The following is a 41,177-nucleotide window of genomic DNA, read 5'->3' on the forward strand; positions in this document are numbered from 1 at the left end:
CTTTCAGTAAAATTCTGTCCGCATAATATAAGCTATTCCATTGGATCTATTTCCTTTCGGTAAAAATAATCTCTAAGTGCAAATTACCTTTCCATTGGATTTATTTCCTTTCAAAATATTAAGTTATGCCTCAGTGGATAAAACTTAACGTGCCATCGGACTTAACACCTTTCGTGAAATTTTATTGTCAATGAAATTTATTACATTTCCATTGGAATTATCGCCTTTCGCATAATTTCAAGATCCTACGCTTACCATATCAGATAAGCCTTGCTGAAGTAACTGGCGGATTCACCTCCAAATATCAGATGTTCAAAAGCCTTGAGTGCATTTTCATAACGCACCACTCCTTCAGTATATTATATGATCTTTAGAAAAATCTTAGTTAGTAAATCAAATCAGTAAGAGCATTAAGCTCGTAAATTTCTTGGCGGACTCACTCCATTCTATTTCATGTTCAAGTTCCTTTTGTGCATTTTCATATGCACCACTCCTCGAAATTTATTTGATTTTTATAGCTCTGTGAGCTTTTTATGTTCAGAAGCTAAATTTTACATTGGAATCACTCTTTCAGTTTATTTCTTTACCTCTGAAAAGCTGAAATTGTGCATTGGAAACACTCCTGTCTAAATTTTATTTGCAAACCTTCTGTAACCGATCATGTCGATCACTCCTTATATAAAAGTTGCAAAATATTCAATTGTAAATTTGAGAGTATCCTTAAATTGCAGTAACTCTGTGCTGTGATTAATCCATGAGGCTCTGCAATTTCTTCTTGTGTAAATCATATATGTCTGGATTCCTGTCAGCTCATTCGTCTGCGTCTTGATCCTTTTTTACTTTAAGAAATTGCCGAGCCTATGGATACTCTCCTGGATCTCTGATGCGTCCATTGGACTCGCTCCTTTCATATCTTATTAGGTATCCGATGAGCCTGCCCGCCTGCTGAACTGTAGTGTACCTAGTGTCGGGTATATGCTGTGTCCACCGATCTGCCTGTGATATATAAGGAAAACCTCTCGCCTCACTTCGCTTTGCCGTGCCCTCTGAAATCGTTACTGTATCGTCAGACCGTTGACCGTTCCAGCGAACCCTGTTGTCTGCTTTTGTTTGGCTCTTTGTTTTTCCTTGACTATACTATACCACATCTTTTAGCACTTGTCAATAGTTTTTCTCAACTTTTTTGTATATTTTATATTTAATATTACTTTTACAAAATGCGCTTGACTTTGATTTTGCAGTGTAGTATAATTAAAGTGTTGCGGTGGTCAGAAACAGTCTTTCTGTTCTGATTTTTTCGATATATCCCACTCAGAAAGTGCCGATATACCGCACAAGATCATGTTAGGAGGATAATTATGGATAACGAGTTTCTGCCGGACCTCTACGAGCTGGAGGACGAAAATGGTAGTAAGCAGACTTTTGAGCTGTTGGACGCAATGGAATATGGTGACGAGAAGTATTATGCTCTCACTCCTTATTATGAGAACGGTGATGAAGCCCTTGAAGATTCAGGCGACGTTGTGATACTCAAGGCTGAGTATGACGAGAACAATGACGAGATACTTGCTTCTATCGAAGATGATGACGAGTATGAGAAGATCGGTCAGATGTTCATGGAGCGTATCGATGAAATGTTCGAGTTTGACGATGAGGACGAAGACGATGATTGCGGCTGTGGCTGCGGTTGTCACGATCACGACCACCTGTCATAAGAAAAATATCTCAGCATATAGGCTTGTCAATATGTAAAATGTACAATTTTATGTACTTTGATTTGCTGAAATTACCTATTGATATTATGGATATGTTGTGATATACTAAATAACAGAAAAAGTTTCCTGCCTTGTGCGAACAAGCACAGTTATTATAAATCCAACACTTCTAAAAAGGGATTCAGACTCTGGAAAGGGATTGCAGACCTCCCGAACGAAACCGCATTTGCCGTTTCGTAAACGGACGAAGGGAGCGTGAAGCTTTCAGGCTGTTTTACCCACCCTGCTTTTATAGCGGGTTTATCGGCTGTGCGACGGCAAGGCGGCTTTTACTTAAACACTGAGCGTACCGATTTTTCGGTACGCTTTTTTGTGTCATAAAAACCATGTCGGCATAAAATGAGATAACGGAGCGTCTGCAGTGATCGTATGACAGTGGGTGACGCAGCCGAAGATCTGCGTCCGCAGGGCAGCCCGTTGTCATTTACTGCAGGACGTTTCGTTTATATAGAAAAAAGCCGCTGTGCCTGTGGGCATAACGGCTTTCTTCTTGTCAGATAAATAAATTACTTTCGCTAGTATGTTCAGCGGTGGCTGATAATGCCTTTTCCGCTGGATATTTGCTGTTTATGTATTCGGCGGCAACGAAAATAAATTCGCTGTTTGTGGGGTAGTGGTCAGGTCTTATGGCAAAATTACCGAATATCTCGGCTTTGTCTTTGTCATGAGCCTTTTCCCAACCGACCCTTATGGCGGTGCGCATATTTCTTTCAACGCTTACTGTGGTTACTCCATGTGCCGCCGCTATCTCTGGATAAATGACCTTTGTGACACGTCTGTTGGCTTTGTCTGTCGTAAGAGCCATTTTTATTGCCTCTTTGATGTAGCCATAGCCGTTATAATTCGGAGTTATGCACAACCGCTTCATCACGGTGGATATAGCAGATTGTATGTCGCCATTGGTGTACCCCTCGTCAGAGCTTCGTGTTATTGTGATGTTCAGATCTGCAGAATCGTCAGGACACTGAAGCGCTCTGAGTGCGTTTTTGATATCCGCACAGCTTAGAGGACTTTTTATTATCATGTCTGCGTATTTTGCAAGTCCATTGTTTCCATTGTTGGTTTTTCTGTCGGAAAGCATGATTATTTTCAGCTTAGGACAAGCCCCTTTGAGATTTTTGCACAGCTCGTAGGGAAATTCAGTTATTTCTGAAATTATCAGAAAATCAGGTTTGCTTTTAAGCACCTCAAGCTGTATCTCCAGTGGATTGTAGTCTGACTGCGCAACATTGTACCCCTGTTTTTTCAGATAGTCTGCCACCTTCATGCCGGCCTGATTGAGGCTTCCGACAAGGATTTTGATCACGTCTTTTTTACACATTTTAAATCTTCCTCCGGTTTTTTTATTTTTTTAACTTTATACTACACTTGCAGTATAACATTTTTACGATATAATTTCAAGTTTTTTACTTAATTTTCTTGCTTTTTGTACTATGTTTTAAGAAACGCGCAACAATCTATACATAGTAAATAAACAAATGTCGGCTATGACCAAATTTTAAATGAGATAATTGTGCAAATATTGTAATTTACACTGATAAAATATGCTTTTATGTCGTTTAAATCAATATATTATATGAATAAATTGACGATTTGCTATATTTTACATCAACTTTACATTGTTATGAAAGCTTATTTTATGTAGAAAAAAGTCGAAAATGCCAGCAAAGATTGCTATATGATTAAAAAAATATTAAGATAAATGTGTGATTTTACATTTATTAATATTTGCGAAATGATATAGAAATATATAAATGAACGGTATTTTTACATAGCTTTTACAAAGGATAATTTCTTGACAAAAGCTTTATTGCGTGGTAAAATATACGGGAGGATCGTTGCAAAAACATGGTCAGCAGCTTTTTGTGCCACCAGTTTGCAATGATGTCTTTGTAAAAAATTATAGATAATGTTGAGGGAGGCGACGTCGTTTTATGAAAAAAGACGTTATCAATTACATTTGGACAGATAAGAAAAGAACGATTTTTGGTCTGCCTATATCATTTACAAGATATTTTCTCACAGAAGATAAGTTTATAACACGCAAGGGTTTTCTCAGCATAGAGGAAGACGAGCTTGACCTTTATAGGGTCATCGACAAAAAGCTTGTCCTGCCGTTCGGACAAAGAATGTTCGGCTGTGGCACAATAGTAATGAATGTCAAAGACGTTGATACGCCTATTAAGGAAGTCAAGTCCATAAAAGCGCCAAGAGATGTGCTTGCACAGCTTGATAAGTATATCAATATAAATCGTGATAGATACCGTGTAAGGGGCAGAGATATGGTCGGTGGTGACGGCGGTCATTGCCACGATCATGATGATTTTGATATCAATGACGATATCATATAAAGTTCTATAAGAATAAGGGGCTTTCGCAGATCTTTCTGTGAGAGCCTTTTTTGGAGAGGAAAGTGTGAATGTTTTCAAAAGAATATTTTCAGTCCCTTGAAAGCTCGTGGGACAGGCTCAAGACCTGCGAAAAGCCGATATTCATATACGGCATGGGCGATGGAGCGGAAAAGCTTCTTGATGAATTTGATAGACTTGGCATAAAATGCACAGGTGTTTTTGCAAGCGACGATTTTGTCCGTGGACAAAGCTTCAGAGGGTTTAAGGTGCAGACTTTCTCTCAGGTGCAAGCGCAGTTTGGGAATATCACAGTTGTGCTTGGCTTTGGCACGAGCCTGCCTGAGATAATGGAGCGTATCGACAATATTGAAAAAAGCTGCGAGGTCATAGTGCCGGAAATGTGCGTTGCAGGCGATGAAAATTTCAGCAAGGAAAAGCTTCTCTCAATGTATTCTCAGGCTGAAAAAGCTTACCGCCTTTTTGATGACGATATTTCAAAGCTTACCTTTGAAAAGCTGACAGCGTACAAGATAACAGGCAAGCTTTCTTATCTCCGTGAGATATTTACGGATAAGGACAAGATAACCGAGATACTTCCCCTTGGAGAAAACGAGATATACTGCGACTTGGGAGCATACACAGGCGACACTGCCGCAGAGCTTATCTCACGCACAGGGGGAAAGTATGAGAGAATATATGCCCTCGAACCTGAGAGAAAAAACTTTCAGAAATGCCTGAAAAATCTAAAAGCCAATGACAATATAAGCCTTTACAATGCCGCCGCATGGAGTATTGATACCGAGCTTTATTTCGCAGGTGGCGCAGGCAGACAGGGCAGAGTAGATGCCGCAGGAAAAAAGGTTCGTGCAAGAAGTCTGGACAGCGTTCTTGCAGGCAAAAAATGCACCTATATAAAATATGACGTTGAGGGAGCAGACCTAGAAGCTATCAAAGGCAGTGAATATACCATTTCACGCTATGCCCCAAAAATATGCAGTGCGTTGTATCACAGACCATATGATTACATCACCCTGCCTCTGTATATAAACAGCCTTTGCAAAGGATACAAATTCTATATCCGTCAGGAAAGATATTACCCCGCATGGGAAACAAACCTTTTCTGCGTTCATGATAAATAAGGAGAAAAATAATGAGTATAACAGTAAGCCTTAACGATAACTGGAAAATGAAAAAAGCAGGCACGCAGGAGAGCTTTGATTGCAAAGTTCCATGCTCTGTATATAAGACCCTGCTTGACTATAAAAAGATACCCGACCCATATTATCGTGAGAACGAGTATATCTCCACACAGATATGTGATGATGATTACGATTTTGAAACTACATTCATCGCAGACAAGTCCGCAGTGGAGTGCAAACATACTGTCCTGCACTTTGACGGCATTGATACCATAGCAAACGTCTGTCTCAACGGCATTCACCTTGGCAGAGTGAACAATATGCACAGAGTGTGGGAGTTTCCTGTCCATGGTATTATCAAAGAGGGGGACAACACTCTCACAGTGAAAATAACCTCGCCAAACAGATACATAAAAGAAATGGACGAAAAACGTCACCTTTGGGGCGTTGACTCCACCATGACAGGCTATACACATATAAGAAAAGCCCATTGTATGTTCGGCTGGGATTGGGGTCCAATGCTCCCTGATATGGGAATATGGCGCAGTGTATCCCTTATCGTTCCAGATGCAGGACGTATACTTGACGTTTACTACAGCCAAAAGCACACCGATAACCAAGTGACTTTGAAAGCCCTTTTGCATATAGAAAACCACGGCTGTAAAAAAGCTATGGTGGAAATATCCGACCCGCAGGGCAATATCACCGCAAAAGCCGACATAAGCCTAGAGGAAAGTGCAGAATATTATGAAACAGAGCTTGTGATAAGCGACCCTCAGCTTTGGTGGGTGAACGGCTATGGCGAACAGCCACTTTATAGCTGTGCAGTGACTTTGTATGATGAAAATGACGCTTGCACAGATAAAAATATACAGCGCATAGGTCTTAGAACTTTAACTGTCAGCCGTGAAAAAGATCAGTGGGGCGAGGAGTTCTGCTTTATAAACAACGGCGTGAAGATATTTGCCATGGGTGCAAACTATATCCCCGAAGACCAGATAGTCACACGCTGTAACGAGGAGAAAACAAGAAAGCTCCTTGCAGATTGCAAGGCCGCAAACTATAACTTTATAAGAGTGTGGGGCGGCGGTTATTACCCTGACGAGTATTTCTATGACTACTGCGACGAGAACGGTATCATAGTATGGCAGGACTTTATGTTCGCCTGCTCTGCATATCTGCTCACAGAGGAGTTTGAAGAAACTGTCCGTGGGGAAGTTCGTGACAACGTTATCCGCCTGAGAAACCACCCCTCTCTTGGTCTGTGGTGCGGCAACAACGAGATAGAATCCGCATGGGAATATTGGGGTCTTCCCGAGGACGAGGAAGCAAAGCGTGACTATCTTATTATTTTTGAGGATATTATCCCACAGGTGCTTAAAGCCTATGACCCCTGCGAAAACACCTTCTATTGGCCTTCCTCACCATCCTCAGGAGGCGGCTTTAAGGACGCTTCCTCAAACCATGCAGGCGATATGCACTATTGGGACGTTTGGCACAACTTCAAGCCTATCGAAGCGTTCAGAGAATTTTATTACCGTTTCTGTTCGGAGTACGGCTTTGAAAGCCTGCCTGATATAAAGACCTGCCGTGCCTTTGCTGATGAAACAAAGGGCGACTTTGACCTTTGCTCACCGGTTATGGAGGCACATCAGAAGTGCGTTCAAGGCAACGAGAAGATAATGTACTATCTCGCTCAAATGGTAAGATATCCATATGATTTCAAAAAGCTCATCTATTCCTCACAGCTCGTTCAGGCAGACTGCATACGCTCTAATGTTGAGCATATGCGGCGTGCAAGGGGCAGATGTATGGGCTCTGCCTATTGGCAGGTGAACGATTCAAACCCTGTTATCTCGTGGTCAAGTATCGACTATTTCGGCAGGTGGAAAGGTCTGCATTATTATGCAAAGCGTTTTTACGCTCTATGCCTTATCTCCTGCGACGATACCCATAGAAAAAAGCCTGTTCTTAACATATCCAACGAGCGAATGACAGCTTTTGAGGGCGTGGTAAAATGGACGCTTAGAAACAATAAAGCTGAAATTCTGCAAAGCGGAGAAAAATCCGTGAGCGTTCCGGCTCTTACAGCACAAAACGTCCTTGCTATCGACCTTTCAGACGAGCTTAAAAACCGTACCGACCCTCGTGAAAAATATCTGGAATATTCCATTATGGAAAACGGCAAGGTGTTGAGCTTTGGCACAACGCTCTTTGTGCGCCCGAAAGAATTTACCTTCCTAGAGCCTGCCATAACCTACGGCATATCAGAAAGCGAGGATGAATTCGCCCTGACATTCTGTGCCGAGAATTACGCCAAAAGCGTCTGCCTCAGCCTAAAAACTGCCGACTGCGTGTTCTCTGACAACTGGTTCGATATCCACGGAAAAGAGCCTGTTACCATAATGATAGACAAAGCCTCCCTCAGCAGAAAAATGACAGCGCAGGAGCTGTCCGGGGAGCTTGAGATAATGCACAATTAGGGCTGTGATTTCAAAGGCTCTGCCTTGTCACCAGCAGTGAAAAGTCGATGCGATCATTAGCAAAACAAAAGCAATGCGGGCGAACGCTGTTCGCCACTACATAAAAAGTTATATCACACATTTTGTAGTGGCTGGCGTCCTTGACAGCCCACTGCTCTGCATTTGCTATCTTCCGTCAATGTTCCCCTGCGTATAAGTAGCCTGAAATATATTTTTAGGAGGAACTGCTTTGAAAGTAAAACTAAGCAAATACTTGAAGCCCTATGCACTGTTTGCGGTGCTGACACCTCTATCCATGGTGGGAGAAGTGCTGGGCGACCTGCTTCAGCCAAAGCTTATGTCAAAAATAGTTGACGATGGCGTGCTGGGTCAGGATATGGATCTTATCATAAGAACGGGACTTCTTATGCTCCTTGTTCTTATAGGCGGCGGAGCTTGCGGAATTGCGGCTTCTGCATTCGGTGGGATAGCTTCCCAAAGCTTTTCACGAGATCTGCGTGTGGACGTTTTCAAGCGTGTCATGGGTCTTTCTTTTGAACAGACCGACAAGTTCACAACAGGCTCATTGGTAACACGTCTTACAGCGGATATAACCGCCATTCAGCAAATGGTAGACTTCATGCTGAGAATGTTGGTGCGTGACAGCCTGCTGTTCTTTGGCGGAATAATCATGATGCTCACTCTGAACGTTCGCTTTGGAATAATAATCCTATGCGCCTTGCCTGTAGAGATAATCATGATGATAGTAATTCTCAAAAAGGCTAACCCATACTATTCTATCGTCGCAAAACGTCTTGACAGCGTAAACTCAGTGGTTCAGGAGAACGTCACAGGCGCAAGAGTAGTAAAAGCCTATGTCAGAGAGGATACAGAAGAAAAGCGTTTTGACGATGCAAATATAAGCCTTATGGAATCAAACCTCCGTGTTCAGACCCTTATGGCTATCCTTCAGCCGCTTCTTATGATAATACTCAATCTGTCTGTTATTGCCGTTATAGTTATAGGCGGCTGGCAGGTGCAGGCACAAGCTATGAAGGTCGGCGAGGTCATGGCGGCTATCACATATCTTACTCAGGTCTTGCATGGCGTAATGATGATGTCTATGATGTTCCAGACCCTCGCAAAGGCTTCCGCATCTGCAAACAGATTGAGAGAAGTCCTTGAAACTGACCCAGTTATAAAAAGCGGCAGCGTTTCCCTTGCAGATAAAACAGGGGGCACAGTGAGCTTTAAAAACGTTTCATTCTCTTATCCTGAAACAAAGGGCAGACCTGTTATCTCAGACCTTACTCTTGATATAAAGTCAGGCGAGAGCGTCGCCATACTAGGTGCAACTGGTTCGGGAAAATCCTCTCTTGTGAACCTTATCCCAAGATTTTACGATTGCACAGCAGGGGAAGTCCTTGTTGACGGCGTAAACGTCAAGGACTGCAAGCTTGACGAGCTTAGAAAGAAAGTTGGCATAGTCCTGCAAAAGAGCGAGCTTTTCTCAGGCACAGTTGAGGACAACATAAAGTGGGGCGACAAAAACGCTACCCATGAGGAGGTCATCTCCGCCGCACAGGCAGCTCAGGCTGACGAGTTCATTCAGAAGATACCTGCAGGCTATGAGGGTATTATAGCCGAAAAGGGTGCTTCACTGTCAGGCGGTCAGAAGCAAAGACTTTCTATCTCAAGAGCGGTACTTAAAAAACCTGAGATCCTCATTCTTGATGATTCCACCTCCGCCCTCGACCTTGGCACAGAAGCAAAGCTCCGTGCGGAGATAGACCGCAAAATGAACGGCACTACCCTTATCATAATCGCACAGCGTATCCAGAGCGTAAAATCATGCGACAGGATAGCAGTTCTTGACCACGGCAAGCTTTGTGCCTGCGATACTCATGAAAATCTGCTAAAGACCTGCGAGGTATATCAGGATATCTACGCCTCACAGGTGAAAACGTCAGGAGGTGAAGTGTAATGCCTCCAATGCCTCCAATGGGACCCGGCGGAAGAAAGCCGGGCGGACCTCACGGTGCAAGGCTCACAATGGAAAAGCCTAAGGACGCAAAGAACACCCTTAAAAAGCTCATAGGCTATATAGGCAGGAACAGATATCTGTTTTTCGCCCTTATCGGTGTAATGCTCATCATAACTCTGCTCAACCTTGCCGCACCGTCTATCCAGCAGATAGCTATCGACTGCATTACCCTCACCAAAAAGAAAACAAGCGTTGACTTCGGTGCGCTTGGCAGAACGCTCATAGGTCTTGGGGCAGTTTATCTTCTGTCCTCTGTTTTCACCTATATGCAGGGAATCTTCTCTGCAAAGCTTTCACAGTACACAGTAAAGACTATGCGTAAAGACTTGTTCTCAAGCCTTGTAAGACTTCCTATAAAGTATCTCGATACCCATAGCCATGGCGATATAATGAGCCGTATGACAAACGACGTCGAGAATATCTCCACAACTATCTCTCAGTCTATAGGCTCGCTCATCTCAGGCGTGCTGACCATAGTGGGAACAGTTGTCATAATGCTTCTGTATTCACCTCTTCTTACCCTTATCTCACTGTCTACAGTGTTCCTTACCATATTCGTTTCAGGCGTACTCACAAAGTATATGAAGAAATACTTCATCAAACAGCAGGTGCTTCTTGGCGAGATAAACGGTGAAGTGGAAGAAATGGTAGTTGGATATAGAACGGTCGTTTCCTATGGCAAAGAGCAGGACGCTGTTGACAAGTTTGAGAAAATGAGCAACAATCTGAAAAAATGCGGCATAAAAGCTCAGATATTCGGTGGTGTAATGGGTCCTTGCATGAACTTAATATCCAATTTCGGCTTTATCCTTATCGCTGCATTTGGCGGCTGGTTCGCAATAAAAGGCTTTATAACAGTGGGAACTATTCAGGCTTTTATACTCTATTCAAAACAGTTCTCACGACCTATCAACGAGATAGCAAACCAGTTTGCAAATATCCAGACCGCAATAGCAGGCGCAGAGCGTATATTTGAGGTCATGGACGCTGATAAGGAAACTGACGAGGGCAAGGCCGACTTTGAGGTGGAAAACGTCAAAGGCGATATCGACTTCAAGCATATCGACTTCTCGTATGTTCCTGAAAAACAGGTGCTAAAAGACCTCGATCTTGAAGTAAAAGCAGGTCAGAAAATAGCCATAGTTGGTGCAACAGGCTCAGGCAAGACCACCATAGTAAATCTTCTCACAAGATTTTATCCCGTTGACAGCGGTGAGATAACCATAGACGGTCAGAGCATTTACGATATCCCGAAAGACAAGCTCAGACGTTCCATAGCCATAGTTTTGCAGGATACAGTGCTTTTTAAGGACACCATAGAGGAGAATATCCGCTACGGCAGAGAAAACGCCACCCTTGATGAAATAAAGGCGGCGGCAAAGTTTGCGAACGCAGACGAGTTCATAGAAAGACTTTCCGAGGGTTACGACACAGTGCTTGCCGAGGGCGGCTCAAACCTTTCACAAGGTCAGCGTCAGCTTCTCTCCATAGCAAGAGCAGTGCTTGCCGACCCGAAGATACTTATTCTTGACGAAGCCACTTCCTCGGTTGATACCAGAACTGAGATGCACATTCAGTCCGCAATGGTGGCTCTTATGAAAAACAGAACGTCCCTTATCATCGCTCACCGACTTTCCACTATCCGTGACGCCGATAAGATAGTCGTTATCGACGGTGGACGTGTTGCAGAGCAGGGTAGCCATGAGGAGCTTATCGCCGCCAAGGGCTGTTACTACAGACTTTATCAGACGCAGTTCTCAGGCGTTAAGACCTGATACAATGGTGTTTGGAAAACGTATATAGCCAATATCGTACATTCAAACAAATACGATGTCCCACTTCTCGATATTTCGTCAACCCACAAAATTTCGTGATAATTCAAACTTTTACACCCTCAAAATCGGGCTGTCGAGGGCGCTAGCCCCTACATGAAAATTGGCGGTCTTATCAAACAAACCAAGGCACAGGAAAACCTCTCCTGTGCCTTTTTTATGCGCAAAAAAAGGACGGCTCTCATAAGAAAGCCGCCCTTAATGTTATCTGAAATATTACTTTGTAACAAGTGCCAGAGTATCTCTTGCAATGAGAAGCTCTTCGTTTGTTGGGATAACGTAAACCTTTGTCTTAGAATCGTCTGTGGATATCTCCTTGAGGATTCCACGGCAGAGGTTTTTCTCAGCGTCAATGTGGATACCGAGGATATCGAGATTTGAGCAAGCAGCCGCTCTTACCTCAGGTGCGTTCTCACCGATACCGCCTGTGAAGATAACAGCGTCAAGGCCGTTCATTGCAGCAGCGTATGAACCGATGAACTTCTTGATCTGATAAGCGAATATCTCGCTTACGATAAGCGCTCTCTCATTGCCCTCACTTGCAGCAGCCTGAATATCTCTGTTGTCAGAGCCGATACCAGAAAGACCAAGGAAGCCTGACTTCTTGTTCATGTATTCTGTCATCTGGTCAGGTGTGAAACCCATTTTCTTCTCAACATAGTCAACAGCAGAAGGGTCAACAGAACCGCAGCGTGTGCCCATTACAAGACCGTCAAGAGGAGTAAAGCCCATTGATGTGTCAACAGACTTGCCGCCGTTGATAGCTGTGATAGAAGAACCGTTTCCAAGGTGGCATGAAACTATCTTAAGCTCCTCGATAGGCTTGCCCATTACTCTTGCAAGCTCGCCTGAAACAAATCTGTGTGATGTTCCGTGGAAGCCGTATTTTCTTACATGAAGATCAGTGTAGCACTCGTATGGCAGACCGTAGAGATAAGCCTTTCTTGGCATTGTTGAGTGGAAAGCAGTGTCGAATACGACTACCTGTGGTGTGCCTGCTGGGATAACTGCCTTGCAGGCTCTCAGTGCAAGAGCGTGTGGGTGGTTATGTACAGGTGCAAGCTCAGCCAGTGAGTCGATCTGGTCGATAACTTCGTCTGTTACAAGGCAGGTCTCCTTGAATATCTCAGCACCCTGAACTATTCTGTGACCAACGGCTGATATCTCAGACATAGAGTCGATGACCTTTGTTTCGCCTGATGTGAGTACCTCAACGAGCTTTTCAAAAGCCTCTGTGTGAGTAGGGAAATTGCAATCCTCCTCGATGTGTCTGCCGTCGCCTGTCTTTGCACTTACATGGCCGTCGATACCGATACGGTCGCAGTTGCCCTTTGCGATAACAGACTCGTCCTTCATATCCAGAAGCTGATATTTAAGTGATGATGAACCTGCGTTTACAACTAAGATTTTCATTGGAAAAAATCTCCTCCCGATTATAATATGTCAGATAACGGGCTTGACTTTAAGCCCATAATATCATATACTTATAGTATATCAATATTAATGATAAATTTCAAGAGCTTTTTTCATAAATATACATATTGCACAATTTTTTTACTAGGGCTTAACATATTAGTATCATAATTCGCAGTAAGCTTTTGAAAGACGGAATAAAATATGCATAGGGTAGAAAGAGGAGTAAAAAATGAAAATTGCGGGAATAGTTGCGGAATATAATCCGTTCCATAACGGACACAAATATCAGATACAAGCCACAAGACAGGCTGGCGCAGAGGGTATCGTCGCAGTAATGAGCGGTGATTGCGTGCAGCGTGGTTCAGCGGCTGTTTTTTCAAAATATGACAGAGCACAGGCTGCTATAAGAAACGGTGCAGACCTTGTTATAGAATTGCCATGCCCGTTCTCATGCTCAAACAGTGAGGTCTTTGCAAGAAGTGCAGTAAGGCTTCTTGCAGGTCTTGGGGAGAATGTGGTAACGACATTGTCTTTTGGCTGTGAAAGCGGTGATAAAAACGCTCTTGAACAGGCAGCGGAGATATCCGCAATGCTTGAAAACTCACAGCAGGTCAGAGAGCTTTTATCTCAGGGAAAGACCTACCCGCAGGCTATGTATGAAGCCTCCATAGGTCTTTATGGCAGAACCGCCGAAGAGATATTCTCCACACCCAATAACGTTCTTGCAGTTGAGTATATAAAGGCGGCAAAGCGTATAGCCCCATGGCTAGTGCCTTATGCCGTAAAGCGTGAGGCTGTCGCACATGATTCTCAGGCAGAGTCTGGTAATTTCGCTTCGGCTTCTCATATAAGAGAGCTTATAAAAGAGGGCGGCGAGTGGCAGAGATTTGTTCCATATGATTTTGAGGGCTGTAAGCCGTCCTTTACCCGGCAGGCAGGCAGAGAAATGCTTTTCAAGCTCTGCACAGCTTCAAGAGAAGATTTTCTTGCCCTCCCTGACTGCGACGAACACCTTGCCAACAGATTTATGTCTGTCGTAAGCTCCTGCCCTGAAACTATGGATATCTTTGAACAGCGTATAAAGTCAAAGAATATCACCATGGCAAGAGTAAGAAGAATGGTCCTGCACCTTGTTCTCGGCATCAGAAAGGACGATATCAGACAAGTGCCATACGGCAGGATACTTGCCTTTAACCGCACAGGCACACGCATACTTGCGCAGGCTGAGAACAGAACTCTTGAGTATGATACCTCGCTGAAAAAGCTTGAGGATATCTCCGACTATGCAAAGCGTGTCGCTTTCCTTGAAAAGAACGCAGTAAGACTTAGAGAAACAGCGGCATACGGCAGATGTATTTCAAACGAGTATACAAGAAAGATAACCATAACCTGAGATAAACAGGAGGGCGGAAAATGAGAAGAATGAAAGGTGCGGCAGGGCTTTTGACAGCTTTGCTCTTGGCTTTTCAGCTTTCGGCGCAGACTTTTGCACTTGCCAACGAGGATAATGGCATAAAAGTCGTTCCCGTAAACTTTACCCATAACGGCTATAGCTATGAGATAGAGGGCGTGGCCAAAAGCACAGAGGGTGACTATCAGATAAAGTCCCATTCAAGACTAGCCGCCCGAAAGCTTCCCTCCGCCTATGACCCAAGAAGCTCAGGAGAGATCACAACAGTAAAAGATCAGGCTTCAACAGGTGCTTGCTGGGCATTCTCAGCCCTTGCCTGTGCAGAGCAGGATCTTATCAAAAAGGGGCTTGAAAACCCCTCCGCAGAATTTTCTGTGCCTGCCTTGGTGCTGTCCTCAAATTCAGGCACAGCCACAGGTAAAGACGATTTTTCATCAGGGGGAAACTGGCTCTTCGCAGCTTCCGCCCTCGCAAATGGTCAGGGACTATGCTATGAGGATTACGAGCCGTTTTTAGAATCCGGCACAGAGAATATGGCAGTTTCCGAAAATAAGAAAAGCGTCAGTGAATACAGGCTAAATTATGTCATGGAGCTTTCAAGCACCACGCAGGTGAAGCGTAAAATAATGGAGCTTGGAGCAGTTTCCGCAAGCTATTTTGCAGGAAATGGCTATATGAATCATAACAATACTGCCTACTATGATCCCGACGCCTCAAAAAACACTATCATAAATCATTCCGTCACAGTGGTGGGCTGGGACGATAATTACAGTAAGGATAATTTCAGATATAAGCCTGCCAATAACGGCGCATGGCTTGTGAAAGGCTCGTGGGGCGCAGATCAGGACAATGACGGCTTCTATTGGGTGTCCTATGACGAAGCAGAGTTCGGACAGTTTTGCTGCTATGACTTTGAAGAAAGCTGTGATAATACATATCACTACAGCAAAATGACAGGCTATGTTGTGAACGCAAGCAATGACGGTTCTGTTTACGGTGCAAATGTTTTCACAGCTAAAGCCGATGAAAAGCTTGATAAAGCAGGCTTTATGTATGTGGGCAAAACGGGCAGTGCGGATTACACCCTAAGCGTCTATACCGACGTTTCCGACAGCGACCCTATAGGCGTCCTTGAAACGCAGATAAGCGGCTCAGTGTCCGCAAACGGCTTTTATACAGTTGACTTTCCCGAGGATATCCTCCTTGAAGAGGGCGAGAAATATTCCATTTCAGTAAAATTCAGCGGCGACAGCGGCAGGGGATATCTCCTTGCAGAAAGCGACCGAACATCAAAGGCGCAGTCAGGGCAAAGCTATATTTCCCTTAACGGCAAATATTGGTCTGACGTTGGAGCAGATAAGACCGACTCCATAGGAAGTCTTTTTATCTATGCTTACACTGACGATACTGCAAAGCCCGATAAAAGTTCACTTGAAACCACCCTTGCAAAGTACGGCACTCTTGCAGGATGTGAAAGGGAAGCAAACAACGCCCGAACGGTGCTTGCAGACGAGAACGCTTCCAAGAACGATATCTCAAACGCACAAAAGCTCCTTATCTCCGCCGCAGAAGAACAGGACGAAGCACTTGTTATAACCACAGAAGTCCAGTGGGAAAGCTTTGCAAAACTTGTCAGCAGTGGCGAAAGCTTCGAGGGCAAGCTAGTCACCCTTGAAACTGACCTTGACTTTGACGGAAAAACTATCTCACCTGTAGGCGATTCTGAAAACCCATTCATGGGCTATTTTGACGGCAACGGACATCTTATAAAAAACGCAGTTATCTCCTCAGGGGAGTATTCAGGGCTTTTCGCATACATAAAAAATGGTGCAGAAATAAATAACATTTCCCTGAAAAACTGTATAGTGAAAGGCGATTACGCAGGTGGAATAGTGGGTTTTTATCAAGGAACAGCCATAAAAGCCTGCACCTTTGACGGCACAGTGTCAGGAGAAGTCTATTCAGGCGGCGTCATAGGAAGACAATCCTGCGGTATCATAACAGAGTGTTCTTCTAACCTCAGGGAAAACAGCTCCGCCCATACGAACGCTTTTATAGGCGGCAGGGATATTGCCGTTTCCGTTGTGAACGCATACGGCTGTTACAGCAATGACAGCGATAGTCTGGTTTCAAGCCTTTCTGCAAAAAATGCACTTTCTCAAGGGGCATATGCAATGAACACCTACGGTGAAAAGTTCAAAGACAGCGCAAAGTGGACAATGGACGGCACTCTTGTGCGCCAGACCTCATATAGCGAGCAGGCTTCCCATAAGATAACATTCTCTGCCGTGGCACAGACCATAGAAGTCTGCACCGACTATGCAGGCAAAGCCGTGTTCCCGAATGTGAACGTTCAGCAGGGCTACACTCTCGGCTGGTATCGTAAAGGCGAACCTGTGAACAGCAATACAGTTTTCACAGAAAACACCACAGTTTCCGCAAAAGTCACCCCAAGTGACAAAGCGAAGATAGATTATATTCTGAACGGTGGCGAAAACAGCCCCCTCAACCCTGATGATCTTAGCGAGGGCGAAAGCATACAGCTTTCCGCCCCCACAAAAGAGGGCGCACAGTTTACAGGCTGGTATGCCGATCCACAGCTTGAGGGCGAGCCTATAACGTCCGTGAGCTTTTCAGACGGCTCAAAGGCCCTTTATGCAGGCTGGAAAGCCAATACCTGCAAGGTCGATTTCACCGATATAAACGGCACAGTTTTATCATCTCAAACCGTAGAATACGGCAAAAGTGCCGATCCGCCCAAAGCACCGCCCATAAAGGGCAAACGCTTTACATGCTGGGATAAAGACTTTTCAAAAGTTACAGCCAATATGACAGTGCAGGCGGTCTATACCGACAGAAAGCTTATAAAAGACTGCGAGATATCAGGCTTTAAAACACATATGACATTCACAGGCTATGAGCTTGCTCAAAGCAGTATAACGCTTTCCTATGGCGATACCGCTTTGACAAATAATAAAGACTATACCATTGACTATGCCGATAATATAGCCGCAGGCAAGGGCAAAATGATAATAACAGGCATTGGCGGATACAGTGGCACTATAGCCAAAGCATTCGACATTCTTCCAAAATCAGCTCACTTGACAAGCGTCTATTATGTTGATACGCTCTCCTACACAGGCAAGCCTATAAGACCTGACGTTATGGTAACAGACGGAGGAAAATTTCTTCTTCCTGAACATGATTATACTGTTTCCTATAGCTCAAATACAAAAATAGGCGTTGGAAAAATAATCATAAGCTTCATGGGCAACTATCAGGGTACGATAACAAAAACTTTTACCATTTATCCTGCAAAACAGGAGATACAATCTCTGCAAACAAGATATAAAGGCTTTTTTATCGACTTTGCTCAGAAAGGCTCAGCCACAGGATATGAATTGCAGTACAGCACACGCTCTGACTTCGCAGGTGCAAAAACCTTGATCATATCCTCAAACAAAACGGATAAAAAGACAGTTTCAAAGCTGACGGCAGGGAAGAAATATTATGTAAGAGTGCGTTCGTATACAATAGTCAGCGGCAAGCGTTATAACGGCGCATGGTCTGATACAAAGAGCGTGACCACCGCAAAATATGATATTGCCAAAGCTAAGGTCGCAGGCATAAAAAACAAGTCTTTCACAGGCAAGAACATCACCCAAAGCATAACAGTCACATATTCGGGCAAGACCCTTAAAAACGGCACAGACTATACAGTGAAATATTCTTCCAATAAGAATATAGGCACAGCTAAGGTAACAGTAACAGGAAAAGGCTCGTATGGCGGAGTGATAACGAAGTCTTTTGTCATCACCCCTGCAAGGCAGACTATCCAAAAGCTCATGCCGGTGAAAAAAGGCTTTTATATAGACTATGCACAGAAAGGCTCTGCTACAGGCTATGTGATATCCTATGCTGAAAATATATCTTTCAGCGGTGCAAAGACAGTTAAGGTGACCTCAAATAAGACCGACAAAAAGACCGTAACAGATCTTAAAAGCCAAAAGATATATTTTGTCCGTGTGAGAAGCTATACAGCCACAGGGGACAAGACCTATTTCGGACAGTGGTCTGATATAGCCAAAGTTTATACCAAATAATTATCCATGTTATCAGGAGGGATAGCAATGACCACAAAAACAAAGCTTGTAAAAAGAATATTCTCATCGCTCTTGACAGCCGCACTTGCAGTTCCAATGACGGCTCTCACTGCCCATGCAACAGGGGAGGCTTTCTTCTATCCGCCTAAAAACCCCGTCATGACCGATCAGCAGTTTGAAGTTTCCGTGACATTTTCTGCAGATTCAGATATAGGAAGCGTTCAGGCAAATATCGCCTATGACGATTCCGTTATAGAATTTGTGTCAAGCGACAACGCCTCAGGCGGCGGAGGAGTTCTTACAGTAAACGGATTTCCTGATACCCCATCTTCAGAAGTGGATTTCAGCTTTACGTTCAAAGGTCTGTCAGCAGGAAATGCAAATATAAGCCTGCAAAGCTGTCAGATATATTCTCCTGATTCAGAGCTTATCGGCTCGCCTACCGCCTATTGTGTCATAACAGTTGGAAGCGATAAGGTGGAAACCAAGACCGAAACAGAAACCACGACCACCACCGAAAAGACCACCACCACTACCACTAAGACCGCACCTTCAAACGGCATACCCGATAAAGGCGTTCTTACAGCCCTGACAGTGGATAACGGCGAGCTTTCTCCTGCCTTTGCCTATAATGTCTATAACTATACAGTGAACGTTGACAATTCCGTTACCAATGTTGAGATAGAGGGAACAACAGCAAGCCCCTCTGATTATATATGGTATACAGGCACAAGCGAGTGTCAGGTAGGCGAAAATGTTCGTACTATCACCGTCACAGACGTTGACGGCAACGCCACAACCTATACTGTCACCATAATCAGAGCCTCAGGCGGAGATGAACAGCAGACCCGGACCGCCCAAAAGAAAGACAGCTCCGATACTTCATCTGCCGTGTCCAAAAACGCAAATGTTATGGACCAGTATAAAAAGATGCTCAATACCGCCCTTGCTATCGTCCTTATTGTCCTTGTTATCGCACTTGTCGTAATAATTATCTGGATAAGAGGAAAGATCAAAGGCGGCAAAAAGGATAAATAAGTTCTGTGTAAAGAGATGATAAACAGCCAAAAGCGGCGTATCAACGTGCTTTTGGCTGCTTGTGACAGCATTTTTCACTCTGCTTACACGAATACACATTTTTTTTACAAAAATCACACAAAAACAAGTATAATTTCGACACCTGCCAGAGTATAATGTGAATATGCTGATGGTGATTCAGTTTAGAGAGTGGCTCCAATAGGGGCTGCTTTTTTTATGCTCCAAAAACTTTTTTCATGAATTCTTCTGTGGAGATGACCCCGCTGCGATTGAATCTGTAAAGACCAAAAAGGCAGCGTTCATCTTCTTTTTTTATTATATTGATTTTTTCCTCTACTCCAAGACTAGCCTCAAACCCCATGTTCTTTACGAGCCGACTTGCACTTTCGCAGGTTATGCCGAAAGGATAGGTGTAAACGTTTGGCTGAAAACCACAGTGTTCATCGCAAAGCGTTTGAAGCTTCGTGGTGTCGTTAAGAAATACCTTTCGGTAATCCTCGTAGCTTTCCCCCTCCAGCTGACCGACTCCACGCCTGCCTTCAAGATTGTGCATATCGTAAGAGTGATTGCATATCTCCACATGACCGCTGTCACGAAGCACCGAAACGTCCTGCCAGTCAAGATAAGAGTAAGCAGGATCAGGCTCAGCCTCCTCGCAGGCAGCGTCAGTGTAAGCCCCCACAATAGATACAGTGGCTTTCATATCGTATTTTTCAAGAAGCGGCAGAAGATATTCTCTGTAGTTGTAAGTGCCGTCATCAAAGGACAGTATGATAGGCTTCTCAGGCAGTTCGCCCCCACGCTTCACATATCTTATAACGTCATTTACAAAAACAGTAGTGTAGCCGTTCTGCTTCAGATAAAGCAGATCCTTTTCAAGCTCGATAGGCGTTATGACATACTCACCGCTGCGATCTTCGTTTTTTACGATGCTGTGATACATTATGATCGGAAGCTTTATCCCATCTGTTTTTTCTTCTTTTGCAAAGGTCGGCATAACAGCCACCGCCGCCAGCATAGAAAGTATAGCTATAACACAAAGCATCACCCTTTTTCTTATCCTTAGACTTATGTACATATTTTATTTACCCCCTTTTTACCTATTTTTATTCACCTCCATATCATTAATTGCATCATAAATTCACAAAAAATATGCTTGTGGTACTTGAAATAATTGTGCAATTATGATATAATAAACACGTAATATCGCAGTGTTGTGTGCTGCGTTAAAAACAAGTTCATAAGGGGGAACTTTATATGAAAACGTTGCGTTCAAAGCTGCTTTTGGCAATGCTTTCAATCGCACTTATCATCACGGTGCTGCTTAGCTTGGTTTCCGTGTATTTTATAAACGTTTCTGCAAAGGATACGCTCAAAAGCACCGCTGAACCACTGGCTGTTCAGGCGGCTAAGAATTTTGACTCGACGATCAGCTCTTATACGAATAATATAGTTTCGACCGTAAAGTCTGATTCTTTTTTAGGGGCAAAAACTGACGCTGACAGACTGAAGGCGGTAAAAAGTGGCTTTGCAGACAACACAGGCTTCTATCTGAATTTTACAGTTTATGACGGCAATGGCATTGTGCTTGCAACAGATAATGAAATGGTATCGTCATCAGTTGAAAAGGAGCACATCATAAGCGCTTGCGAAAGAAGCTCGGCTTATATAACCGATATATATACCTTTGGCGGTAAGAATTATTTTTCTATACTTGCTTCAACAAAGTCTGGCAACACAGAACAAAAAGTCGCTTGTATTACCATTCAGAGCGATATGCTTATCAATGCTCTTAATGAATATACCTTCGGCAAATCCGGCTATGTTTATCTTGTTGGTAAAGACGGAGAGATCCTTCTTCATAAGGATACAGATCAGATAGGTAAAAATGCCCTTAAGATCGGTAAGAAAGATGAAGAATATACGGAAGTGACAAATGCCGTTGAGAAAATACTTGCAAATAACAGCGGTACAACAGAGTATAAATTTAAGGATAACAATTATATCGTGGGCTATTATGGTTCGTCATATTTTGACGGTACTGTCGTCATGGTTACAAATGTTGCCGACTTCACCACTGCAAGCTCCAGCGCACTTACTAATATCATTGTAATGGGCGTTGTGCTTATGTGCCTGACGGTGCTGTTCTCTCTGCTTTTTGCAAAGAGGATAACAAAGCCTATCATTTCTACCACAAACAGACTTCGTTCTCTCGCACAGGGCAACCTTACCGACCCTGTTGACGTGTGGTATTCAAAGGACGAGCTTGGCGTCCTTTCAAACTCTCTGGAAGAAACTATCGTCTGCCTCAGACAGTATATCAACCTTATCACAGTGGCTCTTACCCAGATATCTGAGGGTAACCTTTGCCACAGAATGGAAGGCACTTTCAAGGGCGACTTCTATAAGATAAAGAGTACGTTTAACGAGATACTCGACTCACTGTCTGATACCTTTGCTTCTATCAATATGTCAGCCGAGCAGGTGAACTCAGGAGCGGTTCAGGTGTCAAATATCGCACAGTCTGTATCACAGGGTTCTACACAGCAGGCTTCCGCGATCGAGGAGCTTTCCGCTACCCTCAGTGATGTTTCAAAGCAGATAACTCAGAACTCTGAGGACTCTAAGAACGCTTATAATATCGTACTTAAGAATACCGAAGCCGTTGACAACTGCAACAGCGATATGGGCAACATGGTAAATGCCATGAATGCTATCCATACAGCTTCCGATGAGATCTCAAAGATAATCAAGGTCATTGACGAGATCGCATTCCAAACAAATATCCTTGCCCTTAACGCCGCCGTAGAGGCCGCAAGAGAGGGTTCAAAGGGCTTTGGCGTGGTAGCAGACGAGGTAAGACGTCTTGCATCAAGATCAGCCGAAGCCGCAAAGCAGACCGCTTCACTTATCGAAAACCAGTCTGCCGCCGTTTCAAAGGGCTCTAAGATAGCCGAAGAAACCGCTGATTCACTGAACAATATCGTAAGTAATTCAAATACTATGAGGGATCTCGTAAAGAACATTTCAGACGCTTCTGAGGCACAGGCAGAAGCGATCGTTCAGGTAAATACGGGAGTAGACCAGATATCAGCCGTTGTATCAGCCAATACCTCGACTGCAGTCGGTTCAGCTTCCGCAAGTGAAGAGCTTTCAAGCCAGTCGCTTATACTAAAGAATATGATAGCACGTTTCAAACTTAGCGAGAACAGTGAAAAGGATAAGAAAGAACATCAGACTTCAAGGTTCACATATATTGACGATGAGCCGGAAAGCGAGGCCACCCCTGAGGAAACTCAGCAGGATATCACTCCTTCCGACGAAGCCGATATAGAAGATTTCAGCACAAGCGATAAGTATTGATATCGTTGATAATGATAGAATTTCATTGAAAGGACTTGGTAAAATGAAGAAAAGAATAGGCATACTCACAAGCGGAGGAGATTGTCCGGGACTTAACGCAACTATCAGAGGCGTTGCAAAGGCTTGCTATGAAAAGTTCGGTGAAGACGTCCAGATAATCGGCATAGAGGACGGCTATTACGGGCTTATCAATAATATGTGCAAGGAAATGAAGCAGTCTGATTTTTCTGGTATCCTTACCACAGGCGGAACTATTTTCGGCACAAAGAGAACGCCTTTCAAGAAAATGCAGGTCATCGAAGAAGATAACGTGGATAAAGTAAAGGCTATGAAAGAAACCTATAAAAAGCAGAAGCTCGATTGCCTGCTCACCTTGGGCGGCAACGGCACTCATAAGACCGCTAACCTCCTTTCAACTGAGGGACTTAACGTTATCGGCCTGCCAAAAACTATCGACAACGATATCTGGGGCACAAGCGTAACATTCGGCTTCCATACCGCTGTTGACACAGCCACAGACGTTATCGACAGACTTCATTCCACAGCCAATTCACACGGAAGAATACTTGTTGCAGAAATAATGGGCAATAAAGCCGGCTGGCTCACCCTCTATTCAGGTATCGCAGGCGGTGCAGATATAATAGTGATCCCTGAGATACCATACGATATAGAAAAGCTTGCCGAGGCTTGCGAAAAGAGAGAGTCAAAGGGATTCTCTATAATGGCAGTGGCTGAGGGTGCTTTTGATAAAGAAGAGGCAAAGCTTAAAAAGAAGGAAAGAGCAAGACTCCGTGCAGAGCAGGGTCTTACAACTGCTACACCTAGAATTGCAAAGCAGATAGAAGAGCTTACAGGCAGAGAAACAAGAGTTTGCGTTCCTGGTCATATGCTCAGAGGCGGCAGTCCGTCAGCCTATGACAGAGTGCTTGCTACAAAGTTCGGCGTTCATGCCGCAGAGCTTATCGCAGCCGATAAATATGGCTATGCAGTGGCAATGATAAATGAAGTTGTGTCAGAAAACCCACTTTCAGAAGTCGCAGGCAAAACAAAATTCGTCCCTGCCGACCACCAGCTCGTCAAGACCGCAAAGGCTCTAGGCGTTGCTTTCGGTGACTGATAAATGCAAAACAAAAGCGGTGCAGCCTAAACTGTGCCGCTTTTTATGTTTGTTTCCGTAGAGGCGATCTGAGGTCGCCCACCTGTTCTCCGACAAATCATATGCTTGTCACAAAACCTATAACATAAAAAAAGCTCCGCATTTTTCCTGCGGAGCTTTTCTTGTATCTATCTTAGCCGATAAGCCAGTCATACATTTCCTGATATTTGTTAGCAGAAGCCTGCCATGAGAAATCCTGTGCCATTGCAGATTTGATAAGTCCGTTCCATTCGTCACGTCTGTCATCAAATATGTACTTTGCGAACATAACAGTGTTGTACATCTCGTGTGCATTGTAGTTTGCAAAGCTGAAACCAGTGCCGGTCCTCTCAAACTGATTGAATGGCTGAACAGTATCTCTCAAACCGCCGGTTTCACGAACGATAGGCAGCGTGCCGTAACGCAGTGACATAAGCTGTGAAAGTCCGCATGGCTCGAAAAGTGACGGCATAAGGAATGCGTCAGCGGAAGCGTAAATGCGGTGGCTCATTTCCTCACTGTAGTAAATGTTAGCAGAAACTCTGTCAGGATACTTGCCTGCAAACCAGCGGAACATATCCTCATATTTCTGCTCGCCCGTGCCAAGCACAACGAACTGTATGCCCTGTTCGCACATTCTTTCCATCATGTATGCAATAAGGTCAAAGCCCTTCTGATCTGTCAAACGGCTCACAATGCCTATCATGAAACGATTGTCGTCCTGCGCAAGACCAAGCTCAGCCTGAATTGCTCTCTTGTTGTGTATCTTCTTCTCGAGCACGTTGTCATAATTGTATCTTACAACAATGTTCTTGTCCGTGTCAGGGTTGTAATCAACGTAGTCGATACCATTTACGATGCCTCGAAGATCGTTAGCCCTTGCCCTCATAAGTCCGTCAAGACCCTCGCCGTAGAACTGAGTCTTTATCTCCTCTGCGTATGTGTTGCTGACAGTTGTGATAGCGTCAGCATAAACAAGACCGCCCTTGAGCATATTTCCGTCAACGCCCGTTCTCAGCTTGTCGATAGTGAAGTAGTAGTCAGACAGACCGGATATCCTCTTGAACTGCTCAACTCCGTCATTTCCCTGGAATTTCAGATTGTGTATAGTCATAACGGTCTTTATGCCGCGGAAAAAATCTCCCCCTGCAAAGCTGTCATGAAGATATACAGGTATAAGACCCGTCTGCCAGTCGTGACAGTGTATAACATCAGGACGGAAATCAAGAAGCGGCAGAGCAGAAAGCACAGCTCTGTCAAAGTACATGAACTTTTCTATATCCCAGTGATGCTCAGTGTAAGGCTTGTCACCGGTGAAATAATGTTCGTTGTCGATAAAATAGAACGTAACGCCGTCATAAACACATTCAAGCACGCCTACATATTGGCTCTGACCTGCAAAGTCCATGTAGAAATGCGTTTTGTACTGCATCATGTCTTTCCACTGCTGTTTCATGCAGGAATATTTAGGAAGAATTACTCTGACATCATAATACCTCTTGTCAAAGCACTTAGGCAGAGAGCCAACAACGTCAGCAAGACCGCCTGTCTTGATAAACGGAACACACTCCGAAGAAGCAAACAAAACTTTTTTCATATTCAAGTTATCCTTTCCAACTTAATTCTTGAATTTTCAGGGCAATAATTATCGCTATTGCCAATGTGTACATAACAATTATAACACTTTTTGTTGAAAACGTCAAGAGCAAAACCTCGTTTGCACCATAAAAGCGCAGTGATGAAAAATTAATAATTAAAAGTAGACATAAGCCTCTTTGTGTGGTATAATAAAGTGTCAAAGTATAATTATCAGATATAGGAGAGTTAAAATGATAACAGTATCAAACGTAAGCCTTTCATTCGGTGGTCAGCTTCTTTTCAAGGACGTTGACCTTAAATTTACAAACGGCAACTGCTATGGCATAATCGGTGCAAACGGTGCAGGAAAGTCAACATTTCTGAAGATCCTCTGCGGTGAGATAGAGCCTACCACAGGCGAGGTAGTGATCTCAAAAGAGGACAGACTTTCAGTGCTTCGTCAGGATCACTTTGCATTTGACGAGTATACAGTTCTCGAAACTGTAATAATGGGCAATAAGCGACTTTATGAGATAATGAAAGAAAAGGACGAGCTTTACGCCAAGGAGGACTTCACCGAGGAGGACGGTGACAGAGCAGGTCAGCTTGAAAGCGAGTTCGCAGAATTAAACGGCTGGGAAGCTGAGTCTGACGCATCAAAGCTCATTCAGGGTCTTGGTCTTTCCGAGGATATCCTCTATTCACAGATGTCCACCCTCTCAGGTAACGAAAAAGTCAAGGTGCTTCTTGCACAGGCGCTTTTCGGCAATCCTGATATTATCATGCTGGACGAGCCTACAAACCACCTTGATATCGACGCTATAAGCTGGCTTGAGGACTTCCTTGCCGACTATTTCGGAACTGTCCTCGTCGTATCCCATGACAGACACTTTCTTAATAATGTTTGTACCCATATCGTGGATATCGACTATACAAAGATAAAAATGTATGTTGGTAACTACGAGTTCTGGTATGAGTCCTCACAGCTCATGCAGAGAATGATAAAGAACCAGAACAAGAAAGCCGAGGAGAAGATCAAGGAACTTCAGGAGTTCATCAACCGCTTCTCAGCAAACAAATCAAAGTCCAAGCAGGCTACCGCAAGAAGAAAGCTCCTTGATAAGCTCACAGTCGAAGAAATGCCTGCCTCATCAAGAAAATATCCTTTCATAGGCTTTAATATGGATAGAGAGCTTGGAAAAGACGTCCTCAAAGTCAACGGCATATCCAAAACAGTTGACGGCGTAAAGCTCCTCAATAATGTTTCCTTTACCCTCAGCCGTACCGATAAGGTCGCTTTCATAGGCGAGTCCGAGCAGGCTATCACAATGCTTTTCAAGATACTTGCAGAGGAAGAAGAGCCAGACGAGGGCAGTATTAAGTGGGGCGTTTCCACATCACGCTCATATTTCCCAATAGATAACTCAGCCTACTTCAACGATAATGACGAAAGCATCGTTGACTGGATAAGAAAATATTCCACTTCCGAGGTAACAGATACCTACCTCAGAGGTTTCCTTGGCAAAATGCTCTTCTCAGGGGACGAGATATATAAGCCTGTAAAAGTTCTCTCAGGCGGTGAAAAGGTAAGATGTATGTTCAGCCGTATGATGCTCTTCGGCTCAAACGTTATAATGCTTGACAGACCTACAAACCACCTCGATCTTGAGTCTATCACAGCCGTAAATAACGGACTTAGAGATTTCAAAGGCGTTGTGATCTTCGCATCTCATGACCACGAAATAGTTCAGACAGTTGCAAACAGAATAATCGAGATAACCCCTGACGGCTGTATCGACAGACAGGGAACATATGAGGAGTTCCTTGATTGGCGACGTGAGCGTGGCATGAAGTCATTTATAGAGTAATTTTATTATGGAGAAGTATCCAAAATGGCAAAAATGAAAAACGTGACCGTAAGAGGTTACAATATTGATGACGTTCCTGCAATGGCAGAGATATGGAACGAAGTTGTAAAAGAGGGCAATGCCTTTCCACAGAAAGAGACCCTCGACTATGATGGGGCAAAAAAATTCTTTGCTTCACAAACATTCTGCGGTGTTGCAGAGTATGAGGGCGAGACCGTAGGAATGTATATTCTCCACCCAAATAACGTTGGCAGATGCGGACATATCGCAAACGCAAGCTATGCCGTAAAAAGCACCTGCCGTGGAAAAGGAGCAGGAAAGGTCATAGTCGAACATTGTCTTTTCATAGCAAAGCAGAAAGGCTTTAAGGTGCTCCAGTTCAATGCCGTTGTTGCATCAAACGTCAAAGCGGTAAAGCTTTACGAAAACCTCGGCTTTGTTAAGCTCGGCACTGTACCGCAGGGCTTTGAAAACAAAGATGGCGTCTTTGAGGATATCATTCTGTTCTACCACACTCTTTGATTAGTGAGGAGTTAGGAGTGAGGAATTAAGGTATCGCCTGAGGCGATGATATTTTTTTGAAATTTTATAGATATTGAAAGGAGAAAAAAGTATGTTAAAAGTAGCAAATATTTTTTCAAATGATATGGTGCTCCAGCGTGACAAGAACATAACAGTCTGGGGACTTGGGGACGAGGAAAGAACTGTCACAGTTACTCTTAACGGCGTGTCAGTCCAGACGCAGGTCTGCGACGGCAGGTGGACAGCCGTCCTCCCTCCAATGAGTGCTGGCGGAGAGTATGAAATGACAGTTTCAGACGGCTGTACAGAGAAAAAATTCTGCCGTATCATGATAGGCGAAGTGTGGTTCTGCGGCGGTCAGTCAAATATGGAGCTTGAACTTCAAAACGCAAAGGGCGGCAAAGAAGTTCTCGAAAACCTCACCCCTGATTGCAACGTAAGATTTTATTACACTCAAAAGCGTGGCACTCTTGACGAAATGTTCTATGAGGACGAAAACAATACCGCATGGTCGCAGGCTTCAAAGGATAATTCAAGAGCGTGGAGTGCAGTCGGCTTCTTCTTTGCAAGAAAGCTTGCCAAAGACCTCGGCGTGACCGTAGGACTTATCGGCTGTAACTGGGGCGGCACATCAGCCTCCGCATGGGTAGACAGACCGACCCTTGAAAACAACGCTGAAATAAGAAGCTACATAGACGAGTATGAAAAACGTATTGAGGGCAAAACTGTCGAGGAGCAGATAAAAGAATACAGGGATTATCAGAAATTTGAGCGTGTGTGGGATAAAAAATACGGTGAGCTTCTGCAAAAAGACCCAACAATGAGCTGGGAGAAAGCCAACGAGATCCTTGGCGATAAGAATTGGCCGGGTCCGATAAACTGCGTAAACCCATTCCGCCCAACAGGACTTTTTGAAACTATGGTATCAAGAGTTTGTCCTTATACAATAAAAGGCTTCCTCTATTATCAGGGCGAGTCTGATGACCATAAGCCGGACAGCTATTACACCCTCCTCACATCTCTTATCAGGCTTTGGAGAGAGAAGTGGGGCGACGATGAGCTTCCGTTCATAATCGTCCAGCTCCCAATGTTCAAATATGCCGCCGACCCTGATTATAAGCATTGGTGTAAAATAAGAGAAGCACAGATGAGAGCATATAAAACAGTGAAAAATACAGGAATAGCTGTTATCTCAGATTGCGGCGAGTTCAACGAGATTCACCCAAAGAATAAAGTACCCGTTGGCGAAAGACTTTGTTTGCAGGCAGAAAAGCTTTTCTACGGCATGGACGTAAAAGCATTCGGACCTATCTATAAGTCGCTGGAGTATAAAAACGGCGGTATAGAGCTTAGCTTTGACCATGCCGAAAACGGCTTTGTAGTAAAGGGCGAAGCACAGGGCTTTGAGATAGCAGGCAAGGACGAAGAGTTCGTAAAAGCCGATATCACCATAAACGGCAGTAAAATTTTCATCAAGTCAGACGCCGTTGAAAAACCTCTCTATGCAAGATATAACTGGTTCAACTATTGCGAGGTAACTATCTTTAACGAAACAGGCATACCACTTGCTCCATTCAGAACAGAAAAATAATACAAGAACGTCCCCTGAATGGGGGCGTTTTTTGTAGGGGAGCGGCGAAATTTCTGCTCGCAAGCTCACAGAAATTGACGTCCCGCTCAACAAACTTTTTTTGTTTTGCAGAAATCTGACACCCCGCTTTTTTGCACTTCAACGTTTTCGATTTTGTGCGAATTTTTTTGTAATTCGTAAAAATATGGGTAGGGGCGAACAATGTTCGCCCGTTTCGTTCACCGCAAACCACCTGCCTTGACCGTCGCCCCATAACACGGATTTTCCAACGTTAATAAAATATTTATAATTAAAACTCTTGGCAAAATCTCCGCTGTGTGGTATAATAGAAGATATATAAATGAATTTGGAAAGGCTGGTCTTATTAATGAGAGCTGTTGTTACGGTTATAGGTAAGGACGCTGTTGGTATCCTTGCAAAGGTAAGCACAAAGTGTGCAGAATATAATGCGAATGTTATCGAGGTCACTCAGTCAGTTTTGCAGGACCTCTTTGCTATGATAATGCTTGTTGACATCACAAAGCTCAACTCCGATTTTGCTACCATGGCAGACGGACTTACAGAGCTTGGTCAGACAATGGGTGTAAAAATCCATACGATGCACGAGGATATTTTTAACTGTATGCACCATATCTAAAGAGGAGATTTCTGTAAAATGATTAATACATATGACGTGTTGGAAACAATACGAATGATACAGGACGATTGTCTTGATATTCGTACTATCACAATGGGCATTTCTCTGCTTGATTGTATCGACAGCGATATAAACGTTGCCTGCGAGAATGTCTATAAGAAGATAACCGCAAAAGCCGCAAGGCTTGTTGAGGTGGGCGAGCAGATAGAAAAGGAGCTTGGAATCCCGATCATAAATAAGAGAATTTCCGTTACCCCTATCGCTATCGTGTCTGCGGCCTGCAAGTGTTCACCTGTTCCATTTGCACACGCTATGGACAGAGCCGCAAAGGACGTTGGCGTAAACCTTATCGGTGGATATACAGCACTCGTTCCAAAGGGCTTCTCCGCAGGTGATATCGAGCTTATCAAGTCTATCCCAGAGGCACTCGCTACTACTGAGAGAGTATGTTCCTCTGTAAATATCGGTTCAACAAAAACAGGTATCAATCTGGATGCCTGCAAAATGATGGGTGGCGTTGTAAGAGAGTGTGCAGAAAGAACAGTTGACTCTGCCTGCTTTGGCGCAGCAAAACTCGTTGTTTTCTGTAACGCAGTTGAGGATAACCCGTTCATGGCAGGTGCTTTCCACGGCGTTGGCGAGCCTGATTGCATGATAAACGTGGGCGTATCAGGTCCTGGCGTTGTAAGAGCCGCTTTGAGAAAATATCCTGACGCTGATATCACAAAGATATCCGACGTTATCAAGGAAATTTCATATAAGATAACAAGAGTAGGTCAGCTCGTTGGAACTATCGCTTCCAAGCGTCTTGGCGTTCCATTCGGTATTGTTGACCTTTCACTCGCACCAACTCCGGCAGTAGGCGACTCTGTTGCCCATATCCTCGAGGAAATAGGTCTTGAAAAGTGCGGTACACATGGCACAACAGCAGCCCTCGCCCTGCTCAATGACGCAGTTAAAAAGGGCGGCGTAATGGCTTGCTCAAGAATAGGCGGACTTTCAGGTGCATTTATCCCTGTTTCTGAGGACGCAGGCATGATTGATGCCGCAAAGAGCGGTGCGCTCTGCATTGAAAAACTTGAAGCTATGACCGCTGTATGCTCAGTTGGTCTTGATATGATATGTATTCCGGGCGATACCCCGGCCGATACTATTTCCGCTATCATCGCAGACGAAGCTGCTATCGGTATGGTAAACAACAAGACCACCGCCGTAAGAGTTATCCCTGCTATTGGCAAGGGCGTTGGCGAAGAACTTGATTGGGGCGGACTTTTTGGCTGCGGACCTGTTATGCCGCTCAAAAAAGAGTCACCTTCCAAGTTCATCAATCGTGGCGGACAGATCCCTGCACCACTCCATTCTCTCAAAAACTAAATTTTCACGGCGGCAGAGCAATTCTGCCGCTGTTTTTGGTAAGGAGGAAAACAGATTGAAACGCTGTATGTTTGCAGACTTCACCTTTAAAATACCCTTTGAGGAGCGTATAAGACTTATAAAAGAGAACGGCTTTGACGGTGTAATGCTTGGTTTTTCTGACGGACTAAAATACACACAGTATGATATTGTACGAAATTTTGGACTGGAAATAGAAAACGTCCATTCACAGTTTGATCGCATGAACGCCCTTTGGACAATATGCCCTGAGAGCGAATATATCCTCCAACGAACACTTGAATGTGTAAGAGTGTGCGGTGAGAATGGCGTAAAAACCATGATATGCCACCCCACTGACGGGCTTGTTCCGCCCGAAGTATCTCGTTTCGGTATAGAGAATTTCGCCAAGATAATACAGTGCGGAGAAGAAAACAGCGTCGATATCGCCTTTGAGAATATCCAGCTCCCACAGTTCCTTGACGTGCTTTTTGACCAGTTCGGAAACCATGATAACGTGAAATTTTGCTATGACACAGGTCATGAGAATTGCTTCTCAAAGCATACCGATTGCCTGACAAAGTTCGGCAGTAAGCTTGCCTGCCTGCATATCCACGATAACGACGGCAACACCGACGGACACATGATACCATTTGACGGCAACCTGAACTTTGAGAAATTTCTCAGAAAGCTCAAAAACCTCGACCACCAGCCACCATTGTCATTAGAGCTTTATATGTCAAAGTCCCCCATGTACCGAAATGCTGCACCTGACAGCTTCGTAAGACGTGCGGCAGAAGCGGCGAAACAGCTTGAAAAGCTCTACGATTCTATATAAGTACAAATTTTCGTACAGATAGGAGAACCTATGAAAACTCTTATAGATATGCACACCCACACAGGCTTTTCCCCCGATGGTGAGGGACCTGTAGAACAGTCTTTAGCAAAAGCCAAAGAACTTGGCTTGGCGGCATTTGCCATAACTGACCATTGCGATTGCAATTTTCGCTATAAAGCCGACCATTATGGTGACCCTGAAGCCCTGAAAGACGGCATGATGTACGGCTCGGGGGAGTATGCCCCCGCGAGCATAGTCGCCCAGTATGAAGCTTCCCAGCATCTGGAGGGTTTAAATTTTCTCTGCGGAATAGAGCTTGGTCAGCCTTTGCAGGATATAGAATTTGCCGAGGAGATAGCCTCCGACAAACGCCTTGATTTTATCATCGGCTCACATCATCAGAATAAAGGCAAGGACGATTTCTATTGGATAGAGTACAAAAATATGGATTTGTCGCAAATTTATGCTCTCCTTGACGACTATTTCAAAGAAATGCTTGAAATGTGCAAATGGGGCAAGTTAGACGTTTTAGGACACCTCACCTATCCTCTGCGATATATCCAAGGAGATTGCGGTATACAAATAGATCTTTCTCCATATGAAGATATTATCAGAGAAATTTTTTGTACACTTATCCAAAAAGGCAAGGGCATAGAGATAAATGTGTCGGGATTAAGGCAAAAATACGGCAAGCCCCTCCCGGACCTTGGCTATGTGAAGCTTTATAGATCCCTTGGCGGCGAGATATTGACCATAGGTTCAGACGCCCACTGCACCTCAGATATCGGCAGAGATATTTCTGCAGGCGTAGAAATGGCGCAGGCGGCAGGCTTTAAGTATCTGACCTATTTCAAAAAGCACGAGCCGAAGTTTATCAAGATAGAAATATGACATCATATCAAAGCGCCGCAATTCTTGCTTTGCAGGGATAGGGCGTTTTGTTTTGCCGGTAACATTTAGCCCACCGATACATATAATTATATATAACTCTATCAGGCATAGTCCCACAGGAGGTATCCATATGAAAAGAACAGTTTTCCTCTGCGTCGGCGGTGACGCAAGACAAACATATACAGCTCAGACTCTCACTAAAATCGGCAGGGTCTATACTTACGGCATGGACGATAAAGGCGAGGACACTATTCCCCTCGCTCATCTCGATCAGCTCACCGAAAAGGCGGACGTTCTCGTACTTCCTCTCATGAAAGCTGACGGGCTGGATATCTCTTCTAGCCGTAATGTAAAGGTATCATGCAGTGACGTTTCAACGCATTTAAAGAAAAATGCACTCGTGGCAGGCGGTCTGCTCCGCCGTGATCAAATAGAATATTTCTCCTCTCTCGGCTTCGATGTTAAGGATTACTATAAGCGAGAGGAGCTTGTTATAAGAAATTGTATCCCCACGGCGGAGGGCGCTTTGCAAATAGCCATGCAGGAGCTTGCTGTCACCGTGAACGGTTCCACCGTCCTAGTTATCGGCTATGGCAGAGTAGCGAAAGCCTGCGCTAAGCTTTTTCGGGCTGTCGGCGCAGATGTGACTATATCCGCAAGAAAGCTTTCTGCGCTTGCAGAAGCTGAGGGCGCAGGCTATAAGGCAGAGCTTATCACAGCTCTTGCAGAAAATATTTCGGGGTATACTATAATAATAAACACCGTCCCTGCCATGATACTTGATGAAAAGCTTTTGGGCGTAATGGATAAAAACTCTCTTATCATAGACCTTGCCTCCCGACCTGGCGGAGTAGATCATGAAACTGCCGCAAAGCTGAACAGGCGTGTGGTATGGGCATTGGGACTTCCAGCCAAAGCCGCACCTATGACTGCAGGAGAGATAATCGCCCGAACAGTCACGGACATTTTGAATGAAAGGGGAACAAAGAATGTCACTTGACGGCATACGAATAGGCTTTTGCATGACCGGCTCCTTCTGCACCTTTGAAAAGGCATTTGCCGCCGCAGAACGGCTCGTGCAGCAGGGCGCAAAGCTTGTGCCGATTATGTCTTTCAACGCCGCATCTATATCTACACGTTTTGGCACAGCGGAAGAAAACATCAAACGCCTTGAAACCATAGCAGGCCGCAAGGTCATACGCACCATAGAAGAAGCCGAGCCGATCGGACCGAAAAAGATGTGTGATATCATGATAGCAGCACCCTGCACCTCAAACACGGCAGCGAAGCTTGCTCTTGGCTTGACGGACACTCCAGCCACCATGGCGGTAAAAAGTCACCTGAGAAATGCTCGTCCCGTGGTCATCGCCATATCGACAAATGACGCACTGGCAGGGTGTGCTAAAAACATAGGTTATCTGCAAAATCTGAGAAACTACTATTTCGTACCATATGCGCAGGACAACTGCGAAAAGAAGCCAAACTCCATAGTGGCTGAGTTTGAACTCATACCCGAAACTATTCAATCGGCTCTTGATGGTATACAGCTTCAGCCTATCATAAGGGTAAAATAACCAAAAGCTCTCCGATCTGCTCGGAGGGCTTTTTTGCATTCACACATCTCTGATAACCGCACCCTACAGATATTCGGGCAAGTCCTGCCGCCGCAAAATCGCTTCGCTCTTTGCGGATATACGTTGCTCTATGGGATAGAAAAGCGGTGCAGATTTAATTCTCCGATATCACTTTTATCAGATATCTAACTTCTGTATGCTTTTTTACTTTGTTCTGCACCGCTTGGTCGGCTGTCGCCGATTGAGGCTTTGCCTCAAACTCCACAAGGGACTCTGTCCCTTGACCCTGCAAGCCCTCCAGCGCCGGGCTTGACCGTGCGCGTTATCTCTCGCTTCGCTCGGTGCTTGGGGGCAGCTTTCCTCATTCCTAATTCCTCACTCCTCACTCCTCACTTAACCTCCGCCCTTGTGCAATCTGCTTTATAACAAGTCTAAACTTTGTTCACATTCACGAAAGAAATTTTTCTTTCCGCCCTTGCTATTTATGTGGAAATAGTATATAATTATCTTATGCGGTTGATATATTTTGTGTAAATGATACATATAATTATACTGCATATCACATTAAGCCGTCCAACGGCATAGATTGGAGCGATCAACTTGAAAAAATACGACAGCACAAAAATAAAAAATATTGCTATTGCAGGTCAGGCAGGTTCTGGAAAGACCTCTCTGACTGAGGCACTGCTATATAAAAGCGGAGCTACTGACAGGCTCGGCAAGATAACTGACGGAAACACTGTTTCTGATTATACCCCTGATGAGATAAAGAGAAAATGTTCTGTTTACACATCTCTTTCTTCTTTGGAAACTGGCGAGTTCAAGGTAAATCTTCTTGATACTCCCGGTATGTTCGATTACGAGGGCGAAGCTGTTGAGGGCATTGCCGCAAGCGGTTGCGTACTCATCACTGTATCAGGTAAATCAGGCGTTCGTGTAGGTACTCACAAGGCTTATGACCTTGCAAAGAAAATGGGCAAGCCTACAATGTTCGTTGTAACAAAGCTTGATGACGATAACGCAAACTTCAATAACGTTCTTACTCAGCTCAAAGCAGAGTTTGGACCTACAGTTTGCCCTGTTGTTGTGCCTGTTATCGCAGACAGAAAGATAGTTTCTTATGTAAATCTCATTGAGATGAAAGCATATAAGTATGAAGACGGCAAGGCGGTTGAAACTGATATGCCTACAGCTGAGGTATCAGAGAAAATGGGTTATCGTATCGACGGACTTATCGAAGCCGTGTCCGAAGCCGTTGCAGAAACTGACGAGGCGCTTTTTGAAAAGTTCTTCTCAGGCGAAGCATTCACACAGAAAGAGCTTACCGACGGAATACATAGCGGCATGAACTCAGGCATTATAACTCCTGTTACTTGCGTTTCTTCCACAGACCTCTCAGGTGTTGATATGCTCCTTAAGGAGATAGACCTACTGCTCCCTCCTCCGTCAGAAAAGGACGCTATGATAGGCGAAACAGTAGACGGCGAAGCTGTTGAGGTCGCTTGCGTTGAAAGCGACCCTATGAGCGCATTTGTATTCAAGACAGTTGCTGACCCATTTGTTGGCAAGATGTCATACATAAAGGTGTTTTCAGGAAAGCTTACACCTAACAAGGAGGTTGTGAACGCTACCACAGGAAGCACCGAAAAGGTCGGAAAGCTTGTTACGCTTCAGGGCAAAAAGCAGATAGACGTTGCCGAAGCAGGCTGTGGAGATATCGTTGTTGCAATGAAGATGAACGTGAACACCAACGATACTATCTGTGACTCCGCAAGAGTTGTTAAGTTTGCACCTATGACATTCCCTAAGCCATGCTACAAAATGGCAGTAAGAGCTAAAAAGCAGGGCGATGAAAGCAAGATATCCGCCGCAATGACAAGACTTATGGAAGAAGACCTTACTATAGATTACAAGCTCGACCCGTCAACAAACGAAATGATACTCAGCACTTTGGGCGGACTTCACCTTGATTCAGTTGTGGGCAGACTTGCAGGGACATTCGGCGTTGAAGTAGAAACTTCTGTGCCTAAGATCTCATATCGTGAAACTATCAGAAAGAAAGTCAAGGTGCAGGGCAGACATAAGAAGCAGTCAGGCGGTCACGGTCAGTATGGTGACGTTTGGATAGAATTTGAGCCATGCGTATCTGACGATCTTATATTTGAAGAAAAGGTGTTTGGCGGAGCAGTTCCGAAGAACTTCTTCCCAGCCGTAGAAAAGGGCTTGCAGGAAAGCGTAAAGAAAGGCGTTCTCGCAGGATTCCCTGTAGTTGGTCTGAAAGCTATCCTTGTGGACGGCTCATATCACCCTGTTGACAGCTCAGAAATGGCATTCAAAATGGCAGCTTCTATCGCATACAAAGAGGGTATGCGTCAGGCAGAGCCTGTTCTCCTCGAACCGATCGGCTCTTTGAGCGTTTTCGTACCTGACGATAACACTGGCGACATGATGGGCGAGCTTAATAAGAGAAGAGGCAGAGTTCTTGGCATGAATCCTGCCGAAAAGAAGGGCATGACCGAGATAGTTGCCGAAGTTCCAATGGCTGAAATGGCAGACTTCACACTGCTCCTCAGACAAATGACGCAGGGTCAGGGCGTGTTCACCTTTGAAAAGGCACGTTACGAGCCGCTCCCTGCAAATCTTGTTGCAGACGTTATCGCAAAGAACGCAGTGGCAGATTGATTTTTGGGAAATAGAATTTTTAAGGGATAATTATAGAATTGTGATAAGGACAGTACGGGAATGTTTCGGGCGTTCCCGTACTTTTTTGCACAAAAAAACAGACGGAATAAAAACCGTCTGCAATTATCATATGTATTTGAATACACCATAGTAGGGGCGAACAGTGTTCGCCCGTTTCCTGTCAGCTTTTATGTGACGCACATATCACCCATTCCAATATTTTCTGTCAAGGCTTCGATACTGAACAGCCATTGCGATATGCTTTTTGTCTATGACCTTTGCACCGTCCATATCCGCAACAGTTCGTGCGACTTTAAGTATGCGGTCATAGGCTCTTGCTGAAAGTCCCAGCCTGTCAAAAACGTTCTCCAAAAGCTTTGAAGCCTCATCTGTCACAGGGCAGACCTCTTGAAGAATATCAGAGGTTATTCGTGCGTTGCAGGTTATGCTAGTGCCTTTGAAACGCTCGTTTTGTATGTCACGGGCTTTTTGAACACGCTCTCTTATTGAGGCGGAGGATTCTTCTTTGGCAGTGGAAGAAAGATCTGCAAACTCAACAGGTGCGACTTCCAAATGAATGTCAAAACGGTCGAGAAGTGGTCCGCTGACTTTGGAAAGATAGCTTGAAACTTGTTTCGGCGAGCATATGCACTTTCTTGTAGGGTGACCAAAATATCCGCATGGACAAGGATTCATTGCAGCGATAAGCATGAACGAACATGGGTATGTTATAGACCCTGACACTCTGGATATGGTCACCTGCCTGTCCTCCAAAGGCTGACGTAAGATCTCAAGAGCAGGGCGTGAAAACTCTGCAAGCTCGTCAAGAAAAAGCAAGCCGTTATGTGCAAGGGAAATCTCACCGGGCTTTGGCACAGAGCCTCCGCCTGAAAGTCCTGCCGGTGAAACTGTATGATGCGGTGAGCGGAAAGGTCTGGTGGTGATAAGAGGGCTGTTGCTGTCCAAAAGTCCTGCCACAGAATGGATATTTGTGGTTTCTATAGACTCCTCAAAGGTCATGGCAGGAAGTATCGACGGCATACGTTTTGCAAGCATTGATTTTCCTGAGCCGGGCGAACCTATCATAAGAACGTTGTGACCGCCTGCCGCTGCGACCTCCAATGCTTTTTTTGCCGCTGATTGACCTTTTACGTCGGCAAAATCAAGACTTCCGAAATAGCTTTCAGCGGTTGGCTTATAATGTGCCGCAGGAACTATTGCCGCCTTTTTCTCAAAGTGAAAAACAAGCTCCCGCAAAGACCTTACGCCATAGGCTTTTATACCCTCCACAACGGAAGCTTCACGAACATTGTCGGCAGGAACATATATCTCAGAAAGTCCCATTTTCTGCGCCATTATGGTCATAGGCAAAACGCCCTGAACAGGTCTTACTTCTCCGCTGAGAGAAAGCTCGCCGATAAAAGCGGAGGTGGAAAGCATACTGTCATCAACAAGGTCAGCCATTCGCAAGAGTGCAACTGCCACGGCTAAGTCATAGACTGAGCCTGTTTTTCTCACATCGGCAGGTGCAAGATTTATGATTATTTTTCTCAGAGGCAATGTTATCTCGCTTGAACGCAGTGCAGAACGCACACGTTCACGGCTTTCTTTTACAGATGCGTCTGCAAGCCCCACAATATCGAAAGAGGGCAGACCCTTTGAAGCTTCTATCTCCACCTTGACCGCAAAGGCGTTAAGCCCCAGCAGACCTACACTGTTTATTACAGCAAACACGTTGACTTCTCTCCCTTACGGCTTAATCTGAACACATTTCAGAGCTTATGATATCGAGCAGAAAATCTGCAATATCATTATACACTTCACGGCGGTTGGTTTCGTTCACAAGCTCGTGACGTGCATTTTCGTATATCTTCATCTCAACGTCACAGCCGTTGAGGGACAGCCTGTTGAACACGTTTAGTACGCCTTTTCCATAGTTTCCTACAGGGTCGGCACTGCCTGCTATAAGATAGGTAGGCAAAGTTTTCGGATAGGTGGAGAACCACTTTTCGTTTGAAACATACCACAAAAGCTTTGCAAGATTTTCAAAGCCATTTAGGGTGAAAATAAAGTTGCATTTAGGGTCTTTTTCGTAGTTGGAAACTATTTCAGGGTCACGGGATATCCAATCATATTCGCTTATTTTATCGGTAATTTTTCTTGTATAAGCACCGAAAGCAAGCTTATTTACGGCGTTGCTCCTATATTTATCACCATGGAGTATTTTGAGGCTGTCAACAAGGGTGAGCAAAGCAGGGATACCCTCCATGCCGCCGCTTGTTCCACAGAAGATAGCCGCTGTGAGGTTTCTGCCATGCTTGGTGACAAAAGCTCTTGCAAGGAAGCTTCCCATGCTGTGACCGAGAAGAAAATACGGCTTGTTAGGGTAGTTGTGTTTCATCATTTTTGTGAGAGTATACATATCCTCGACAGCATTTTCCCAGCCATGTTCAGGGGAGAAGTAGCCAAGCTCGGAGCTGTCGTTCACACTGTCGCCATGACCAAGGTGGTCGTTTCCGCATACTGCGAAGCCTAAGCCTGTGAGAAACTCTGCGAGGTCGTCATAACGTCTGAAATATTCGCACATACCGTGGGATATCTGAACGACACCTCTTACTGTGCCGATAGGGAAACGAACGTAATATGCGATCTTATGAAGTCCGTCAGAGGACGGGTAGTAGCTTTTGAAATGAGTACAATTCATAGAAATTTACCTCCTTGGGGTTAGGATTTCATGCAATTTTACTTATCAATAGTATAGCACTTTTTGGGGGAATAATCAAGGGGAAGTTTTTAATAGGAGCGGAGTTTAAGTGAGGAGTGAGGAGTGAGGAGTGAGGAGTGAGGAGTGAGGAATGGGCAAAGCAGACCAAAGTAAATTGCAAGCATAAAGTAAAATAAAGCACCGAGCGAAGCGAGCAAAAGGTCCAGGGACACGTCCCTGGTCAGGGTCAAGGGGTGAAACCCATTGTGGGGGTCTGGGGGCAAAGCCCCTAGCGGAGTTTGAGGCAGAGCCTCATTCGGCGTAAGCCGACAAGGTGCAGATTGTAGTATCAAAAGCAGATAGAAGTCAGATATTAGATGAAAGTGATATCGGAGAATTAAATCTGCACCGCCTTTCTAGCCCTAAGCGCAATGTAGATACGCAAAGAGCGGAGCGATTTTGCGGAGGAATAAACTATCAATAAAAATTGTAGGGGCTTGGCGAAATTTCTGTTCGCAAGCTCACAAAAATGCGACAGCCCGCTATTTCTTGCCAATTGAATTATCGGGGAATATCACAATAATGTACCTCGAAAATAATTTGGCATCAAAGATACAACAATCACAGCATTACACCTCCGAGCGGGCTGTCGAGGGCGCCAGCCCCTACAAGCGTGATAGGATAGTTTTTTGTTCTGTCCTACAATGGTTGTAATCGTGGACTTGTTTCTTCGACGGGCGAACGCTGTTCGCCCCTACCATGCGTTGTGGGGTTATTAAGGTTTGTGGGATAAACAATAATGCGAAACGTTGAGGGGGCGGGACGTCGGATTTCTGCAAAGCAGAAATTGCG

Annotated in this window: 27 protein-coding genes; 21 read left to right on the top strand and 6 right to left on the bottom strand. The window is 44.5% G+C overall.

What is annotated here, in order from left to right:
- Positions 1-1,358 precede the first annotated feature (1,358 nt).
- Positions 1,359-1,715 (top strand): DUF1292 domain-containing protein, encoded by a 357-nt coding sequence (locus DW938_RS03565; protein ID WP_118123912.1) that lies wholly within the window; start codon positions 1,359-1,361, stop codon positions 1,713-1,715.
- Between the two features lie 553 nt (positions 1,716-2,268).
- Here DW938_RS03565 and DW938_RS03570 read toward each other — a convergent pair.
- Positions 2,269-3,096, bottom strand: a complete 828-nt coding sequence (locus tag DW938_RS03570) for a sporulation initiation factor Spo0A C-terminal domain-containing protein (protein ID WP_117858446.1) — start codon at positions 3,094-3,096, stop codon at positions 2,269-2,271.
- Positions 3,097-3,709: 613 nt separating this feature from the next.
- Here DW938_RS03570 and DW938_RS03575 point away from each other — a divergent pair.
- The 5 genes from DW938_RS03575 (at position 3,710) to DW938_RS03595 (ending at position 11,546) form a co-directional block, all read left to right on the top strand.
- The gene (locus tag DW938_RS03575; RefSeq protein WP_117858448.1) at positions 3,710-4,126 is read left to right on the top strand and encodes a PH domain-containing protein; all 417 of its coding nucleotides are present in this window, start codon (positions 3,710-3,712) and stop codon (positions 4,124-4,126) included.
- 68 nt (positions 4,127-4,194) lie between these two features.
- Positions 4,195-5,265, top strand: a complete 1,071-nt coding sequence (locus tag DW938_RS03580) for an FkbM family methyltransferase (protein ID WP_117858451.1) — start codon at positions 4,195-4,197, stop codon at positions 5,263-5,265.
- Between the two features lie 11 nt (positions 5,266-5,276).
- Positions 5,277-7,748 (top strand): glycoside hydrolase family 2 protein, encoded by a 2,472-nt coding sequence (locus DW938_RS03585; protein ID WP_118123913.1) that lies wholly within the window; start codon positions 5,277-5,279, stop codon positions 7,746-7,748.
- 229 nt (positions 7,749-7,977) lie between these two features.
- The gene (locus tag DW938_RS03590) at positions 7,978-9,711 is read left to right on the top strand and encodes an ABC transporter ATP-binding protein (RefSeq protein ID WP_278278269.1); all 1,734 of its coding nucleotides are present in this window, start codon (positions 7,978-7,980) and stop codon (positions 9,709-9,711) included.
- Complete coding sequence (locus tag DW938_RS03595) at positions 9,711-11,546, top strand: ABC transporter ATP-binding protein (RefSeq protein WP_118123914.1); 1,836 nt, start codon at positions 9,711-9,713, stop codon at positions 11,544-11,546. The genes DW938_RS03590 and DW938_RS03595 overlap by 1 nt, the downstream gene beginning before the upstream one ends.
- Before the next feature lie 273 nt (positions 11,547-11,819).
- Here the strand turns inward: DW938_RS03595 and DW938_RS03600 are convergent, their stop codons facing one another.
- On the bottom strand, positions 11,820-13,016 hold the full coding sequence (locus DW938_RS03600) for an acetate kinase (RefSeq protein ID WP_117958021.1): 1,197 nt from the start codon (positions 13,014-13,016) through the stop codon (positions 11,820-11,822).
- 232 nt (positions 13,017-13,248) lie between these two features.
- Here DW938_RS03600 and DW938_RS03605 point away from each other — a divergent pair, with 232 nt between their 5' ends.
- From DW938_RS03605 to DW938_RS03615, 3 genes are read left to right on the top strand one after another with little or no spacing between them, the layout of a single operon-like run.
- A complete protein-coding gene (locus DW938_RS03605) occupies positions 13,249-14,412 on the top strand; it encodes a nucleotidyltransferase family protein (protein WP_118123915.1) in 1,164 nt (387 codons plus the stop codon).
- 20 nt (positions 14,413-14,432) lie between these two features.
- Positions 14,433-18,533: a lectin like domain-containing protein gene (locus DW938_RS03610; protein WP_118123916.1), complete on the top strand. Its 4,101-nt coding sequence runs from the start codon at positions 14,433-14,435 to the stop codon at positions 18,531-18,533.
- Positions 18,534-18,560: 27 nt separating this feature from the next.
- Positions 18,561-19,571, top strand: a complete 1,011-nt coding sequence (locus tag DW938_RS03615; RefSeq protein WP_181984360.1) for a cadherin-like beta sandwich domain-containing protein — start codon at positions 18,561-18,563, stop codon at positions 19,569-19,571.
- Between the two features lie 214 nt (positions 19,572-19,785).
- Here the strand turns inward: DW938_RS03615 and DW938_RS03620 are convergent, their stop codons facing one another.
- Entirely contained in the window at positions 19,786-20,649 is an 864-nt protein-coding gene (locus tag DW938_RS03620; protein WP_118123918.1) for a polysaccharide deacetylase family protein, read from the bottom strand.
- Between the two features lie 179 nt (positions 20,650-20,828).
- Between DW938_RS03620 and DW938_RS03625 the strand changes: the two genes are divergently transcribed.
- Positions 20,829-22,934, top strand: a complete 2,106-nt coding sequence (locus tag DW938_RS03625; RefSeq protein ID WP_118123919.1) for a methyl-accepting chemotaxis protein — start codon at positions 20,829-20,831, stop codon at positions 22,932-22,934.
- Between the two features lie 43 nt (positions 22,935-22,977).
- Positions 22,978-24,051, top strand: a complete 1,074-nt coding sequence (locus DW938_RS03630) for an ATP-dependent 6-phosphofructokinase (RefSeq protein ID WP_117858469.1) — start codon at positions 22,978-22,980, stop codon at positions 24,049-24,051.
- 172 nt (positions 24,052-24,223) lie between these two features.
- On the opposite strand, the gene glgA is transcribed toward DW938_RS03630, so the two are convergent.
- A complete protein-coding gene (gene glgA / locus DW938_RS03635) occupies positions 24,224-25,666 on the bottom strand; it encodes a glycogen synthase GlgA (RefSeq protein ID WP_022286605.1) in 1,443 nt (480 codons plus the stop codon).
- Between the two features lie 232 nt (positions 25,667-25,898).
- Here glgA and DW938_RS03640 point away from each other — a divergent pair, with 232 nt between their 5' ends.
- From DW938_RS03640 to DW938_RS03685, 10 genes are all read left to right on the top strand, one after another.
- Positions 25,899-27,515, top strand: coding sequence for an ATP-binding cassette domain-containing protein (locus DW938_RS03640; protein WP_046441376.1), 1,617 nt, complete (start codon positions 25,899-25,901; stop codon positions 27,513-27,515).
- 33 nt (positions 27,516-27,548) lie between these two features.
- The gene (locus tag DW938_RS03645) at positions 27,549-28,037 is read left to right on the top strand and encodes a GNAT family N-acetyltransferase (RefSeq protein ID WP_118123964.1); all 489 of its coding nucleotides are present in this window, start codon (positions 27,549-27,551) and stop codon (positions 28,035-28,037) included.
- Between the two features lie 91 nt (positions 28,038-28,128).
- Entirely contained in the window at positions 28,129-29,628 is a 1,500-nt protein-coding gene (locus DW938_RS03650; RefSeq protein ID WP_118123920.1) for a sialate O-acetylesterase, read from the top strand.
- Positions 29,629-29,995: 367 nt separating this feature from the next.
- Entirely contained in the window at positions 29,996-30,265 is a 270-nt protein-coding gene (locus tag DW938_RS03655) for an ACT domain-containing protein (protein WP_022286601.1), read from the top strand.
- An 18-nt stretch (positions 30,266-30,283) separates the two neighbouring features.
- Entirely contained in the window at positions 30,284-31,639 is a 1,356-nt protein-coding gene (locus tag DW938_RS03660; protein ID WP_022286600.1) for a PFL family protein, read from the top strand.
- 55 nt (positions 31,640-31,694) lie between these two features.
- A complete protein-coding gene (locus DW938_RS03665; RefSeq protein WP_118123921.1) occupies positions 31,695-32,474 on the top strand; it encodes a sugar phosphate isomerase/epimerase in 780 nt (259 codons plus the stop codon).
- Between the two features lie 30 nt (positions 32,475-32,504).
- Positions 32,505-33,365 (top strand): histidinol-phosphatase HisJ family protein, encoded by an 861-nt coding sequence (locus DW938_RS03670; protein ID WP_118123922.1) that lies wholly within the window; start codon positions 32,505-32,507, stop codon positions 33,363-33,365.
- 130 nt (positions 33,366-33,495) lie between these two features.
- On the top strand, positions 33,496-34,365 hold the full coding sequence (locus DW938_RS03675) for a dipicolinate synthase subunit DpsA (protein ID WP_118123923.1): 870 nt from the start codon (positions 33,496-33,498) through the stop codon (positions 34,363-34,365).
- Positions 34,355-34,939, top strand: a complete 585-nt coding sequence (locus tag DW938_RS03680) for a dipicolinate synthase subunit B (RefSeq protein WP_242992357.1) — start codon at positions 34,355-34,357, stop codon at positions 34,937-34,939. The genes DW938_RS03675 and DW938_RS03680 overlap by 11 nt, the downstream gene beginning before the upstream one ends.
- 600 nt (positions 34,940-35,539) lie before the next feature.
- Positions 35,540-37,621 carry an elongation factor G gene (locus DW938_RS03685; protein ID WP_118123925.1) on the top strand — a complete coding sequence of 694 codons (2,082 nt, stop codon included), beginning with the start codon at positions 35,540-35,542 and terminating at the stop codon, positions 37,619-37,621.
- A gap of 204 nt (positions 37,622-37,825) precedes the next feature.
- Here the strand turns inward: DW938_RS03685 and DW938_RS03690 are convergent, their stop codons facing one another.
- Together DW938_RS03690 and DW938_RS03695 are read right to left on the bottom strand one after the other, a co-directional pair.
- Complete coding sequence (locus tag DW938_RS03690) at positions 37,826-39,355, bottom strand: YifB family Mg chelatase-like AAA ATPase (protein WP_117858485.1); 1,530 nt, start codon at positions 39,353-39,355, stop codon at positions 37,826-37,828.
- 22 nt (positions 39,356-39,377) lie between these two features.
- Positions 39,378-40,325, bottom strand: a complete 948-nt coding sequence (locus DW938_RS03695; protein ID WP_118123926.1) for an alpha/beta hydrolase — start codon at positions 40,323-40,325, stop codon at positions 39,378-39,380.
- Between the last annotated feature and the right edge of the window lie 852 nt (positions 40,326-41,177).

Origin of the sequence: Ruminococcus sp. AM43-6 (genome assembly GCF_003461785.1) — a bacterium.
In the GTDB taxonomy this organism is placed as follows: domain Bacteria; phylum Bacillota; class Clostridia; order Oscillospirales; family Ruminococcaceae; genus Hominimerdicola; species Hominimerdicola aceti.

What these genes read in the sequence shown, in the direction of transcription:
- DW938_RS03565 (WP_118123912.1), top strand. Translation starts at nt 1,359, where the DNA reads ATGGATAACGAGTTTCTGCCGGACCTCTACGAGCTGGAGGACGAAAAT.
- DW938_RS03570 (WP_117858446.1), bottom strand. Translation starts at nt 3,096, where the DNA reads ATGTGTAAAAAAGACGTGATCAAAATCCTTGTCGGAAGCCTCAATCAG.
- DW938_RS03575 (WP_117858448.1), top strand. Translation starts at nt 3,710, where the DNA reads ATGAAAAAAGACGTTATCAATTACATTTGGACAGATAAGAAAAGAACG.
- DW938_RS03580 (WP_117858451.1), top strand. Translation starts at nt 4,195, where the DNA reads ATGTTTTCAAAAGAATATTTTCAGTCCCTTGAAAGCTCGTGGGACAGG.
- DW938_RS03585 (WP_118123913.1), top strand. Translation starts at nt 5,277, where the DNA reads ATGAGTATAACAGTAAGCCTTAACGATAACTGGAAAATGAAAAAAGCA.
- DW938_RS03595 (WP_118123914.1), top strand. Translation starts at nt 9,711, where the DNA reads ATGCCTCCAATGCCTCCAATGGGACCCGGCGGAAGAAAGCCGGGCGGA.
- DW938_RS03600 (WP_117958021.1), bottom strand. Translation starts at nt 13,016, where the DNA reads ATGAAAATCTTAGTTGTAAACGCAGGTTCATCATCACTTAAATATCAG.
- DW938_RS03605 (WP_118123915.1), top strand. Translation starts at nt 13,249, where the DNA reads ATGAAAATTGCGGGAATAGTTGCGGAATATAATCCGTTCCATAACGGA.
- DW938_RS03610 (WP_118123916.1), top strand. Translation starts at nt 14,433, where the DNA reads ATGAGAAGAATGAAAGGTGCGGCAGGGCTTTTGACAGCTTTGCTCTTG.
- DW938_RS03615 (WP_181984360.1), top strand. Translation starts at nt 18,561, where the DNA reads ATGACCACAAAAACAAAGCTTGTAAAAAGAATATTCTCATCGCTCTTG.
- DW938_RS03620 (WP_118123918.1), bottom strand. Translation starts at nt 20,649, where the DNA reads ATGTACATAAGTCTAAGGATAAGAAAAAGGGTGATGCTTTGTGTTATA.
- DW938_RS03625 (WP_118123919.1), top strand. Translation starts at nt 20,829, where the DNA reads ATGAAAACGTTGCGTTCAAAGCTGCTTTTGGCAATGCTTTCAATCGCA.
- DW938_RS03630 (WP_117858469.1), top strand. Translation starts at nt 22,978, where the DNA reads ATGAAGAAAAGAATAGGCATACTCACAAGCGGAGGAGATTGTCCGGGA.
- glgA (WP_022286605.1), bottom strand. Translation starts at nt 25,666, where the DNA reads ATGAAAAAAGTTTTGTTTGCTTCTTCGGAGTGTGTTCCGTTTATCAAG.
- DW938_RS03640 (WP_046441376.1), top strand. Translation starts at nt 25,899, where the DNA reads ATGATAACAGTATCAAACGTAAGCCTTTCATTCGGTGGTCAGCTTCTT.
- DW938_RS03645 (WP_118123964.1), top strand. Translation starts at nt 27,549, where the DNA reads ATGAAAAACGTGACCGTAAGAGGTTACAATATTGATGACGTTCCTGCA.
- DW938_RS03650 (WP_118123920.1), top strand. Translation starts at nt 28,129, where the DNA reads ATGTTAAAAGTAGCAAATATTTTTTCAAATGATATGGTGCTCCAGCGT.
- DW938_RS03655 (WP_022286601.1), top strand. Translation starts at nt 29,996, where the DNA reads ATGAGAGCTGTTGTTACGGTTATAGGTAAGGACGCTGTTGGTATCCTT.
- DW938_RS03660 (WP_022286600.1), top strand. Translation starts at nt 30,284, where the DNA reads ATGATTAATACATATGACGTGTTGGAAACAATACGAATGATACAGGAC.
- DW938_RS03670 (WP_118123922.1), top strand. Translation starts at nt 32,505, where the DNA reads ATGAAAACTCTTATAGATATGCACACCCACACAGGCTTTTCCCCCGAT.
- DW938_RS03675 (WP_118123923.1), top strand. Translation starts at nt 33,496, where the DNA reads ATGAAAAGAACAGTTTTCCTCTGCGTCGGCGGTGACGCAAGACAAACA.
- DW938_RS03680 (WP_242992357.1), top strand. Translation starts at nt 34,355, where the DNA reads ATGTCACTTGACGGCATACGAATAGGCTTTTGCATGACCGGCTCCTTC.
- DW938_RS03695 (WP_118123926.1), bottom strand. Translation starts at nt 40,325, where the DNA reads ATGAATTGTACTCATTTCAAAAGCTACTACCCGTCCTCTGACGGACTT.